Below are 57671 nucleotides of genomic sequence, written 5' to 3'. Positions count from 1 at the left end.
TACGGGTTTTGGTGAAAATCCCGGTCTGGTAGGCGCGTCTTTCAAAGTTAATTTTGGGAAATAAAGGGTTTAAAACTTTTCGAAATAACCTGTGATTTAAGTCTTCCGACCTGCCTTCGGTCAAGTGGGATTGTACCTTTTTTAATGCTTTCTTCTAACACTATTTTTAAACTATCTCAATCTTTTCGGCATCCTATTTTTATTTCCATTTAAAGATCTTGGACCAGCACCGGCATTAATGGTTAATGTTTTTTCACCAGATTGAATTGTTCCTCTTTGCCTTAGGCTAAAATATTTCGTGACTTCAGTACTGTTTCTTTACTTTTTGCAGTTTCCGGGTAGAAAAATCGTCGTATTGTTTCGTAGTTGTTGGCACAAAAAAAAACCGGAGCAATTGTGCCCCGGTCTTAATTCATTGTGATGGGATTTTTAGATCCCGAAATAGTTGGTAATAAGTTGAAGGTCCAGCTCCTTGGATGTTTCAGTTGCACCTTCATTTCCTTTCAGAATTAGCGTGTAAACAAACCTATCCCTGATTTCGACACCATCGATTTGAAGAAGTGATTCTCCGTTTTCGACGGATTTTACATCAATGTCATAAATCCCTGGCTGCAGCTCTGCAAAATCTGTGATATCCTGGAACTTAACATTTGGAGTGATCGGCGTAGTTAATCCCGAAAACTCGACATAGATCTCTCCCAGTTCTGAGGAAAGGTGTGCAAATCGAAGTTGTGCTAAATCTGCCACGGGGTCTTCCCATACATCTTCGACTAGGGTAGATTCGAGCTGATCATCTTTACTGCTAAGGAAAATCGAATAGACTTTATCCACTTCAAGAGTGACATTTTGCTCTAAAAGGCTGCTGGTACTCGAAGCACTGGTGTAGCGCATCAGACGCTCACCGATGAAAAAAGGGCTATAGGCGATGAATTCAGAAAACCCTAATGGCTGCTGTGTTACCTGATTGTTGTCGGCGAAAATATTAAGGTCAGGAGCCGTAGCAGATCCCTGATAGATGGAGACATAAGCTGCTGGTGTAGGATCAGGAATGTCAATGTCATCCAAACAGGAAGTTGCCAATAAAGCCAAGCCGCCGAAAGCCAAGGACTTCAAGGCAATTGATTTGAAAATGGATACTGGGTTTTTAATCATAATTGTGCTAGTAATTGGTTTTTCTCCTAGACGCAAAAAAGCCGTGATTCGCTTCAACCACGGCTTAATTTTTATCATTTTTTGTCTTTATTCCTCGGGGTAGGGGATGTAGACAAAACTGGTAAAGGCTCCGTCCATCACAAATAGACAGCAGAACTCATCAGGATCTTTGAATGCTTTCTTAAAATCCTCAAGAGCATCCTCGGCTATCAGCTTTCGCTGCACAAATTCATCGACGTAGGTGATGAAATAATTCCATTCGAGGTTTTTCTCTACCTTCCCCAAAAACAACTTTCCGATGGGTTGCATTTCCTTGGAAATCGGGAAAATAGGGAAATCTGAAAATCCTCTTGACTTGACCTGATAGGCAGCCTCTTTGAGTACATCTGAGATTTTTACAAAATCACTACTGATTGTACCCAAGTATTTTCCGTTGAGTTCGGGATCGTTAAAGTCAGAAATCATGGCTTTAAGGTTAATCGTACAACATTTTCTACATGATAGGTCTGAGGGAACATGTCTACAGGCTGAATTCGTTCCACTTGGTATTTTTCAGCTAGCAAAGCTACGTCTCTAGCCTGTGTGGCTGGGTTACAAGAGACATAAACGATCGTAGGGGCAGCAAGGCGAAGCAGCATTTTCACTACATCTTCGTGCATTCCTGCTCGTGGCGGATCAGTGATAATTACATCCGGAGCTGCATGCTTCGCAATGAATTCTTCATTGAGCACATCTTTCATGTCACCTGCATAGAATTGCGTGTTTGTGATTCCATTGATTTCGGAATTCAATTTCGCATCCTCGATCGCAGCTTCCACATACTCGACACCGATTACTTGTTGGGCTTGTTTGGCTACAAAATTTGCAATGGTACCTGTCCCAGTATAAAGGTCATAGACTACTTCATCCCCTTTGAGCTCTGCAAAATCCCTCGCAACTTTATACAGTTCGTATGCCTGATCAGAGTTGGTCTGATAAAATGACTTCGGACCAATTCTAAACTTGAGCCCTTCCATTTCTTCCTCGATGTAAGGTAAGCCTGCGAAGGTTACCAATTCTAAATCATGAAAGGTTTCGTTTCCTTTGGTATTGATGACATAGAGGAGGGAAGTGATTTCCGGGAATTTTGACTTCATAAACTCCATCACAAGCTGAATATTCTCCGCATCATCTTCACCAAACTGGACAATCACCATGGTTTGATCCGTAGATGTAGTCCGGATGATAAGATTTCGAAGCAAACCTACCTGATTTCGAATGTCATAGAAGCTCAGTCGGTTTTTGAGGGCAAATTCTCGAAGGCTATTTCTCACATCATTTGAAAGACCACCCTGCAGGTAGCAATGATCAATATCAATGATCTTGTCAAACATTTTAGGTATGTGAAAACCCAATGCATTTCGCTCAAATTCCTCTCCTGATCGGATCTGCTCGATGGTCAGCCATTTTTTATTCGAGAAAGTGAAATCCAGTTTATTCCGGTAGTAGCGGGTATTTGCAGATCCTAAAATTGGTAAGACCTCGGGGATAGGAACTTTGGCAATTCGCTCAAATTGATCGACTACCTGCTGCCTTTTGTAGGTCTTTTGCAGATCATAATTGATGTGCTGCCATTTGCAGCCGCCGCAAGTCCCGAAATGCGCACAAAATGGCTCAACTCTATCTTTGGAGTATTGGTGGAAATGTACGGCTTCCCCCTCCATAAAGGAGCTTTTTCCCTTGGTGATCCGTACGTCTACAATGTCTCCCGGGGCGACGTTCCCCACAAAAACTACCTTGCCATCATGATGCCCGATGCATTTCCCCTCGGAGGCAATGCGCTCAATGGTCACCTCAGTGATGATTTTGTTTTTCATTTTTCTCGACATGGCTGCAAAATTAGGGAAAATGAAGGAGAAAGAGATTTTGTGAAAACTCTTTGATCGGTCTCAAGAGCAAAAAGCTAGGACAGCCAGATTTATATGTGAAATTTAGCCTTGTCAAAATTATCAACCGTTTGCATTAAATTTTTCTTTTATTTCTCTCTTAATGCTTCTTTTTGACAAAGAAAATTTGGTATGTTGAACAGGTTTTTTTCTATGAAAAGAATCAAGTCTTCTACAAACCCAAAATAAATCGGTTTTTAATGAGAAAACCCACCTTGTCCTTTTCGCAGATCATCAACATGAATGTTGGGTTTTTTGGCATTCAGTACAGTTTTGGTCTACAGCAGAGTGCAGTCAATCCCATCTACGACATGTTGGGTGCAGCTCCTGACGAAATCCCCATTCTTAACTTGGCTGGTCCTATGACCGGGCTTTTGATTCAACCCATCATTGGGGCACTTAGCGACAATACTTGGAGCCCTAAGTATGGCAGGAGAAAGCCTTTCTTCTTTATCGGGGCTTTATTCTGTAGCATTACGCTCTTTTTGTATCCCTTCAGTAGCTCGCTTTGGATGGCTGCAGGTTTACTTTGGGTGCTAGATGCTGCGAATAATACTGCAATGGAACCTTACCGAGCCCTTATCGCAGACAAGCTTCCCGACGAGCAGTATAGTACCGGGTTTTTGACGCAAAGTTTCTTCACGGGTTTGGGGATTACCTTGGCTAATGTTTCTCTTTTTGTATTTCAAAAATACATTCCTGGCACCTGGGGTTCCTTGCCTTATTGGGTTTATGCGTCTTTTTTCCTAGGTACTGTTTGTTCCATCGGGTCGGTGATGTGGAGTATTTCCAAGACGCCCGAAATTCCGCCCAGTGAGGAAGAGTTGAAAGCTTTGAAAAAGCGAACGGAGGGCATGCCTCACCCAGCTATACAGTTTTTTCTTTCGATTTTAACCACTCTGATTGCTTACCTGGTCTTTTTGGTTTTGCTAGTACCCGCGATTTTCTCGAGAGGACTTCTGCATAGAGTTTTGCAAAAAACCAAATCCAATTCGAAAACTCGGATTCTTTTTGCCCAAAATATCGAAATCATTGAATCGATCATGGTCATGCCAAAAGTCATGTGGCAATTGGCCTTGGTCTATCTTTTTCAATGGTATGCGCTCTTTTGTTATTGGCAAAATGCCGCCAAGAGTGTCGCCCAATCGGTTTGGAATACCAGCCCAAGTGGTGATCCCAAGCTTTATGAAGAGGCAGTGGGATGGACCGGCCTGGTTAATGGTTGGTACAATGTGGTGACCTTTCTTTCAGCTTTTTACCTAGCCCGGATGGCTACCAAGTTCGGCCCTAAGAAGGTTCACTTCATCTGTCTAATTATTGCCGGTTTAGGATTGATGGTTTTTCCCCAATTGACGAATAAATATGCGCTTTTTATTCCGATGGCTGGGTTTGGGATTGCCTGGGCCAGTATGATGGGTGTGCCTTATCTACTCGTTGTCAATGAAATTCCAAAGGAACGCTATGGGGTGTATATGGGGATTATCAACATGATGATTGTGATTCCTATGATTTTGCAGACAGTAACTTTCGGCTTTATCTCCAAAAACTTTTTGGGAAATGATCCAGGATTGGCCATTGTTTTTGGTGGAGTATTGTTGATAGTGGCTGCAGCTGCAGTATTGCTAATTAAAGAAAATAAGAATATCGTAACAGATCAGCCCATCGGAGGCAGTGGACATTAAGGATGATTATTGAAGTGGGAAATAAGGATTACAAATCAATTGCAGGTGAGTTTGGGATCAGTAGTTCTGGAGAGCATGCTGAATTTTGGAAAAGGTTGGAATTGGGATATGAGAATCTCCGACAGCTTTATTTTTCCATCTATGGACATCTTGAAGATTCAGAAGTCAAATTCCAAGACCTTCTTCGATCAATAATTTCGGCATATCTGAGTAGGTCAGCCGATCTTAAGAAGCGGGATTTGTCCAAAAAGCCTGACTGGTTTCTTTCCAATGACTTAGTAGGCATGAGCTTGTATGTGGACCGTTTTGCAGGTTCTATTGCTCAAATGGAAGGCAAACTGGCTTATCTGGATGAGCTTGGAGTTAATTTCCTTCATTTGATGCCACTATTCGAAAGTCCTCAGGGGGAAAGTGATGGAGGCTACGCTGTGTCTAATTTCCGTAAAGTGGATGAGCGCTTTGGGACTCTGGAAGAACTTTGCTCTCTCCGTAAAAAAATGCATGATGAGGGGATGTATTTGATGCTGGATATCGTACTCAATCACACTTCGTATCGACATGAATGGGCCGAAAAGGCCAAATCCGGTGAAAAAAAATTCCAGGATTATTTCTACATGTATGATAACCGCTGGATTCCAAATCAGTTTGAGGCGGCCATGCCAGAAATCTTTCCTGAAAGCTCACCAGGTAATTTTACCTGGTCTGAGGAATGTCAAAAATGGGTGATGACTGTCTTTCACAATTATCAATGGGACCTGAATTACCGAAATCCGGAAGTGCTGAGAGAAATGCTGGATAATATTCTTTTCTATGCCAATTTGGGAGTGGATTTGATTCGGATCGATGCTCCTGCATTTATCTGGAAAGAAACAGGAACAAGCTGTCAGAACCTGCCTCAGGCTCATTTACTTCTTCAACTGATCAAGCAAGCTGTACAGATTGCCAGCCCAGGCATGGCAATTTTGGGAGAGGCCATTGTTGCCCCCAATTTTATCATGGAGTACTTCGGAAAAGGTGATCGAGCAGGGAAGGAGTGCGATTTTGCCTACAATGCCACACAAATGGCTCTGCAGTGGGATATGCTCGCCTCAGGCGACACTAGAGTCATGCTGGAAGCACAGCCTATTTTACAGCAAAAGCCACAGGGAACAAGTTGGATATCTTATACCCGCTGTCATGATGATATAGGACTAGGGTATGATGATTGGATGATTGCGAAGGCAGGAAAGGATCCCTTTTTACATCGAAGTTTTTTGAAAAATTACTTTTCCGGTTCTTTCCCAGGAAGTCCTTCACGAGGAGCCTTATTTTCCAGCAATCCTAAAACAGGTGATGCCCGAATCTCGGGTTCTTTGGCCTCCTTATGCGGTTTGGAAGCAGCATTGTATGCTAAGGATGGGTATCAAGTAGCGCTTTCTATCCAAAAAATACTCTTGATGCAGGCTTTTTCTATTTTCCAGGGAGGCTTACCCATGCTTTATTATGGAGATGAATTGGGCTATCTGAATGATTATACCTTTCAGCATGATCCAGCGAAAAGCTACGATAATCGATGGATGCATAGACCTTTAATTGATTGGGAAAAGGCAGCTGAGCGTCATACAGAAGGGACTGTGGAGGAAAGGGTATTTTCTGGCTTAAAACAGTTGATACAGATCCGGAAAAGTCTTCCTGCTATTTCAGATAATAGCAACATTCGATGGATGAATCCACATAATATCCATGTAGCTGGATTCCTTCGGGAAAAAGAAGATCAGCGAATTTTTGTAGTCGGAAATTACTCAGAAAAGGCTTCTTTTTTGACTTGGTATGCATTCAAAGAGTTTGGCTTCAGTCCCAAAAAGCTTCGGGATCATGTCTCGAAGGAAGAAATTTCTGTCGCTAGCGATGATCAATATTTGATCCTCGAGCCTTATGGATTTAGGATCTTGGAAGTTCTTTCCTGACACTATTTCTGAGTAGACTCCCGAATGATCAGATCACTCTTGATTTCAGTGAATTGATTTGTAGATTCTTCATTTGGGTTTTGGGTAGCCTTGAGTAGGATTTCAGCAGCCATCTTACCTACCTCAAACCCATGCTGTTCTACCGTACTAAGGGAAGGTGTCATGACTTCTGAGATTTTCCAATTGCTAAAGCCCATTACGCCAACCTCCTCAGGAACCTTTATTTTAGCTTTCTTCAGGTAGTTCATTGCGCCTAATGCAACCGAGTCTGTAATGCAAAAGATAGCATCAGGAGGATTGCTACTTTCCATCAGCTGCTTGGCAAAGGCAAAGCCCTCTTCTTCCGTGATATCCTTACAATGCGGAATCCAATTGGGGTCAAAATCCAATTCATGCTCCTTTAAGGCTTTATGATAGCCTGCGAGGCGGTCCTTAGAGTTTCGAACATTTGCCAGACCGTTTATATGGGCAATATTGCGATATCCTTTTTCTATCAAATGGGTAACCGCCCGGTAGGCGCTTTCCAAGTCATCACTCGTCACAATAGGACTTTTGAGCTTCTCAGAATACTTGTCAAACTGAACGACTGCTTTACCTTCATCCAAAAAATCCTGAATGTGATCCACTTCCTCTGTTTCATTGGAAATAGAGATCAAAATTCCGTCTACATTTCCAGCAAGCATATTATGACAGGCATGGATTTCATTTTCAAGTTTTTCATCTGTCTGACTGATCAAGACTCGGTATCCCTGTTTTTTAGCAGCATGAAGTGCCCCGCTGATAATGGACGAAAAATAATAATGCACCACTTCAGGCACGATCATCCCAATCGTCATAGTCCTGTTTTTTCGAAAATTGACCGCTATTGAATTTGGGATATAATGATGCTTTTCTGCATAATCCTTTACCAGTTTGATGGTTTCTTCGGAAATTCCCTGATAGGAATTAAGCGCTCTTGAGGCGGTAGACACAGAGATACCTAGCTCTCGAGCAATGTCCTTCAGTGTAACACGTTTTTTCTCGGTCATAATTATTTGACTGATTTCAAAAGATGAATAATGTCTTAATCCTCCGAAAGGACTCTACCTTCTTGATCTAGGATCAGATTCTTCACTTGATCAGAAGACTTCAAAGTGACTCGGATGCGAGGGTTTCCTTCCTCTTCATAAAATCGCACTTGCTCTACACTATATCCAGGGTATTTTTTGAGAAGGTTTTCTTCCATCAATCCCGGAAGCTGATCCACATAAGGGATGGTGTTGTCAAAACGGAATTCAGGATCAAGATTTTGCTTGTATTCAATAAATTGATTGATTCCATCCTCATTCTTCACCAAGTCAAATTTGTCATAAAGCTCTCCTATTGCCGTATAGGATTCAAATTCCAGTTTGTTGTCTTCAATGCTGACCACTTGAAAAAGCTGGGTGTTTTCGGCAGCACGATCTCTTACCGCACCCCACTCATCCCATCCATCGGGTTTGATATTATACATTTTGCCACCACTGACCGATACTACATAGACTGTTCCCGTTGCATCTTGCATATTCAGTCCATCCATTACATTTTCTCCGGGAGCTACACGGCCTCTGCCATAGCTATGATCATGTCCCTGAAGTGCTAGATCGACCTGATACTTATCGAAAATAGGCTTCCAAAGCTTTCTAAGGGCTTCATTGTCTCTTCCAGCAGATGCAGAAAACAGCGGATGGTGATAGGTAACGATCACCCATTTTTTGGTGTTTTTCTCCAAAACCTCCTCCAGCCATTGAGCTTGGATTTCCTGGTCTCTATTACTGTCCAAAAAGATGAACTTAGCATTTGGATAATCCATGTAGTAGACCGTTTCTTCCAGTCCTTTGGGACCGTTTAAAGTTAAGTTGAACTGTGGTCTCCATTGAACTGAAAGGCTGCGCTGTCGTTTTTCGCGGTCAGCCTGATTCAGATAATTGTATTCATGATTTCCCGGTACAGCCATCGTAGGGAGCATGCTATGAATGAATCCCCCTGCAGTAAACCATTCATGCCATTCCTGTTCCCTATGCGCATAATTGATCAAGTCTCCGGCGTGAATGATGAATTCTGCTTCAGGAGCCTTTTTAAAGCCTTCCCGAATTAATCTTGACCAAAGTTCAAGTACGTAGTTTTGAGCGTCACCTACATACAGGAAAGAAAATCTATCTGCTGCTTTCGCGCTTGCTGTTTTGAATTGGAACCATTCAGACCAGCGTTCACCATCACCTACCCGGTAGGCATAGATGGTATTGGGTTCAAGGCCGGAAAAGCTACTCTGATGATAATGGGCGACCGTTTCTGCTTGTGCAACGTTTCTGGAGTCCAAAACTTCCGTTTCAGCCTTCTGAGTGGTTGCATTTCTCCAAAACTTAGGAGCTGCAGTGGCCGGGGCTAGTTCTGCATAAGCCTCTGTAATTTCGGTATTAGTTCGCCAATTGATTCGTATTTCCTGACTTGGGTCTTCTCCAAATGATATGACGATGCGATCAGGATATACGGAAGGTTGACTCCAATCAAAACCGAATTTAGGCTCCTTGTAAACTCGGATTTCCTGCGCCAAACTCAGGTTGGAGAAAAAAAGAAAAAGAGCGAGAAGTAAAGTAGATTTTTTCATTTCGATGCTTTTTGACAAAATACCACTTTTTAGTTTCTAAATTTTGGTGTGATGGCCATTTGACTAATTAATAAAAGGCAATTAACAGCTTATTTATTTTGAGACTTCCTGAAGCTTTTCCTTGATCCATTTTTGGTAAAACAAATAGCAGTCAAGGCTGAATTTACTCAACTCCTCAGGGCTAGCCGCTTCTTCTATCAGGGAATTATCCCTCTTGATCCAATTTTCTTGAATCTGGTTCAATTCGGCTTTCAGCTTAGGAAAGAGCTCTTTCCAGTTTCGTTCTATGATCGTATGTAGCTTCTTTGCCTGCCACCAGAGAGAATCATCTTCGAGATGGGAAGGATGGGTCAAAAAACTGGTTTCATTCCCAAAATAAAAGGGGATGTACAAACTTTGGCAGGGGTGAGGGCTGGGGCAGAGCCAAATAGTGTGTGGTTGATCCTTTCTAATTTCTGCAACCATACTTCCGGTGGTTTCCGAGGGGTTGGTCAGACCAGTCGCATGCATACAGACTGAAGCTGCACTCGCCTTTTTGGGATGAAAGCCTTCGCCTATGGGATGGTGAGACTTTAAAATTTCCATCATTTGTTTGGGGCCAGTTTGGCCTCTTTGACTGATGAGGGATTTCTCTGTATAAGACTTTCGATCTTTGGCTTTGGAGAAATAGGTATACAGAAAATCTGAATACCGACTTTTAAATCCTTTTTTAGAATTAAAAATGGAGCTCAAATACATGTCTTCTTCCTTGATTCCCCATTCTTCAAAGTCATCTTCCAAACTCAGGCAATTGGATATGCTTGCATGGTTTTTTACTCTTTTCCATGCCCAGGATTTCCCAGCAGTTTCCAATATTAAAGCATCTTTTGGATCGGCGATTAGGAAGCTGTTGTGATAGTAGAAGTTTTTGTTTTCATAGCCGCCACAGGCATTCTGACCAAATTTTTCTAAAAGTTCTATGATCAGATCTTTTGCAGCCATAGCAGTCTTGGAGCGCTCCAAGGCTAGTCTCAGCAAATCCATTCCTGTTAATCCCGGTTGGGATTTATCAAATTTCACTTGGGTGAAAACCGCTTCGTTTCCTATGGCTAATCCCCATTCATTTACTCCCATTTCTGCACCCCACATCTGAAAGGGTTTAGATAACCATACTTCCCAGGTAGAACTAACCTGTGGGATTTGGATATAGGTGCAGTTTAGTGTTTTTTCCGAATGCGATATCCGGGGGATATGCACCTGTTCCTGCGCTTCTAAAGGCTCTCGGTCAGAGTTTTTTGCAAAAATTAAATTTCCTTTCTCCGAAATAATTCCTCTGGCCAGTAGGGTGTCGCACATGATTCTAGTAGTTCAGTGACCAAATTCCAGCTCGTGCTGCAGCTGTAGCCTTTAGCGCTTGACCATTCAGAATGGCTAATGGCTGACCATCTGCGCCCATTTCCCAAAGTTTTCCTCTGAGAAACACATTCATGCCTACCTCAGCGGAGGTTTTTGTGATTTTTCCGGGAAGGGCATATTTATACCAGGCTTCCCATTCAGTTATTTTTTGGATATCACTTAGGTCAGTTGAGGCAGGAGCCTCCGAACCATTATAGCCCTGCCAAGGATTTTTCATGGTGTTTTCTCCTGTGAGATAGGAGGGTACAAGGATAATCTCAGCTTTTTCTTTTTCAGCTTTTGCGTAAGGCTCAGGATACCAGCTATCAGCACAGATCAGTAGCGCCGCTTTTCCCATGGGCAATTCGAAGACAGGTAATTCTTCCACAGTTTGACTTTGGACAAAGGGAAGCTCAGCATCGATTGGGAAGGCTTTTAAAATCGGTTTTCCGATGATTTTTCCATCCGGTCCAAAGATGAAAGAACTGTTATAAAGCGGCTCACTGGAATCAATAATTAGCTCACCTTCTACCACTTGAGGTTTTGGAAGGACAATACTTCCTGCGGCAATATAGCAATTGAAGTCCTGAGAAAGCTTGCTGAATGTATCAAAATAATCCTCAGCCATCTCAAGCGATTTCATTCGGAAAATGGCGGCTGTTACTTTATCCTCTTCGTTTGACCGGATGAGGTTAATGGAAAAATCTACAATGTTTGATAGAATCAAAGAAGTCATTGCTTCTTCAACCGTCTCTTTTTCAGCCAAATTATGCTTCTCGCCCGATAGCACCAGCCATGTCCCCAAGTATTCAGGAAGTAGAACGATGGTATTGGGTCGAATAAGGCCTGACTTTCTCGATTCATGCAGATAAAGCTCCAACTTCCGATAGAAGGTTTCCTGATCCAGGTAGTCGCTCGCCTCCATGTAAGGCTGAATCCCTACAATATTTCTGTTTAAAGATTCTGAGGGATTTATTTCTTCTACCAGATCCAAATATAATTGAGGCTCCTTTAGCGGATAGCTTCTGCCAGAAAATGACCAAATAAGCCAAATAAAGATGATTAATAGAACTGAAGATATCAGGATTCTCCTCATGAAGTTAATTGGGTTGATTTTTTATGATTTTGGAGGCGGCTGCTTCTCCTGCCAATACGGCACCTTCAATGTATCCATGCCAGCGCATAGCAGCCTCCGTTCCTGCAAAATGCAATCGATCCTCTGATTTTCTATAATTGTCCTGGAATTTGGACCAGGAATTGACAGGCATTAAACCTGCATAGCAGCCTTTAGACCAGGCTTCATCGCTCATAGTAAAATCGAGGTACTCAATGGCAGTTTCTGCTTTTTCACCAAAATACTGCTTCAAAGATCGCATCATCCGGTTTTTTCGTTCTTCCTCAGACAGGCAAAAATATTCCTCAGCTCGGTTTCCGATTACAAATCCCATTAATATCCCGAATCTTCCATCGGCAGGTGTGCAATCAAAAACAGTCTGATGGGTCAGAGGGTCATCACTCACCACCTGCCCGCTGTATTCTAATGTTCTCCAGAAAGGCTTCTCATAGATCATAAAACACTTCCCTACGCGTCCCATGGGGTAGTTTTGAAGGAGCTCCTGTTTTTCCTTAGAAAGCCTCGGTTCGAATTGAATCTGGTTCAAAAGCGGTGGAGGAATAGCAATAATTGCTTCTTGGGCTTCTATTGACCGATCACCAAAGTCCACCGAAATCGAATCTGCGCCTTGAATTACTCTTTCTACAGGTGATTCGAAAATGATTTTATCATAAAAGGGTTTGGCCATTTCTTCTATGATTCGTTGCATACCACCCTCAATTCGATGCTGTTGAGCTCCATTCTTGATATTGATTAGGCAGTCTAATGAAGTTCCTGAGCGAATGTAAAAGAGAGCATGTAGCAGGGATATCTCGGAAAGTTCGCATGCGAAGATGGTCTCACATCCAATTTTGATGACTTCATAGCAGGATTTGGTTTTCGAGTATTTTTTTAAAAAGTCCTCCAAAGTCATTCCATCCCATTTTCCAGCTTTTGGGTGAGTCCAAGGAGATTGGATGTCAATCTGCTTTGCCATCCGCTCCAGCCTTCGCATCACTATGTCCAAGTTGATCAGCGATAGGGGATCCATCTTGGGAATGATGCCTTGATAGGTCCGGATTTTCCCAAGGAGGTTCAAGATATTTTTACCCTGATCGTAGGTCTCAAAGTAGGGGATGTTGAGCTCTTGACATAGTGCATACATTCGATCTTGAGTAGGTCCGATCCATTGTCCACCTAGATCTACATAGAGATTTTCGGATAAATGCTTGGTGAAAACCCGACCGCCGATTCGCTCTCTTGCTTCTAAAATCAAAAAAGGAATCTTGGCTTCATGAAGTTTTTTTGCTGCAGCTATTCCTGAGAAACCGGCGCCAATGATGACTACTTCCGTCTGCTGGATTTTCATGCTGGAATATAGGCAGATTTTTGATTTTGCACTTTCGAAAGCTCTTTCTTGTAGAGATTTGCTTTAAAAGATTTCAGTTGAAAAAAGTGGAAGAGTCAGTATTTTCATTAAGATTTTTACTTCAATAAATATCTATAAAAAATTGATTAATAATATAATATTGGTTTTGTTGAAAAGTTTTACTTTAGGATAGTTTTGAATATTGTAGCTCCAAATTAAATTTGGTTTAGTAAAAACCCGGCTACTGGCTCACCAGAAAATTCCGGAACTCATCTGTATTAAAATTGCTCATTCCTTCTTGGTAAAAGACCACTTTTCCTTTGGGGTTTACGACCAAGGTGGTGGGGATAGATTGACTTTGTAAACTTCGATTCAGTCCATAGCTTGCATGCATTGCTGGGAAAGCCCAACTCTTACTCTCGATGAGATTCTTACTTTTTTCAAATTCATTGTCCAGACCGATCATCAAGAATTCTATGCCCTCCTGATCCTGGATGGATTTATAAAGTTCGGAGATATGGGGCATCTCTGCCCGGCATGGTCCACACCAAGAAGCCCAAAGATTGATGAAGAGAGTTTTGCCTCTGTAATCGGAAAGCTGAATGGTATTCCCTTCAAAATCCTGGAAGCTTCCCGAGTAGTCGAAACTCTCATCAGTCCGATCTACCCGCTCCAGGTTTGGTTTGATGAGCCCTGTGGAAAGCAAAACAGATTGGATGGCTCCTTGTACTACAGGCAGTAGACCCGTGAAGTACAGAAATGCGAAAAAGGCCAAAATCAAGCCCCAGGATTTTACTTCTTTTAGTATGGTTTCTTTTTTCACTTCTTTAAATTTTTTTTATTCCTGTAATCCGGCAAGGTGGACAAGTTCTTCCAATTTTAAAATCACATAAAATTACTTTCTTATCCTCAGGGCATTAGTGACAATAGCTACAATTCATACTTTTTGTCTTGAAAAGGACTCCTATCTTGCGGGATATTTCTGCAGTTTTTAATTAAAAATATGAGTTATCAGTTCAAAATCGCCGAAGAATTAAATGTCAAAGCCACACAAGTTCAAGCTACCATTGAGCTCTTGGATGGAGGTGCGACAGTCCCTTTTATCTCCAGATACCGAAAGGAAGCTACGGGAAGCCTAGATGAAGTTCAGGTAGCGGCAGTTCGGGATCGCCTACAGCAATTACGAGACTTGGACAAGCGGAAAGAAGCAGTCCTAAAATCAATCGAGGAACAAGGGAAATTGACCGATTCCCTCAAGAAGTCCATTGAGCATGCCGAAACCATGGCTCGTCTGGAAGATATCTACCTACCATACAAACCCAAACGACGGACCAAGGCGACTATCGCCAGAGAAAAGGGTCTGGAGCCTTTGGCAGAATTAATTTTTTCCCAAGAAAGCATAGAGCTTGAAGAGGAGGCATCTAAGTATATCGATGAGGAAAAAGAGGTCAGCACGGTAGAAGATGCCTTGCAGGGAGCACGTGATATCATTGCTGAGTGGATCAATGAGAATGCCTCACTACGGGAAAAAATGCGTAACCTTTTTCTGAAAGAAGGTGTATTTCGATCCCGAGTCATTCCTGGCAAAGAGCAAGAAGCTATCAAGTATAAGGACTATTTTGAATGGTCGGAGCCCATTGCTACGGCGCCATCGCATCGGGTTTTAGCGATGAGGAGAGGGGAAAAAGAATTGTTTTTGATGCTGGATGCTACACCCGAAGAGTCAGACGCCTTGAATCTAATGGAAAGAGAGGTCATCTCCGATGCTGAAAATACTTCGGTTGAGCAGGTGCGACTCGCCATCAAAGATGCTTACAAGCGATTGCTGAAGCCAAGTATGGAAACGGAGATTCGGCTGCTTACTAAAAGAAAAGCGGATGAAGAAGCGATCAAGGTTTTTGCAGAGAATGTACGACAGTTGTTGTTAGGAGCTCCCTTGGGCGAAAAATCCGTCATGGCTATTGATCCGGGATTCCGAACAGGCTGTAAATTGGTTTGTCTTGGGCCGCAGGGACAATTACTTCACTATGAGGCTATTTTTCCTCATGAACCACAGCGAAGAACGGCTGAGGCAGGTCTATCAGTGAGAGGGTTGGTTGAGAAATTCGATATTCAAGCGATCGCCATCGGAAACGGTACAGCGGGTAGGGAGACGGAGGAGTTTGTTCGCTCCCTCGGATTACCCAAATCTGTCATCATCACCCTCGTCAATGAAGCCGGAGCTTCTATTTATTCTGCCTCAGAAGTAGCTCGGGAAGAATTCCCCGATTTGGATCTGACCGTTCGAGGGGCAGTTTCCATTGGAAGAAGATTGATGGATCCATTGGCAGAATTAGTAAAAATTGACCCGAAGTCAATTGGTGTGGGGCAGTATCAGCATGATGTAGATCAGTCGGCTTTGAAGAATTCGCTGGACGACACGGTGGTCTCTGCAGTGAATGCCGTGGGGGTAGAGGTAAATACCGCCTCAAAGCAATTGCTGGCCTATGTCTCGGGGCTTGGACCTGTCTTAGCACAAAATATTGTCAACTTTCGGAATGAAAACGGACCCTTTACGAGTCGTGCCCAACTACTGAAAGTACCTCGCTTGGGTGACAAAGCCTACGAGCAAGCGGCCGGATTCTTACGAATTCGTCAGGCGGCTAATCCACTTGATCGCTCAGCAGTCCACCCCGAGCGCTACGAATTGGTGGAAAAAATGGCCAAAGACTTGGGAGTGGCAGTTCGTGAGTTGATGCTTTCAGAGGAACTGCGTCAACGAATCAACTTGAAGAATTACTTGTCTGATACGGTGGGAATGCCGACACTTCAGGATATTATGGACGAGTTGGCCAAGCCAGGTCGAGATCCTCGAGAACAGTTTGAGGTGTTTGAATTTGAAAAAGGTGTCAATTCCATTTCCGATCTAAAAACGGGCATGAAGCTTCCTGGAGTCGTCACCAATATTACAGCCTTTGGTGCATTCGTAGATGTAGGGGTTCATCAGGATGGCTTAGTACATTTGAGTCATTTAGCAGATCGTTTTGTGAAGGATCCCAATGAGATCGTGACTGTTAATCAAAAAGTGCAGGTGACTGTGCTTGATGTAGATGTGGCAAGAAAGCGGATAGGTTTGAGTATGAAGGCTGATCCTTTTGCAGAAAGAGGGAAATCAGACCGGAAACCTTCACCAAAACCAAAGCAAAAAGAAGAGCCCCAAGGCAGTATGGCAGAGAAGTTGGCCATGCTAAAGGGGAAGTTTAGGTGATTGGTAAATGGAATTGAGACATCTAAAGTCAAATTACAGTTAAATAAAACAGCCCAAGCTTTAAAAACTTGGGCTGATTTGTTCTGGTTAGTGTTTTATCTATCAATTCCAATTTCCTCTTCTGCGGTCGCCACCTCGATCACCGCCATCTTCCATCAGATCCTGATAGTCTTCCATGCTGGTACCTTTTGCGAAGCGGCGGATATTGTAGCTGAAGGTCAGCATAAAATAGCGCTGCAGTACATTGGTTTGCACATCTTCGATAAAGGTATCGGTGATGTTTCGTCGGATATTATTGTTCTGACGGAAGAGGTCATAGACGCTTAGGCTGATTTCTCCGCGCTGATTGCCAAAAATCTTTTTACCCAAACTCATATTCACCAAGGTGAAATTCTGGTCAAATCCTTCGGAAAGGCCTCGGTTTGCTTGATAGTTGATATCAGTTCGGAATACAAAACCTTCCCAGAAGATCCAGTTGAAGTTGATTCTTGCCCGCTGATTGAAGAAATTATCATTCAAGTTTGGGTTCAGAGAATTTTCCACTCGGCTGAATGACAATCGAGTCCAGATATTGAAGTCAATCTGATCGGAAATATTGCTACTGAGTGAAAGCCCGGTGCTGAGTCTTCGGGAGAAGTTTGTTCCATTCTCTCCATTGACAAAGGTTGGACGGTTGGTGATACCTGCTCCGGCATTAATATTTAGATTAGACTTCAGAAAATCCACCGGCATTCCATAGCTGGCCCAAGAGCGAAGATCCCAATAGCCATTTAGATTGACAGGGCTGAATAGCTGCGAGCCGGGCTCAAGGACAATTCCAGGTTGGATTTCTGTAGCTTCCTCCGCGATAAAGGAACTGTTGGCAATGATATTATTGACAAAGGAGGTCTGAGCAAAGAGAAACCAGCTTTGATCAGTTTCCGGATTGTTGCTTCGGAATCGCATACGAAGTCGATTGGAGTAGGACTGGTCCAAATCTGGATTTCCTACATAGAGTTGAAGCGGGTTTGTATTATCGACTACTGGCTGAAGCTGTCGTAGATCAGGCTCTTGGACACGGGTATCGTAATCAAATTGGAGATTGGTATTATCTGTGATTTGATAATTGAATCGGACGGTTGGCTGCAAGCTCTGGAAGGTTCGCTGCAGCTCAAAAGCCTGTGGGAAACCTTGCGTATTGTCCAATCGGGCATTTTGGTATTGAAGTTCCGTTTGGATTCGGATTTTTTCAGTTTTGTACTGATAGCCAAGCTCAGTTTCCTGAGTTAGGAATTTGCTTTCGAAAGTATTGCTAAGTGCAGTATCCAATTCCAAAATAGGCTGATCAATCGCTTCATCAATCACATCGAAGATCAACTGGTCCGAGTCGTTCAGGCGATTACCGATTTCGTATTCAAGCTCAAGTTGGCTTCGCTCGCTGAGAGCCTCTGTAAATGAAATTCCAGTCTCCCAGGAACTTCCGCTACGATCTCGATTAATCTGCTGATTGATAATCTCTGTTCGTGAATCAGGGATAAAAAACTCATTTCTGGCGATTCGATTCGCGCGATCCTTGTTCCAGTTTTCACTCATTCTTCCCCGGAAAGTCAGCGTACGGCCCGGCTTGTCAAATTTATGGCTGTAGAAAATCCGATTGAAAATGTCATAATCTTCATTTTCTGCATTTCTGATATTTTCCACGGTGTTGATCGGATCAAATCCGTTGGAAGTTTCTCCATTAAAACCAGAGGTCTCCGTTTCAAAACGGGCTGAAAAACGTGGAATGAATACGATTCGGTTTTTTTCATCGATGTCATATTCAAAACGCATGTCGAACTGATGCCGGTTGTTTACGCGAGTTTCAGTGCTGACTTCATCGTAAAGCTGATCACTTTCACCAGAGGTGATAAATTCCCGAAAGCGGGTAGATCGCTCAAAATTTTCCCTACTACTGAAGACATAGCTTCCCGATACCTTGATTTTTTCTCCCCATTTATCGGAGTAGTTCAATCCGAGAATGTGCGTTTGGATAATCCCGCTTTGCGGACGTGCATTATTCTGAGCATTGGGGTCTGATGAAAAATCGGTGACATTGATATTGTTGGAAAGACCGGTGAAGGTGATTCTTCGATCATTGTCAAAGTCATTGATACTAGCTCCGACCAAATACCGATCATCAGTTCCGTATCCAGCGCTTGTTCGGCCAAATTGCCCTTTTCGTCGATTGGGCTTGGTGATAATATTGATGGTTTTCAATCGCTCTCCATCGTCAAATCCACTCAGCCGGGCTTTTTCACTCAACTGATCATAGATTTCAATACTTTGAATTACTTCTGCAGGTAAGTTTTGAAGGGCTGTTCGTACATCTGTTCCGAAGAATGGCTCCCCATCCACGAGTATTTGTGCGATTGCTTCACCTTGGGCTTGCAGCGAACCGTCCTCAGAAGTTACTCCGGGTAGTTTTTCGATTAAAGTCTGCGCACTTGCATCCCGCATGGTCTTGAATGCATCGGCATTGAACATGGTTGTGTCAGACTTGTTTTGGCTGGTAGCTCTGCGAGCCTCAATGGTTACTTCCTGGAGGTCAGTAGCCTCTTGGCTTATCGAAATGGTTCCCAAATCTAAGTCTCCGAGCAGTTGGATGGTACGGAAATAATTTTCATATCCTAGGTACTGAATTTTCAACAAGTAGTCGCCTTCCTTGATGGACTCTATTTCGAAATTTCCATCCAGGTCTGAGATAATTCCATCTACCTGAGCAGAATCCGTTACGTTCAGCAAGAGTACAGTCGCATTGGGAATCGTTTCTTGGTTTTTAGCATCGCGGATTTTTCCCTTAAGGGTATAATTCTGCGCCATGCCGAATGAGGAAATGACTAAAAATAAGATTGTTAATAATTTGGATTTCATGTAGTTGGTTGGTAATCAATATGTACAAAGGTAACTTCGAATTCTGAGGAGGGTTTGAATTATTGGCTGAGCGGTCAAAACCTTAAATGAATTGCCGCCGACCGTGTAAATAATTTGTGACAAAATATGTCATAGAATGATGTTAATTTTTTGCACAAGTAGATGTTTATAAAAATGACATTTGTATCTTGCTGATGTAAAACGCATTGATCATGGAACAAGTCGATAAAATCAACATCAGCACCAAGGCTCTTTCTTCAGGGAATTTGCAGGTAAAGTTTTTTGTGGAGGGGAGCCCCAAGCAGGAATATGGCTATTTATTAGTTAATGAACCCAAGCCTGTTGGGGAGATTATTGCTGAGATTCAGAATAGGTTGGCACGTCGGAGAGCTGCTGAGCAACGAATAGACCCGCTTTTTCCCATTGCCCCTCAGACAGATGATTTAGACTTTTATTTATTTTCAGCATGAGCTACTTAGCAGGAAATATTCGCTTTTTGCGTAAGCAGAAAGGACTCACGCAGCAGGACATGGCCGATCAGCTTAATATTCAACGTACCATGATATCGGCCTACGAGGATGGGAGGTCTGAACCAAAACTGGCAACGCTTCTTCAAATTGCAGAGATCTTGGAGTCAGGAGTGGAGGAGCTTTTGGAGCATGATATCGAAAAGGAGGGAAGAAAGGCCCTTCAAAAGCGAAAGATCAATATTCTCACCATTGCTGCTGATGAATCAGACCGGGAAAATATCACTTTGGTCCCCCAAAAAGCATCTGCCGGCTATCTCAATGGATATGCTGACCCGGAGTATATGGAGCAGTTGCCCCAGTTTCACCTTCCCAATCTTCCCAGGCAAGCTACCTATCGGGCCTTTGAGCTGGCAGGGGATTCCATGCTTCCTCTGATATCGGGCACAATTATCATCGGTGCTTATGTAGATCAGCTTTCGCAAATAAAAAGCGGACGAACTTATGTATTGGTGACTGCCTCAGAGGGAGTCGTGTACAAGCGAGTTTTCAATTATTTGGCAGAAAACGGAAAGCTTTTCCTAGTATCTGACAATGAGCATTACAAACCTTACGAGGTTCGGGGAGAGGACGTGTTGGAGGTCTGGGAGGCCAAAGCTTTTATCAGTACTGATTTTCCCAATCCAGGAGATAAAAAGAAATCGCTCAGCCTAGCTGATCTAGGTGATATGCTAAAGGATATTCAGGAAGACTTGAGAAAGTTAAAAGATTAATTCCTAGTCAAAGTGATTGGTAGAATTATCTGGGTACTTGGGAAGTATGCTTCCCCGGACCATCCATTTCCATTTGGGAATAAACTTACTTCTCCAGAAATCCCAGTTAGACTATTGTAGTAATCGGCATAATAATCTCCATCTTCAATTAGCCCTGAACCAGAACCTACCTGCACATCCAGGAGGTTGTATTCAGCAAACTCAATCATTTCTCCTCGCTGGGAAAATACCCAAATAGCTTCACTACCATCCTGAGCTCTTAAAATCCAGCGGCCAGACAAGCTAGCGGTAGAACTTGAAGCTTCTTTTGGTGGAGTATTATCATATATGGGTTGATCTGCCACTTCTTCTATAGGTTCATAATAATCTATGGACTCCTCAAGTTCTGCGGCATCTATCAATAATCCAATCACAGAGATTAGGACAAAGCCACCCAAAAGCCACAGATAGTTACGTTCGATCCAAGATTTTTTACGGAAAACTGGTTTTGGTTTTGGAGGTGGCGAGGGAAAAGGTTTGGGTTCAGGCGCTGGTTTGGGAGCTTTTCCAACAATTTTCTCCAAAACCTCTGTCAGTTGCTCGCAATCGTACTTCCAACGACTGCTACTGATCTCATGGGCATGTCGACGTGTCAAGGGCTTCAAGTCTTCAGGAAGCTGATCCGCAGAAGGCATCACTGCACCATTGACCAAGACCGGAATCACGCGAATGTCCCGCTTGAGAGCTGCAGCTATTTCTAATCGGATAAAGTCATCTTCCTTAAAAAGTCGAGGGTTTCCCTCCGAATCTTTAATATTGACCCAATGGGGGCCAATCATGGCAATCAGAACTTTGCAGGAGTTTAATGCACGATCGATGGCTTCTACAAAATCAAGCCCCGCTTCAATCGTCTCTACATCTAAAAAAACTGAGTTTTCACCAAAAACTTCCTGCAAATGATCCACCAATCTTCCTGCTTCTCCGGAAGCATCCTGTCGGCGGTAGCTGACAAAAATCTTATTGTTTGACATAGCGCTTCATTTTTCTTACTTAAATGTAAGAAAATCAAAGCTTTAAATGCAATAGCAAAAATGATAAATCAGTTGGAGGTCAATTTGCGCATGTGCTCCTCGATTTGCGCAACGGCATCAAATTCCGGATCGATATTTAAAATACCCTTTCCGAGTTCGTGCCAAAGACCATCTCCGCAATCAAGATAAATTCCTCTTTTTGTGCCTGGCTTTTCCTTGGCAATATCGTAGTCATAATCTGGGGTGAAAATCAATTTCATCAATTGAAATGCATATTCCCAATTGAGTTGGCTGGTTTTTCCATTCAACTCAAGCTGGACATTTCGATCAGAAAAATGTAAGGTCACGGATCCTCTGTCGGTTTTTTCTTTTTCTACTACCTGGAAGTTGATTTGAAGAGGAAGTTCTTTTTTGGCAGTCTCATAAATGGCCTGAATCAAGTCCTGTGCGAGCAGCTGCCAAGCCTCTTGATTGGTAGGACTTTTGGCAGGACTAGTTTTAGTATACTCCTTAGTTGCTACGGTGATTTCCCCTTCTCCATGTACCTGAGAGGCGTATCGGGTTTCTTGAAGCAGTTCTTCAATCGACTTTACCCAAACTGGATTGAGGCTGCCATCATATTGATAATCATCTGAAAGCGTAAATCCTTCATCCAAAATTTCTTCCTCCGAAAGTTCTTCTCGGTCGGTATAATGCAAATCAAGCTTGGCACGAAGTGTCTCATCCGACCAATTCAATTCTAAGCGAAAAACGTGACTGAATGGGGGAGGTACAATTCCAGAATGATATTCTAAGATGATTCCTGAAATGGCTTGATTTTTCTTACTCATGGAAAAGTTTTTTGCAAAAGTAGGCTTTTTTAAATAATCGCTAGGAAATCCGAAGTCAACGCGAATCTTTAGCGCAAATCAATCACCTGAATGTGGCTTTGTCCCTCTTTGATTTCAAAAAGACATTTTTCGAAGGTAGGAGCTGAGAAAAGGATTTTGGGGTTATTGGAAAAGCCAAATCGGTCGGTCGGGTAGCCGAAAGGGTTTTTAGACATTTTGCCATCTCCATCTTCATCGTGATAAGCAGTGATTGCATATTTTCCCGCTGGTAGGTTTGAAATATTGAAAATGGCCCGTTTATTCTCCAAATTGGTACTGAGAGCTTTGAATGCTTTTGTGTAGTCACCCGGAAATCCTTCCGAACCATTGAAAATTAAAACCCGAACCAAACCATTATCCGATTTCCCGTTGTTGATAATGAGCTCTAATTGGGTGTTTTGATGGGAGTTCATCGCCAAAATGGTACTTAAAAAAAGACTAAGAATCAGATTGAGCATTCGCAAGGGTTTTCAGTCGGTCGATTTTTCCGCTTCCAGTCTCAGAGAATTTATCCAAGATTATGATCTCTTTGGGTTGGGAGAACCGATCCAAATATTTCGAAAGTTCTTCTCGCAAATTCCCTGCCTTTTCTGAGTCTTTTGCCTTAGACTCAATCAATAAGACCAGTTTCTGTCCTAAATGCTCATCGGGAATCCCACCGAAAATGAAGCGGGAATCAGGAAAAAACATTTGAATGTTCCTTTCAACTTTTCGCTCTAATAATTCAGGGTGAAGTTTGATTCCTCCTGAGTTAATGACGAAATCTAACCGTCCCAGCCACTGAAAACTCCCATTTGATTGGAAATGGACGAGATCATTTGTTTGGATAGTTTCGGGGCCGCTCATTGGGCTTTCGACCCAGAGGGCACCACGCTCATCAGCCCCGAGTTTTACCCCCGGAAGCGCTTGGTAGTTGAGTGTCTGTTCGGTGATTTTAGCCAAAGCGATGTGCGAGACGGTTTCAGTCATTCCAAAGCTTTGCCATGCATTATCCAATTCTGAAGCTATTCTCCTTTGCAAAGATTCTGAAAGGGGCGCTCCTCCAATCAAAAGCGTTTTGAGTTTTTTCAACTTTCTTTTCCCTGAATCATTTCCCAGTGTTTTTTCCGCTTGAAGAGGGACCATGGCCACAAAGTCAGGTTGATAGGCGTCAGGAATGCTTGAAAGAGGCTCTGAACTCGGCATCACCAGTCGAATCTCACATTGCCAAACCATGGCACGAAGAAGCATCATTTTTCCGGCGATGTATCCAGGATGAAGACAGCAGAGAAGTTTGAGTTCAGAGTTTATTCCAAAAAATTTCCCCGTTGCCTCGGCACTTGCTTTCAGCCGATCTTTGCTCAAAGTAATTTCTTTGGGAGTACCGGTAGACCCTGATGTTTTTTGTGAAAAAACAGTTTTTCCAGACAGCCAATCCCAACAAAACGCGAGCGCAGAATCCAAAATTTCATTTTCTCCCTTGGGTTGGAAGTCCTCGATTTTCTGAAAAACCTGATTTTCAAATAAAAGCCTAAACATAGATTTCAAATCTAAGAACTACCCATGACTTTCTGTTCAACATATTTTCACGAAGGTGGTTATCTTGCAGAAAAATCGAATTTCAGACAAAATACAAACTCATGGAGTGGATTACTGCCAAAGAATACGAAGATATCACTTACAAAAAGTGTCAGGGTGTAGCCAGAATTGCATTTAACAGACCGGAAGTCCGGAATGCTTTTAGGCCCAAGACGACAGCTGAATTATACGATGCTTTCTATGATGCTCAGGAAGATACCTCCATTGGCGTGGTGCTTCTAAGCGGCGAGGGACCCTCTCCAAAAGATGGGAAATGGGCCTTTTGCTCTGGCGGGGATCAGCGTGCGCGCGGTCATCAAGGATATGTGGGGGATGATGGCTATCATCGCTTGAATATTTTGGAGGTGCAGCGTCTCATTCGTTTTATGCCGAAGGTGGTGATAGCAGTCGTGCCAGGATGGGCTGTTGGTGGTGGGCACAGTCTTCATGTGGTCTGTGATATGACCCTGGCCAGCAAGGAGCATGCGATTTTCAAACAAACTGATGCCGACGTGACCAGTTTTGACGGAGGATACGGATCGGCCTATTTAGCTAAAATGGTAGGTCAGAAGAAAGCCCGTGAGATTTTCTTTTTGGGCAGAAATTACTCTGCGCAGGAAGCTTATGAAATGGGTATGGTCAACGCAGTGATCCCACATGATGAATTGGAAGATACGGCTTTCCAATGGGCTCAGGAAATTCTAGCGAAGTCCCCAACCTCGATCAAGATGTTGAAGTTTGCGATGAATTTGACCGATGATGGAATGGTTGGTCAGCAGGTTTTTGCGGGAGAAGCTACACGACTTGCCTACATGACGGAGGAGGCACAAGAAGGAAGGAATGCTTTTCTGGAAAAGCGAAAGCCCGATTTCAGCAAAATCAAATGGATTCCATAAGGAATTCGAAAAGTTGCAAGCTGATTTAGAATAATCTTGAATACCCTCTTTTAGAGAAAAAGGAGTCGAAGGCCATTTCAAAAATACCTTCGACTTCCTTTCAATGAAGATGTGTCAGCTCGAGCAGATTCGAGAACTTTTCAAAACTGATGTCCTTTGATTGAAGATTAACTTTTATTGAACCCTTCCTACTTCCCGCTGCCCGGTTCCTTGGCTGTCGGTAAGCGCATCTCCCATGTCTTTCCGCGCCTGATCGGCCATTTCATTTAGTTTTTGGACGATTTCTGGATGTTTTGAAGCTTGGTCTACTTGTTCGTATGGATCGCTTGTTAGATCGTAAAGCTCCATTTTTTCCAAATTGATATGATCATATTTAACCGGAATTCCATCATTTCTAAGTTCGACTTCCTTTGGGAGGGTTCGGTATCGATGTGGAAAAACGAGTTTCCAGTTTTCATAAAAAACTGCCTGTAATTCATTTCGATTGTAATAAGCAAAGTAGGGTCTTGCTTTTGCTTTTCCCTGCGTCAATAGTGGCCAAATACTCTCCCCGTCAATGGATTTTTCCGGTAGTTGACTTTCAGTAATTTCCGAAATAGTAGGAAGTACATCGATGGACATGGCAGGATTTTCTATCGTTTTTCCCTCAGGAATTTTACCTGTCCACTTGAAAATAGCCGGAACGCGTATTCCCCCATCCCATGAGGTACCCTTTCCCTCTCTCAAACCACCCGTGAGCCCTGCATGTCCACCATAAGAAAGCCATGGGCCATTGTCTGAGGTGAAAATAATCATGGTATTCTCTTCCAGTCCGAGATCCTTGATTTTTTGGTGAACCTGACCGACTGACCAGTCTATTTCCATAATCACATCACCATAAAGGCCTTGTTCGGATTGTCCTGCAAACTTTTCGCTCACATAAAGTGGAACATGAGGCATGCTGTGGGCTAGATACAAGAAAAAGGGCTGATCAGAATTCTGATCAATGAATTCCAGTGCTTTTTCAGTGTAAAGTGTGGTTAAATGGGATTGCTCATCTAGCGTATCGATAATCTCTTCATTTTGAAGCAAAGGCAAAGGAGGGTAGTAATCCTCGACTTCCGGGTGATGCGGCCACATGTCATTGGAATAGGGAAGTCCATAGTAGCTGTCAAATCCCTGTCGAGTAGGTAAAAACTCTGGCAGGTGTCCCAAATGCCACTTTCCTACCATTCCAGTCGCATAACCTTGGGCTTTAAGGATTTCTGCAATGGTTTCTTCAGCTGGATGAAGTCCTTGTTTAGCAGTATGGTCATATGCTCCATAGATTCCTAGTCTATTGGCATATGCTCCGGTAAGGAGGGCTGCCCGAGAAGCCGAACATACTGCATGAGGCACATAGAAACGGTTCATTTGTGTGCCTTCCTGTGCGAGTTGATTCAAATGGGGGGTGGTCCACTGGGTAGCTCCGTAGCTTTCTAGATCACCATAGCCTAGATCATCAGCAAAAATGAGAATGATATTTGGCTTTTTTGGGCTGGGATTTTCAGATTTTTGTGTTTTCTCCTGACAGGCTGAAAAAAGGGCTAGTAAGCCAAGGGCGAGAGTGATTTTCTTCATGATTATTGATTTTGGCTAGTCAGCAGCTCTTTATCCGTGATTTCTTGCCAGATCATTTTTCCGATTTTTTCTCCCTGGCGAACTCCCTCTTCAATAGCGTCTCTGAAGTGGATACCCCCGTAAAGTCTGGAAATGGCAGCCTCTTCTGAAGCTTGTAAAAATGAATCAAATGCACGCTCAGGAAGGCCAAAATAAGTTTCCGAGTCATCGATGTAGGAGAAATTATCTCCAAAGTAACCTGTCAGGATAATGGCCGCTGCCCTTGAAATCACCGAATGGCCTGAAGTGTACTCAGGGAAGGGGGGAGTCTGAAGCAGTGGTCGCCAGCGTTGGTCAATGGTTTTGTTGATGATAGTCTCAGGACGAATCCGGTCGGTTTCATATTTGGTTTTCCAGCAAGAAATAAATGCATCGTGTAGCGTCATCCCAACTAGGGCATGGATATAAGCAGTTTCTGCCAAATTCAGATCTGCTTTTTCAGCAGCAATTCCGGTAATCCCCATCCAATGTCCTCCGGGTGATATTTTTTTCACTCCAATAGCCATGTGCCCCGAAAATTCCACCATAAAAGGATTGCAATCCCAGAAATTGGCAATCAATTTTTGCTCTTGATCCAGGGACTTGGTGGTCTCATAAACTTCCATCATTTGCTGATGAAATGAACTTTCAGGTTCCAGACTGAAAGGTGCCATAGGACTGGGATCATATTTATCGAGTGAGGCTAGAAAAAAGGGTTGAATGGTACGCCATTCAGGTTCGATAGCCTCGATGTAGGCTGGAGGTGTAGGATACCAGCGACCTTCTGCTTCTGTGGGGCTGTAGCGAGTCAAGGCTGGCAATTCGCGGTAGCCATCTATACTCGCTAATTTCATGACTTGACTCACGACTTTTTCTGCTTCCTGAATATGCAAATCAACTTTAGACTTTTTGATGAGTTTTGATTTGACGGCTTGATCTATCCAGTTTTGCTGCTTTTCCTTTAAAAGATAGCCAGAAGGCATCACATTTTCCCCCACACGAAGCATGGCATAAATTGCAGCAAATTCGGGGGAGCTCAACTCTTGATCAGAATCAAGATCTGGAAAGTCAAGAATGGAAGCTCGCGTAAAGTCCTTTTCTCTAAATTCAGCCCCATGCTGCTTCATAACCAAATAGCTGGCAAGACAGGAATATGCATAGATTCTAGCTGCGACAGGCGGACTGGCAACATCTGTCACCATGACCTCTGTAATGTGAAAAAGTTGAGATTTATAGATACTACTCCAATGCTCTTGTTTTTCAGCAGCAAAGGAAGCCGTACCCGCAACTAGCGCACAAAGAAGTAGGAGAGACTTACTATTCATATTCATAAAGTTCTAAGGCTTGCCCATGAATACCAACCAGCATGTACTTTTTCTCTTTCCATTTTAATGGAAGAAAGGATTTGATATCACCTTTGATGGTAAGTCCAGATTGGGAAGGATAGCTAGCTTTGAAGTTTCCATTTCCATCCCCATTCAAAACCAACCCCAGCCCGGCATCCAAATTTCCAATGCGAATTCGGCTTTGTCTTTGATTTCCTCCCAAAAGAATATCCATATTTCCATCGCCGTCAAAATCTCCTGTTTGAATAGCGTAGATCGGGAAAGATTGAGCCATTCTAGGTAATTCGTGAGGAATAAAGCCATTTGGCGTATTTTCCAGGTAGTAAGATTTTAAAGTATTTGCGGTTAGCGTAAGGGCATTTTCCAACTTGTCTTGATCGAAAAGATCATCCATTTTGGCCACTGCATAGGATTCGTAGGTGGTGAATTTACTTCGCATCTCTACCATCTGACTCAGAAGTTCATCTCGGCTAGGGAAGGGGTAGGCTTCCTCTCCGATATAGCATTCCAAGATCGGATCGATAGAGCCATTTTGGTCAAAATCAGCTGCAATCAAGCGGATCAATTTTTTATCAGAAACTTCAAATTGGGAGTTTTCACCAAAATTACCTGCAATTAGATCTAAGTCTCCATCTCCATCCATATCAGCTTGTGCAAGGGATGACCACCATCCGAGCATCGGAGAAGAAAGAAATTTATCACTTTGATTATAAAAAGATTCACCTGCCTGGTTTACCAAGAATATCAAATTGGTGAATTCCCCTGCCAGAATCAAATCCTCCAATCCGTCTTGGTTTAGGTCTTGTACCAAAGCACTACTCACCATTCCTAATTTTCCATTTTCAGGTAAATAGGATTCTGACTGATCGGTGAAATTGCCATTGCCATCATTAATCAAGATTTTGCTTTCTGGACTCAAAGGGTATCTACCGGGTATGATTTTCCCTCCCACAAAAAGGTCCAAATGGCCATCTCCATTCACATCAAGAGAGACAGCCGGTCCGGTACTGGTTAAATAGTTCGGAAAGTTGCTTTGTATTTCCAGTTTTCCTTGACCATTATTTAAGTAAAGCCGGTCTTCGAGGCTTTCATCGGATCGGATATAGTCATGATATCCACCACTTCCAAGAAAGAGATCCATCCATCCATCACCATTGAAATCTTCAAAAAGTGCCACGGCATCCGTGTAATAGGAGGGAGATTGGAAGCCAGTATAGATATTCCAATTTTCGCCGTCCCAGCTAAATATTTGAGCAGCTTGACCTTTGGTCCCTCCTACAAAAACCTCGGGCTTGCCATCTTTATTTAAATCGCTGCTAGCTAAACTAGGAGAAATGGCACTCGGCATGGTGAGCATCAAGGGTTGCCTTTTAAAATCATTGAAGCCACTCTCTGCTGAAATAAAATCTGGTTTGTTTTCAGTTTTTTGGAAAATGGGACTATCAGCAGCAACTAATTCATTTTTCTGGGTGGCATTTGAGTAATCCAATTCTAGAATCTGATTGCTTGGTTGATCGGTCAATACCTGTTTTTTGCCATCAGGCCAGGTAATTTCAATTTGGTCAACTTGCTCCGAATTTCCCAATCCAAAGTGCATGCGGAAGGTAGAGGATGATTGAAACCCTCGGACTACCTGATGCTCTTGAACCTGTGTTTCATTACCTACCGTAAGTTTGACCTTGGTGCCAATGCCAAAATTATTTCCCTCAGGTCCTTTGAGCTTGATTTGGAGATGATTACCTGATTTACTCTGATTTTCAAATATTCCCGCAAATTCATTCAGATTGTTGACGATCAGGTCCAAATCACCATCATTATCCAAGTCTGCAAAGGCTGATCCGCTGGAAAACCCTTCTTCTTCAAAACCCCAGTCTAAAGAACGGTTTGCGAATTGCAAGTCTCCCTGATTTTCAAAGAAATAATTATGAACTGGCGTGGAACTCATGCTGGTAACGAGGTGGAGCGTGTCCGCCTGCTGGTTAGCGACTGCCTGTTTGAAATAATAGTCGCCTTTGTATTTCAGAAAATCCCTGTTGGTGTAATCCCGGTAATAGCCATTGCTGACGAAAAGGTCTTTCTGACCGGAATTTGTAGCATCAAAGAATAGTGCTGCCCAAGACCAGTCTGTATTGGAAATACCTGCAAGTTGGCCCATTTCAGAAAATTTTCCTTCCCCTAAATTCACCTGAAGCATATTTCGCATGTTTTGGTGATAGAAGCCTTTGCGGATCATTAGGGCATATTGCTCGTAATTTTCTGGCCCGTAAAGCAATTTTTGCCGCTTATTGTCCTCTGGAAGCATGTCCAAAGTGAAGATGTCAAGAAGCCCATCATTATTGATGTCTGCGATATCAGCGCCCATGGAAAAATGGGAAATATGCTGGAAATAATCCGTCATTACATCCCTGAAGGTTCCGTCTTTTTGATTGATGTACAGATAGTCGGGTTCAATGTAGTCATTGGTGACAAGGATATCAGGCCAGCCATCTTCATTGATATCAGAAGCTACTACTCCCAGACCAAAGCCTAATGGAGATCCTTTGATTCCAGCACTTTCGCTGATGTCTGTAAATACATTTCCATCATTTCGATAGAGTTTATCTCCGGAGTAGGGGTGACGGATATTTTTTACCTCATCAAACTCCAATTCGTTGATGACTTGAATGTGATGATTGAGTAAGTAAAGATCCAAGTCCCCATCCCGGTCAAAATCAAAAAACAAAGCCTGGGTGCTATTGGAAGGGTCAGCTATTCCATATTCTTGGGCTTGATTTTCAAAAGTGAAATCACCCTGATTGACCCATAGTTCATTTTTTCTGCTTTCAGGAGAACCCTTACCCGAATAGCAAACATAAATATCCAAAAGCCCATCTCCATTCACATCTGCCATACTCGCCCCTGTAGACCAATTTGGGTTTTTGGTAATTCCAGCTGCTTTGGTCCGATCTTCAAATTTCCAATCTCCCAGATTTTTATAAAGGGTGTTTGGAACCATATTTCCTGTGAAAAAAATATCATCCCAGCCGTCATTATCCAGGTCTCCTACGGCAACTCCTCCGCCATTGTAGAAATATTCATACCGAAGAATATTATTCTCTCGGTCTTCTGTTAACTGATTCTTAAAAGAAATGCCGATTTTTTTTGACTTCAACCGAACGAAATTTGCTTCGAAATTTTCCTGAGCAAAAAGTGATTCCGGGATGCTCAGAAGCATCACAATCAAAAGAGATAGATTGTGGATTCGAATCATAAAATGCGAAAACAAGATTTTAATTTTAACTCAGCTTTTTAAGTACGTCTTCAAACAGCTGTTCGTTTACGACGGCAACTCCACCCATGAGTCCTACATCCTTTCCAAGCTGATAAAGTGCCAATTCAGATTTTTCTCTAGACTTGGCCATACTGTAAATATTCAAGGCCTGCTGAATGGGTGTGATTAGGTATTGATTTGCTTCAGCTACAGAGCCACCGATGATGATTAAATCTGGATTGAGTAGCTGAATCAAAATTGAAATTCCTCTTCCCAGATCCAATCCGGCTTCCGAGAGAATCGTGATAGCTCGCTGATCTCCTGCCAATGCAGCTTCTACCACCAAACCAGGCTCGAGTTCACCTTGATGGTCCCGGACCATCCGGGCAAGAATACTATCCGAGTCAATTTTGATGGCTTCCTCGGCCATTCGGACTATTGCCGTTCCCGAAGCTACTGCTTCAAGGCATCCTTTTTTACCACAGGAGCAGGTCACATTTCTATTTTCAAAGATCGGAGAATGAGAGAACTCACCCGCAAAGCCCGAAGCACCTCGATAGATCTTTCCATCTATGATGATTCCTAGACCTATTCCCCATCCAACAAAGACTCCCAACACGTTTTTATGGGTGTGATCGGGACCAAATTTAAATTCAGCCAGTGTCATTGCTCTAGCATCATTCTCGAGGAATACTTTCTTTTGAAATCGCTCCTCGAATGAATCTAATAGAGTCTTTCTTCCAAAACGCAAATAAGTGTAATTCACACCCCCCACAGCATCCACCAATCCAGGCATAGAAATACCGATGGCAATAATTTTTTCTGAAGGTATTCCTGATTTTTGAAGATAAGCCTCGATTAAATCAGCAATCCGGTCAAAAGTCTCTCTTTCGTTGTTCAGGACTAATTTATGGCATTCTTTTTCTGTGATAGGCTGATTATGACAGCTGTAGAGGCAGAGGTTGATGGTGAACTTGGAAAGGTCGACAGATAGCACATAGAATGCATCTTCTGCCAGGCGATACAAATCCGGTTTGCGACCTCCTTGGGATTCAGCTCTTCCTTGCTTGATGACTTCTCCAGAACTCATCAGATCGCTGAGGAGGGAGTTTACCGTAGGCAGCGATATTCCTACTTCCGTGCATATTTCACTGGCTGTATTGGCACCTTTGAGGTAAAGGTTTTTAATAATCTTGATTTTATTCAGGTAGCTCTTTATTTCTACTACCCCGTCCATCTGATCGATGACCGCTTGAGGATTAATTAGGTTCATGGTCTGAAAGGTATGCCTGAATTAAGTGATTTTTTATATTCTGAAAAAACACTTTCTTAAAAAAATCAAAAAACAAGGCGGTTTTTTTTCAAATTAATTGAATTTATTTTTCATAAGCAGCTAAGGCTAGGAAAAGATTTCGCTTTTTGATGAAAAAGAGGAGTGCAGAAGCAAAAAAAAACCGGCCAATGAAGGCCGGCAAAAAGTTTTTCAATTAGTTGTCCGTAGCTCAATCACCCTTAAAATTTACTCAATCAAGATTAAACAATTCACTAGCGGACTAGCTCAAAAACTTGATTGAATGTACGGTGAATAATTTGAAATTCAAAATTATGGGTGTAAAAACACATATTTTATTTTCAAAATACCTTTTATTGTATGTTGTCCATTTTCTTGGCGATCTCTTCAGCCTCTGCCATAAGCTTATCTGCAGCAGTGCGGTCGCTGTGAGAAAGTTTGTGTGCTTTTTCAAGAGTCTTTTTGTAGAGCTCCTGCAATTTTTCCTTTTCTGATTTCTTCTTGAATAGTCCGAACATGGTTTGTTTTTTATTTAACAACAGAAATCTAACCAGGAAGTTTATTGATTTATTCGAAGAGTATTTTCCCTGTCTGCTACTATCTCATCATCCTGATAGTTGATCAAGTCGATTAATCGTCCTGAAGCACTGTAATACCTCCAAGGCCCTTCTTTTTTACCATCCTTCATGGTTCCTTCGGAAGCTTTTCTGCCATTTTCATGATAAAAAGTCCATATACCCTCTGCTTTTCCGGACACAAAATTTCCTTCTGATTCTTTCTTACCATTCACATAGTAGGTGATTCGGGTTCCATTGCCATCCTTCAAGGTTCCTTTATCATAAGTGCTAGTTCCATCGTAGCTCCGATATTCGGATACGTTCATTAGCCTTCCATTGTCCCAAGTCTCCTCTTGAGTCAATTGCTTGTTGTCGTAGAAAAGTCCCCAAATACCATCTTCGAATCCAAGTTTGTAGGTACCGATAGATTTGAGCTGTCCTCCGTCATAATAATAGACCCACTGACCATTTTCCATTCCAAGCTCATATTCTCCTTCTGCGATCAATATGCCGATTTTGTTGAAGTACTTCCAGAGCCCTGTCTTGGTGTCATTTCGATATTCTCCGATACTATAGAGTACTCCGTCTGGAAAGTAGCTTTTCCAGATTCCAGTTTTCATTCCATTCTCATATTGGCCTTCTACAGATACTTCACCACTCTCAAAGTACTCCTCGTATTTGCCTACTGGGACACCAAGCTCATAAGTTTTGCGCTTTGCCAATTTCTTGTTTGGATAGTATTCCTCCCAGGTGCCAACCGCGATTCCACTCTCGTATTTTTCAACTCTGGCTAAGCGGCGATTATCGTAATAGTATTTCCAAGTCCCTATTCGGTTCCCTCGGTCATCATAGGTCTCTTCTGCCTCTACTTGCTTGGTATCAGGAAAGTAATAAGTCCATTTTCCGACTTTATTTCCGTTTTTGTACTCCCCTTCCTCCATCACCTGACCTGCATAGGAGTATCGCTTGAAAGTGCCTTCGAGCTTTCCTTCTTTGTAAACCCCTTCGGTCATTAAGTTGCCTTCTTGGTCATACTCTAGATATGGGCCCTGCCGAAGACCGTTTTCATAAAATTCTCGGATATAGACTTCACCAAAAGGGTGGTAGGTAATCCATTGGCCAATTTTTTTTCCCTTATCGTATTGTCCTTCTGTGAGTACTCGTTTAGGTTCTATGTAGGAGGGTTGGCCAGTTTTTCCATAGTATTCGACGAAGTTGCCGATCAATACACTATCCTGAAAAATTAAGTCTCTCTTCAAATATCCATCAGCATCGTAAATCTTGGCAGGGCCAAAAAGCTTTCCATTTTTGTACTCCAATTCCATCCTTTTCTTACCGTCCGGATGATATGTTGTCCACTTTCCATCCTGAACGTTGTCCTCAAACATCCCCTCGGTAATCAGCTTATTTGTTTTTGCGTCAAAGTATTTCCAAAGTCCCTGCCGCTGCTGATTGCTTACAACTCCGGTGCTGACTACAGTCGAATCTTTGTTGTAAAGCTTAACTAGTTGATTGTCTTGCGCTAAAAGTGGACTGGAAAGGAAGAGTAAAATGATCAGAAGATACCTCATATATGTTTTTCGGGAGATTATTTGGTTTAGTCTGATGACTGTCGTACCAATTTAAAATATTACTACGGTGAATCGGGAAATCAGGTTAAAAATAATTTAAATCTGGCTTTTTGCCGAATGGGCTTTTAGGTGTTCAAAAACCGCTCTTATTTCTTTTTGCCATTCGTTTTTATTCCTTTCAATGGCAGATTCTACCTTCAATTCTTTAAACCATTGGTTGAAATCTCGATTCTGGGCTTGTTTCTCATTGGGTTTTCCCAAAAGTATTTCCTGATAATCCCATGGACTCTCGGATTGACATAATTGAAAGTTTGCATGAGAAAGCTGGAGCTTTGGATAAGAGCTTTTTCCAGCAAGGACAAATAGAAAAAGGCCTTTTCCGAACCAGTTAAGCAGACGAATATTCAGGCCCGTTTCAAAATCAAAATCACGGATTAGGTCCAATACTTGATATGGAAGACCTCCCAAATCCTGTCCTTGCGAAAGTTTTTTTCCTTTCGAATTTGAATGTATTTGAACCAGATCTTCCTGAGGGAATAGATCTCCAATTTCACCCAAAAGCTCCCAAAATTGATATTTGAGCTGATTTTGTCTGCGAATTAGATTCTCATCTTGCCAAAGATCCAGGTCGAGCGTATTCATCCTACCAATGTAAAAGTGCCGATGCCCAGGTAAATCCTGATCCAAAGGCAGCCAGGCAAATGAGGTCGCCCTCTTTGATTTTACCCTGCTCCCAAGCTTCACTCAATGCAATGGGAATTGTGGCTGCTGTGGTGTTTCCCATATGCATGATGTTATTAAAGACCTTTTCATCAGGAAGCCCAAGCTTTTGCTGTATGTATTGACTGATACGGAGATTGGCCTGATGAGGAATAAGCAAATCAATGGCTGACTGCTCCAGCTGATTGTGATCCAAAGCTTCCTGAATCACTTCCATAAATCGGAGTACTGCATGCTTAAAAACAGCATTTCCGTTCATTTTCAAAAAAGTGCTTCCTGATTCCAGCATTTCCGGAGAAAGTCTGACTTCTCGACTACTCCCAGGGTCTTTGCAATACAACTCTTCCGCGTATTCTCCCTGAGAATGAAGGTGGGTAGAAAGAATTCCGGATTGATCGGATGAAGATGGGCCCAAAACTACTGCACCGGCACCATCAGCAAAAATCACTGAGCTAGATCGACCTTCGTCGCTTTTGTCCAAGGCAGAAGACTGAATTTCGGCTCCTACTACCAGAATTCGGTCGTACATGCCAGTTTTAATGAATTGATCGGCGACAGAAAGGGCGTATATAAAACCAGAACAGGCATTTCGAATATCCAATGCTCCAATATTATCAAAACCCAATTCTCGCTGAAGCAATACACCGTTTCCAGGGATAAAATAGTCAGGTGTGATAGTGGCAAAAACAATAAAATCGATGTCCATAGCCGTCAGATTAGCTCGCTCAAGGGCCATTTCTGTCGCTTTTCTAGAAAGTGAAGTCAGTGTGTCAATGCCTGGGGTAAACCAATGACGTGATTGAATTCCTGTTCGCTCTACAATCCATTCGTTGCTTGTGTCCATCATTTGGGACAATTCCTCATTGGTCACTACTCGCTCGGGCACATAATGTCCCACACCTAGAATTTTGGACTTTCTCATTTGTTATTTTGGGTTAGTTGGAAAAGTTTACTCGCAAATATCCGAACCTAGGTTCGGAAATCAAAAACATCAAAACGACGGACGACTATTAACCAAACAAGGTATAATTGCCATGCTGGTCCATCGGGTCGGTTTTCCGGATGAGTGCCGGACTGTCATTTTTCACAGAGTTAACCAGAGTGCTCACCGGGTAGCTCAGCATTTCATTAGCTGAAAAAGGCTTGAGGATTTCCAGAAGTTCTTCTTCGCTGCTGTAATTGTTGAGCCATTTTTTTTCAGTCTCCTGAGTTAAAACTACCGGCATCCGATCATGAACTTCTGACACCAATTCATTGGGCTCTGTAGTCAGGATCAAGAAAGTGTGCTGATTTTCTCCATCGACAGTTTCATACTCATCCCAAATCCCCGCAAACGAAAACAGTCCTCCTTCTCGAAGCGTAAATCGATGTGGAATGGAGGTTTTCTTTCCCAGTTTTTTCCATTCATAAAAACCATCCGCCGGGATGATACACCTTCTTTGCTTGAAAGAGCTTTTAAAGGTTATTTTTTGATGAACAGATTCCGCTTTAGCATTTATTAGCTTTTGAGAGACAGGTTTATTTCTTCCGAATTCTGGAGTAATCCCCCAATAGAAAAAGGAAAAACCTTTTGGGCTTTGGGAAGTGATCACAGGTACAAGTTGCGTCGGTGCAATGTTGTACCGTGGTTTGAAGTCGGAGAGCATTTCAGCCTGGAATCGCTCTTCTAATTCTATCTTACTCTTGCTCAGGGAATATCGTCCACACATGTATCGGGAGTTTAGGCTGGGAAGTTAGAAATCCCCGCTAACAAATTCAAATGCTCTTTTTTCAGAGAAATATGGTTTACTGGAATCTGAGGATGTGAAGCCCACATGGCCTCCTTGTTTTGGGAATTCAAAATAGATGGGATCGAGATCTTTGGCCAGTTTCACAGGGAAACAAAGATCAGAAAGAAAGGGGTCATTTTGTGCGTTTAGGATCAGTGTAGGGGTTTTTATCTTTTCAAGAAAGAAAAGAGATGAATTCACCTGATAGTATTCCTTTGCATCACTGAACCCATGAAGTGGTCCGGTGAAAAAATCATCAAAATCACTTAGTTTATTGATTCTTTCCAGAAAATGAATTGGGATTTGATCGGGATGGTTTTTTGCCTTTCGAAGTACTTTTTCCCTAAGGGTCTTCAAAAATCTGTCTGAATAGAGCTTGTTTGAGCCTGATGATATTTTCTCACTACTACTTGCTAGATGCAAGGGGACAGAGATTGCCATCCCTTTTTCGATGGGTTTATCATTCGAAAGATCTTCCCCAAGATATTTTAAAGTCAGATTCCCTCCCAAACTGAACCCAATCAAAGAAATATATCCATATTTTTCCGCAGCATGACTGACCACCGTATCCAAGTCGTAAGTAGCACCAGAATGATAAAAAATGGGTTGGTTGTTTAATTCCTCACCACAGCCACGGTAATTCCAACAGAGCACATCGAAACCATTTTGCAGGAAAATTTTAGCCATTCCAAGAATATACGGTCTTCGGCTATTTCCTTCCAATCCATGAGAAATGATGACCAACTTTTCATTATTCATTCTGTACCAGTCCAAATCCAAAAAGTCTCCATCAGGAGTATCGATTCGCTCAGTCTGCGGGCTTCGAAGCGGGACCTTTCTGAATAGTGCAGGGAAAACCGTTTCCAAGTGTCGGTTAAACAGCCACTTAGGTCTTTGATATTTACTATGGGAGATTAAAGGCATTTTTTTTCAAAAGACGAGTTCGAAATCGCTTTCTCGAAAATACAAGAGTAAATTTGAATAAAGACTTTTTAAAAACTATTTTTGGACACTTTAATTCACGATAAGCGCGCAAAAACCTATGGCCGAAGTAATCAGAATGCCTAAAATGAGTGACACCATGGAAGAAGGAGTAATCGCTTCTTGGTTGAAGAAAGTTGGGGATACCGTGAAGCCTGGAGACATCCTAGCCGAGGTCGAGACTGACAAAGCAACCATGGAACTGGAATCCTACGATGAAGGTGTCCTACTACATATTGGAGTAAAAGAAAAAGAAGCAGTCCCTGTCAATGGGATCATTGCTGTGATTGGAGAGAAGGGTGAGGATTTCGAACATCTGCTTTCTGATAATGGAGCAGCAGCTGAAGAAAAAGAAGAGACTCAAGAAAAAGAAGAGCCTAAGAAGGAGGCCGAAAAGCCAAAATCAAAGGAGAAGATCGATACTTCTTCTATCAATGCAACTATCATCACCATGCCTAAGATGTCCGATACCATGCAGGAAGGGACTATTTCGGCTTGGTTGAAGAAAGTAGGAGATGATATTAAGTCTGGTGAAATCATCGCGGAAGTAGAAACTGACAAGGCGACGATGGAGCTAGAATCCTACGAAGACGGAAATTTACTTTATATAGGTATTGAAGAAGGTAATAGCGTCCCAGTAGACGGTGTGATAGCCGTAATCGGTGAGAAAGGAGCAGATTACGAAACGCTTCTCAAGGCTCATGAGCAAGAAATGGCCGGAGAAAGTGAAGAGGAGGAAGCACCAAAGCAGGAATCTAAATCTAGTCCTCAACCTGAGAAAAAAGAGTCTCAAACAGCCTCTACACCAAGTCCTGCTCCAGTTTTGGCAGATGGTGAGCGAGTGAAAGCCTCTCCTTTGGCGAAGAAAATAGCAGAGGAAAGAGGAATCGATATCCGACAGGTAGCAGGATCCGGAGATGGAGGCCGAATCATCAAAAGAGATGTCGAAAACTTTGTTCCAACAGCAGCACCAGCAGCTTCAAGTTCGGCTTCTGCTGTAATGCCTTCAGTAGGGCAGGAGAGCTATCGCGAAGAGAATGTCTCTCAAATGCGTAAGGTCATCGCGAAGCGATTGGCCGAAAGTAAATTCGGTGCTCCTCACTTCTATCTGACCATGGAAATCAACATGGATAAGGCAATTGAAGCGAGAAAGAGCATGAACGAAATTGCTCCAGTCAAAATATCCTTTAATGATATGGTGATCAAAGCTGCTGCAGCAGCTTTGAGACAGCATCCGAAAGTAAACTCAAGCTGGCTGGGAGACAAAATTCGCTACAACGATCATATCCATATCGGTATGGCGGTAGCTGTGGAGGAAGGACTTTTAGTTCCTGTCATCCGTTTTGCAGATAGCAAGTCTCTTTCTCAAATCTCCAACGAGGCTAAAACGCTTGGCGGAAAGGCCAAAAACAAAGAATTGCAACCAAAGGATTGGGAAGGAAATACCTTTACCATCTCCAATTTGGGAATGTTCGGTATCGAAGAATTCACAGCTATCATTAATCCACCAGATGCTTGTATCTTGGCAGTAGGCGGTATAAAGGAAACTGTCATTGTCAAAAACGGGGAAATGAAGGTTGGAAATGTGATGAAGGTGACGCTTTCTTGCGATCACCGAGTAGTAGATGGAGCAGTTGGTTCTGCTTTCCTTCTCACACTCAAGGGCCTCTTAGAAGACCCGGTCAGAATTCTCATCTAATTATAAAGTCTGTCAAAAAGTCCTGTTTTCGCAGGACTTTTTGCTTTAGAACAGTTATTGGTAATACAATCCGCAATCTTTATGTTCTAGAGAATATTTACTCAATAATACTTTTGAAATGGAAAGAATAAAATCAACTACCGTCGTTGCAATCAAGCATAACGGAGAAACTGTGATAGGAGCAGATGGTCAAGCGACCCTAGGAAATACCGTAGCTAAAAGCAGTGTTAAGAAAATCCGTGTTTTGCAAGGCGGTAAAATTGTCACTGGTTTTGCAGGTTCGACTGCTGATGCCTTCACTTTATTGGAGAAGTTTGAGGAGAAATTGGGTGCCTTTGGCAATAATATGAAGCGTGCAGCTGTGGAATTGGCAAAAGAATGGCGAATGGACCGCATGCTGAGTAAGCTTGAAGCGATGATGATTGTAGCTGATCGGGATGATATTTTGATTATATCTGGAACAGGAGATGTAATCGAACCGGATTTGGAAATTGCGACGATTGGTTCGGGTAGCATGTACGCCCAATCAGCAGCAAGGGCTTTGAAAAAGTACGCGACACACCTCACTGCAGAAGAGATGGTAAGAGAAAGTCTTCACATCGCAGCAGACGTCTGTATATATACCAATCATAATTTGGTAATCGAAAAAGTCAGCGGTTAAAACCTGCTTAGCTAGCCGAGTCGAAGGATTCGGCTTTTTTTATCTAAAATTCAAACCTAGCCAAGCTTTCCTGTGTTTACTAGATGAATCAGTAAACCATACATGGAAACGACGACCAAAAAGAAATCCGCTAAAAAGGATTACAGAAAAATTATCCTCGAATCTTACATGCACCATGTACTTGAGCATGGGCATGAACCAGTATCTATTTTCAAGTTTTCCAAAGAATTGAAAATGACTGAGGGTGAGTTTTATACCTATTTCACCTCTTTCGATTCAATTAAATCAGCCATTTGGGTTGAGCTATTTGACGAAACAGTCTCCCAACTCGAATCTCAGGAAGTTTACAAGGAATATTCAGTAAGAGAGAAATTTCTAGGCTTCTTGTTTACCTGGATCGAGGTTTTAAAAAATAACAGATCATATTTATTGAGTCTCTATGGTGGAAAGCCAAAGGCAATGTCTCCACTACCTGCAGAAATGAAGATTTTCCGCGAGAGATTTAAAGACTTTGCCAGTGAAATCATCCTAGAAGGTAAGGAAACGCAGGAGATTGCAAATCGCCCAATAATTTCCGACCGATATGATGAGGCACTTTGGATTCAAGTCTTATTTGTATTCAACTATTGGTTGTCCGACCAGACTCCAGGATTTGAAAAGACCGATGCGGCTATTGAAAAGTCTGTCAACTTAGCCTTTGATCTCATGGGGAAAAGTGCACTAGACAGCTTTTTGGATTTCGCTAAGTTTCTCTACCAAACAAAATAATCATGCCTGAAAAATTAAGAGAACAGGAATCCATTCCGGTTTCTAAAGTACAACGAGCTGCAAAATTTATCTCTACCGGTGCAAAGGTGGGTGGTAACTATGTCAGGCACTATGCCAAGAAGATGGTAAATCCCGCCTTGGATAAGGAGGGTTTGCATCAAAGCAATGCGGAAGATATTTATAAATCGCTTAGTCAGCTGAAAGGTTCTGCCTTGAAAGTAGCACAGATGATGTCTATGGACAAAAATCTCCTACCTAGAGCCTATCAGGACAAATTCACCATGGCACAGTATTCTGCGCCGCCTCTGTCGTATCCTTTGGTAGTGAAAACCTTCCAAAAATACTTCTCCAAGGGTCCTGAGCAGCTTTTTGATACTTTCACCCGATCTGCTGTCAATGCCGCTTCGATCGGGCAGGTACATCAAGCTACCAAAGGTGACAAGGTTCTAGCAGTAAAAATTCAATATCCGGGAGTTGCAGATTCAGTAAGTTCTGATCTCAAATTGGTTCGTCCTTTTGCGCTCAGACTACTAAATATGAATGAGAAGGAGTTGGATCATTACATGGAAGAAGTAGAGGAAAAGCTTCTGGAGGAAACCGATTATCAATTGGAGATTCAGCGGTCTAGAGAGATTTCCGGTGCCTGTTCACATATTGCTAATTTGAATTTCCCAAACTACTATGATGAATTTAGCTCGGAGCGAATCATCACGATGGATTGGATTCAGGGAAATCATATCAAAGAATGGTTAGAGACTAACCCTAGCCAAGAAGCCAAAAATCAAATTGGACAGGCGCTTTGGGATTTCTATCACCATCAGGTTCATAACCTCATGCAAGTCCACGCAGACCCCCATCCTGGTAATTTCATCGTGCAGGAAGGTGATGTATTAGGAATCATTGATTTTGGTTGTGTGAAAATAATTCCAGAGGATTTTTATCATGGATATTTCTCTTTGATCAAAAAAGATCTCTTGATCAAGGAAGAAGAATTGAATCAAATCTTCTACAACCTAGAGTTCATTTCGGATAAAGATACGGATCAGGAAAAGGCCTATTTCAAGGGAGTTTTCAAGGAAATGATTTCGCTTTTAGGTAAGCCATTTCATGTGGATCGCTTTGACTTCGCTGATGATGGATTCTTTGAGCAGATTTTCGAACTTGGGGACCGAATTTCTAATGATAAGATGTTTAAAAAATCACGTCAAGCACGTGGCTCTAGACATGGGTTATATATCAACCGAACTTACTTTGGACTATACAATCTGTTGAATCAGCTTGGTGCTACAGTAGACACTACTAAGCCAGATTGGCTTGCTTCCTAAAACTTTGTTTTGTGAAAGGTTAAGGTTAAAAATGACTCCAATTGGAGTCATTTTTTTTTGAGTAATTCCCATTCTTCTGCCAAGACGCTGTAGTAAATGGTATTTCTCCTTCGGCCTGTCGAAAGTAGCGTATGGCTTCGGAGTACACCTTCTTCTACAAAACCCATTTTTTCTACTGCTCTGCGGGCAGGAATGTTCAGTACATCGGTTTTGATTTCTACTCGTTGCATTCCCAAATTCTCGAAGGCATGGGAAAGCATCAAATCTTTCATTTCGCGATTGATTCCCTTTCCATGAAAGTCTCTTCCAAGCCAAGTCCAGCCAATTTCTATCCGCTGGTCCCTTGCTGAATAATTCCCAAATGCAGTCGAACCCATCAATACGCCGCTCTTTTTATCAACTACCACAAACTGCAGTCTTTCTCCGTTCATGGCGGGTTGAGCCCAATCTCTGATTCCAATCAAAGTAGAAAGATCGTGTGTAAAATACTCCCAAAGTGCCTTGTCCTGGGTCTGTGCCAGAAGCAAAGAAAAATCCTGCTCAAGAATTGGTCTGAGCAGGATTTGGTCATTTTCCAAATGAACCGGTTTTATCATGTCAATATTTCTTTCAAATGTTTATTGAATAGTGCGACTTCTTCGGGTGTGCCTGTAGATATTCTACACCAATCATTCAAGGGCGGAAAAGGTCTGCCGATAATCATACCCCGGTCAGCAAATGCTTTGTTGAGTTCTTTGATGTCTTTTCCTGATTGGAAAAAGACAAAATTCGCATGACTATCTAAATAGGGTCTTTTTAATTCCTCAAGTGTTTGAATGATGGCATTTTTGGCTTCAGTTGTTTTCTCCAAAGAGAATTTGTAAAAATCGGGATCTTGAAGTGCTGCTTTTCCAGCTTCGATAGCCATAATATTGGTGTTGGCTACGACTCTATCGCGAAGCTTTTCAGCTAATGCAGGTCTTGCTATTAGGTAGCCCAATCGAATTCCAGCCAAACCATAGACCTTGGAAAAGGTTCTGGAGACAATCACATCCATTCCTTTTTTGACCAATTCAACCATAGAGGGATAGTTGGGTTCTGTGATGTAGTCGTAATATGCCTCATCACTGAAAACCACAGTATTTTTACTCACTGTTTCACAGAAATCCATCACACGATCAGCAGGAAGGAGTTTTCCGGTTGGATTGTTTGGATTACAAAGGAAAACAAGCCTTGTCTGGTAAGAAACTCTCTTTTCAATTTCATCGAGGTCAAAATCTAGATCCTTATTGAGAGGAACCCAGTTGATGTCGGTGCCCCATAGTTCGGCATAATCCATCATCGAAAGAAAAGTCGGAGCACAGGAAATAATTTCTCCGCCTTGACCAAAAGTGATTCCTGTGATCTTAAGGCCCTCTGTCGAACCTGCCACTAAGACGATATGATCCTCGGGTACACCTTCTTTTTCGGAAATCATTTTGACCAAGTCCGAATTGTAGCTCCATGGATAGCGACATCCCAGGTCAAAATTATTGATCATTGCTTCCCGCATTTTATCGGAAGGGCCATAAGGATTCTCGTTTGAGCCCAATCTGATAGGGCCTTCGAGAGGTCTTGGGTTATATTTTTTGATCTCTTCCGCACTTAATGGACTTAAAAGCCCTCCGCTCATCAAGGTTACACCACCTCCAAGACCGATTTTTTTCAGCCAGTTCCTTCTTGAAATTCCGTTCATATTTTCCTCAGTTTCTTGTCAAATTACCAATAATTCCGATATCAAATTAAAAAAAATGTGCATTTGTATGTGGAAAATCTTTCGAAATACATTGGGAGATCAAGTGTTGTTTAAAATTTTATTTCAAAATTTTGATAGATGGCAGAATAATTTTTTTAAATTATAGGAAAAGCAATGAACCCCTAAAAGCCCAAATTATGAAAAAGTCTATTTTACTTCTTTTGACATGTATGATTTTGGCCTTCAATGCTGAGGCGCAAAAGGAACGTTTTATGGTACTTGAATTTGTAAAAGTGGAAAGCGATCAGCTTTTTGATTATATAGAATTCAAGGATTTGATGGAAAAAGTCTATCGGCAGGCGCGCAATGATAATCAAATTGCAGGCTGGGATTTTTGGTCTTTACAATCTGGCACTGATCAGTCTGATTTTCAATATATCATGGTGACGCATTACGATGATCCTGTAAAAATGATGAGTGGATTGGATGAAGAAAAAATGATTGAATACACCAAAATCGCATATCCTCATCTGAATGATGCTCAAGTGGTCAAGCTCTTTGAAAACTCACTGTCCATGCGAGAAATGCCCATGCGGCTTTACATGAAAGAGATTGTTTGTACCGATGATAATTTCCAAATGAAGCCGGGAGTTTTAGCGTCTTTTGATCTGATGAAAGCTCGGGAAGGAAATTTTACTGCATACGAAAAAGCAGAAGAAGAGGTGTTCAAGCCTATTCACCAGAAGCGAATAGAACAAGGCCTGATGGGACATTGGAGCTTGCTAAGAACAGCCCTTCCTCTTGGTTCCGAGGCTAAATCCACTCATTTGACTATGAATGTTTACAAGGATTATATGCAGTTTTTCAATGCTCAAGCCTATGAAGACATGGAGCAATCTGACGCTCAGCGAAGAGCGGTCAATGAAGGTTTGAACTCTCGTGACCAAAAATGGGTTTATTTAGCAACGTTAGAAAATGTAGTTAGGTAGTGATAGTCCGGTTTGAAACTACCTTGAGAGGCCTCGAGACAAGGCCTCTTTTTTTTGGAATTTTTTAAATAGAAAAATCCCTAGCATAGGGCCAATACTCAATAACCCCATGGCAGTTTGAATGCCTAGTACTGCGATCAACCACTCGGTCCATTGAATGGACAGGATAGTCAGCCCGAATCCCAGGCAATTGACTAAGGTAAGAGCAGTCCCGCGGTACTCTGCCGGAGTGGCTTGGGCAACTAAAGTAGAGAACTGTGGTGAATCTGCAGTGACAAGAATCCCCCAGATGAAAAGAAAAACTAAACCTAGGCCTCCGGCGTTTGGAGGCAAAATCCATAAGTAAAGACAACAAATCCCTGATCCTATCAAGGAAAATAAAGCGACAGAACGGCTTCCTGCTTTCTCTGCAATGAATCCTCCGAGAGCACAGGAAAGTGCACCTATACCGATGATTGAGAATGAGAAGATGGCATTTTGACCTGTCCCGGGTGCATGTTGCATTTGCCAAAAAATCAAAGCAGGTACAAACGCCCAAAAGGTATAGAGTTCCCACATATGTCCAAAATAGCCAGAAGCAGCACTTTTTAGTGAGTTGATTTGACTGAGACGTGGGAGGAGATTCCAGTCAAATTTGGGGCTTTTCCTGCGATGGGGTCCGTCAGGCACACCAAATCCAACCAAGATACTTCCCAGTAAGGCTATTGCGGATGTTGTCCAAAAAATCGATTGATAGGAAAGCTGATACCCCAAGGCCTTCACTAAATAAGGAGAGGCCGTTCCAAATACTAGCGCCCCCACCAAAAGTCCCAATGCTTTTCCAAGTCCCTTCTCGTAGTAATCTGAGGCGATTTTCATTCCCACTGGATAAATTCCAGCCAGAAAAAAGCCAACCAAAAAGCGAAGGACTAAAAGGCTTTCAAAATGTAAGGGAAGAATGGTGATGAGAAAATTGAAAGTGGATGCGAGGAATCCGCTTGCTAGAAACACCTTGCTGGGTGAAAATCGATCTGGAATCGACAGAAGAGCAAATACAAGGGTGCCGGAAATAAATCCGAACTGAACGGCCGAGGTAACGGCACCTGTCAGTTCGGATCTACCAAGGATCTCCCCAAGTTCAGGAATTACAGCATTTCCTGCAAACCAAAGGGAAGTACCCAAAAATTGCGCAATCACAATCAAGGTGAGTGCTTTTCCGGGCTTCATTTTCTTCATTTAGCTCCGATCAGAGATTTAATTTTTGTGATCTCCTCTACACTAAACTCGCTGTTTCCTATGGCAGAAACGTTATCATCCAATTGTTCGGGTTTAGAGACTCCTACAAGCACGGAGGTGATTCTCGAGTCTTTCAGTAGCCATGCAATGGCCATTTGAGCAAGTGTTTGTCCTCTGCCAATAGCTATCTCATTAAGTTGTTTGATCATTTCGATTTTATCATCGCTGATTTGCTCTGGCTTAAGATACCTTCCATCCTTGGCAGCTCTTGAGTCTTCAGGAATTCCTTTTAGATACTTATCAGTCAAAAGGCCCTGCTCTAAGGGAGAAAAAGCGATACTTCCTACTCCTTTGTCTCCTAAGACGTCCAAAAGTCCATCTTCTACCCAGCGATCAAGCATACTATACCTAGGTTGATGAATTAGCAAAGGGGTTCCCAAATCTTTCAAGATTTGATAGGCTTTGGCAGTTTCTTCTGCGCTGTATTGGGAAATGCCTACATAAAGGGCTTTTCCTTGTCTTACCAATTGGTCAAGTGCTCCCATGGTTTCTTCCAAAGGGGTATGTGGATCGGGTCTGTGATGGTAGAAAATGTCCACGTAGTCCAAGCCCATTCGTTTTAAACTCTGATCGCAGCTTGCGATGAGGTATTTTCTAGATCCCCAGTTTCCGTATGGACCAGGCCACATATCCCAACCTGCTTTGGAGGAGATAATTAATTCATCTCTATAAGCACTAAAGTCCTTTTGAAGTATTCTCCCAAAATTCTCCTCTGCCGATCCAAAAGGAGGTCCGTAATTATTCGCCAAATCAAAGTGCGTGATTCCCAGATCAAAAGCTCTTCTGAGGATTTTTCGTCCCAAGGTGAAATCCGCATTGTGGCCGAAATTATGCCAAAGCCCTAAGCTTATCTCGGGCAAAAGTAATCCACTTCTTCCCGTTCTTCGATACTTCATTCCTGAGTATCTGCTTGAATCAGGATGATAAGGTGGAAGTGGGTTATGGTCGTTGATTTGCATATTGATAGGTTTTTAGGTTTACTGAAACCAAATTAAGGCGATAATTAAGGATAACAAACAGACACCTGCAACGAAAAGCCAGCTTTTTATCACAAACCGAATCCAATCATTGTATTTTACACCAGCGGCGGCTATTACTGCCATCATTCCTCCATTAGTAGGAGATAAAATATCCATTAAACCTGAGGCATATTGGGTAGCCAAAACTGCTAATTGCCTCGAAATACCCAAAAGGTCCATCAAAGGCACTGCTAGCGGAATTGTTAATACATTTTGTCCTGATGTACTGGGGACAGGGATATGAATCAGCGCTTGAGATACGAATAGCCCTACAACAGCAAATTGCTCTGGAAGTGCTTCTAGAGGTGAAAATAGTCCATATATCACCGTATCGATGATTTTACCTTTTTCCAATACCAAGTAAACACTTCGGGCAAGACCTACAATTACACCCGCAAAAATCATCTCGCTAAAGCCCGCTGCATAGGTTCTTGCCGTCCCGTTGATTCCTAGTTTCCCGATTAGTCCACAGCTAACTCCGATCACAAAAAATAAGGAAGACATTTCATTATATCCCCAATCATATTGTGTGATCCCATATCCCATGACCACTATTCCACCTAATGAAAGAATCAAAATCAAGCCCTTTCTCCATCCAATCGCCTGACCTGGTAACACCTCTAGTTCCTTCTGCTGAACTTTTGGGCGACCACTTCGAATCATCAACCAAGTCCATAAAACAAATCCAAGGAAAAAGAAAATCATCCGGTAAAGCAGCCCTTCGGAAAGTTCTAACTCGGCAAGTTGTTGGCCAATAAGTGAGTTAAAAGGATTGATGGGAGAAAAGCCAGAACCGAGTAGTGAGGAGCCTAGCGTGAGTCCAATGATAGCTTTGATATCGAATTTTAAATTCCGGGCTAAAACCACCAATACAGGCACCATGGCAATGATCTCCTCTTGCATGGCAATCGTCGCTCCAGCAAAGGCAAAGCCTAATGAGAGAAAAATTAAAAGAAGCTGTTTCTGATTTCGGAATTTATAAATAAGTGATTCTACCCCAGCTTGCAGAGCTCCTGTTTTTTCCACCACATAAAAAGCTCCTCCTAGCAATAAAATCAAAACCAGGATATCACTACCCAAAATGATTCCTTCCGGAATGGAAACTATCAGCTCTTGCAGTGAAATGTTCTCCTTTTCAATTTGCTCATAGCTTCCCTGAAGTACCACTTCTCTTCCCGTTTTTGGGTCGAGCTCTCTAGAATAGGTCCCGGAAGGAATCAGAAAAGATGCTATCCAGGATAAAACAACAAAAGCCAATAAAATGACCATGGGATGAGGAAAGGATAGTTTCTTCATACTTCTAGGATTTTAATGATTTTTCTGGCTAGGTCTATTCGGAAATTTCCTTTGTCTCGAGTATTGGATAGGATGATAATTCCAAATTCTTTTTCGGGGTCGAAGATTAGCAAAGAGCTATAGCCCGCCTGACCACCAAAGTGTCCCATCCAATTACTCTCCGGCCCAACTGCAATCTGCTGAAATCCTGCCCAACTTTCCTTCTCGTTTACCTCAAGAGCCTGAACGTTGGATTTCAACATACCTAGGTCAGCACGGATAAGTTGAGTCGTGACTTTAATCAAATCATCGAGCGTGCTGATCATTCCGGAGGAAGGGTAGGGGCTTACTTGATACGTGAATGGATGTGGTTTGAGACGCTTCCATACATAAGTCTTTCGGTACCCCATTACTACCGGATTCTCCTCTTGCGAATTACCTTTGAAATAACTGTTTTGCAAATCTAAATCTTCGCTTAGCCACCCGTTGAGCAGATTTTCATAGGAGTGGCCGGAGTCTTTTTCCAACAGATATCCCAAAAGTTCGTAATTGAAATCTGCATATTTGTAGGATAGATTTCCCTTTCCGTTTAGTTGTTTTGGAAGCTGACTCCAGACAAAATCCTGCAAGTTCGGGGTGTTCTTTTTTCTGAAAAAACCTGAAAAGAAGCTTGCATCTCGCAGACCGGATTGATGTCGCAAGATTTGGGAAAAGCTTAATTCCCCAATTTCGGGATATTTTGAGTTTAACTCAGGAGAAAGGCTTTTTATTGAATCAAGGATATTAAGCCCATTATCCTGAAGGTAACTGGAAAGATAAAGCGCCAAAAAAATCTTAGAAATGGAAGCAACATGGATTTTTGATTGCGATGTGAGGCTGTCTTTTTTTTCCAGACTTTCATACCCGAGGGTATTTTTATAAAGCACCTGTGAGTTGGAAATAACTCCCACAGCCAAGCCTGCCAGATGATGCTCGTTTATTGTTTGAATTAAAATGGAATCAAGCTGATCTTGTTGATTCTTGATACTGATAGGAGGAGCTAAGTTGACTCTTGGAAAGCTTTGCCACCATTCTTTTGCCAGAAACAAGGCAAAAATAGTGGCAAGCCCAATAAGAATCCACTTCAATGACTGCATCAGGTCTCTTGGTTTTGTTCAACCGAAAGCACCTTTAAAGTGGGTGTTTTGGAGACGTAGTTTTTGGGAAGTTGCTTTTTCAAGTCTTTCACAAATCGGTGAAAATCAACAGTAATGGTGTGTCGGGGTGAATTGATTTGCTTGAAATCAGGGTTTTTGACCTCTTTTTCACAAAGTTCTTCCAAGTTTGCCGGGCGTTTCCAATTGCCAATTAGCTCTTGTGCCATTAGCTTGCTTTGAAGCTCTGCGCCGGGCCAGATACAGCCGAGTGGTTGGAACATACCAATGAAGTGAAGATTGGTGATTTTAGGATGAAACATTTTAAGGTAAAGAGGGACCGGTCCTGAACTGTAATCAATAAAGTCTTTGTCAAAGAAAGGATGACTCAGCCAATAGCCTGTACATGCAATGATGGTGTCGTATTCTTCTTCTTTTCCATCTTCAAAAACCACCTTTTTACCTTCAAATTTTTTGATGTCCATCCGCGGCTTGACTTTTCCATGTCGGATTTTGTGTAGCAATTCATCATTGATAGTGGGGTGCGTCGCTCCAAAGTGCTCCGTGGGTGGGCGAAGTCCGTAAGCTTCATTTTTACCGATGATGATTCGAAGGAGGATGGAATTTAAAAACATTCGAAGTCTTGGTGGAATCCATTTAGACTGTTCTGCAACTTTATCCGAAGGCTTTCCAAAAATAAATTTAGGAACAATTCGATAGCCTCTTCTCCATGAAATGGCTGTTTTCTTGGATACCCTACTCGTCTCCACAGCTACGTCACAGGCGGAATTTCCTCCTCCAATGACCAGCACCCGCTTGTCCTTGAATGGGGCGGCTTTTTTATAGTGATGGGAATGGAGAAATTCTCCTGAAAATTCACCTGGGTAATTTGGGTACCGAGGTTTCCAGTGATGCCCATTGGCTACTGCCAGATGGGTGAAAAGCTCTTTTTCCTCTATTCCATCTTTCTCAGTGGTAATTTCCCAAGTCTCCTCATCAATCCACCGACAATGCTTGACCATTATGCCAAAACGAATATGAGGATAGAGATTAAAGTGAGCTGCATAGGCCTGAAAATAGCGTCTTAGCTCATCATGTGAAGGATAGTCGGCCGTCTCCGGGTCAAAATCATCAAAGGTGAAGTCCTCGTATTGCGAGAGTGTTTTAGAAGAAATGATATGCGTAGTCTCAAATACACTTGAATGACTTTCGTCTTCAGAGTAGATCCAATTACCGCCGACATCGTGATTTCTATCAAAGGCAACTGCCTCGATTCCCTGATCTAGAAGGTTTTTAAGGGCCGTGATACCCGATGGCCCGGCACCGATGACAGCTACTTTCTTCTTCATATGGTAATATTGGAGTTTTTCTTTTCTAAAGATGAGAAGTCACAATCTAATTGATTTCTATCCCAACTTCCCACTTCAGTGGCTGCTTTATAAGTTGATTCCAAGAAGTCCAGTAATTTTTTGGTGGGATTAGTAGCTTTTTGAACAGCTTCATAGGGTAGAATAAACTCTCCTAAATCATCACTCCAACGGGCCTCCTCAGGTTGGATTTTTTTGTTTTTAAAATCGGGATGGTTTGGATAGCAATAGGCATAGAAAACTGCCTGTGGAAATTGCTCTCCTCCTGGCCAAAAACCCACACTGAATACCTCATGCGAATAAGCTTCCTGCATGACTTCTTTGGCTAGATTGGGTACTTCTCCTTCGAATTCTGGGGCAGTAGCTCCAGAGAAACGCGTATATGCCAGATCAAATGATCCCCAAAAGAAATGAATGGGACTGTTTTTTCCTCTGAACCTTGAGCGAAATACCGTCATCACATTATGGATTTGAATCAACGCTTTCCAGATATTTTTGGCTTCGTTTGGAAGGTAGGGGATTCTTTTGGTGTTTTGGTCGAAGGGAATGGCATCAGGAATTTCATTCGGGGTTTTTGTGATTTTTACCTTTATCCCGATAAAGTCTAGTTTTTCCCGAAGTTGTTCATAAAAACTAGCTACCGTCTGGTTGCCTAGCGAAAATCTGTCGCGAGTACCATTGGAAGATCGAACTTTCAGCTCGTGCTGGGTAAAGTCAAATTTGATTTCAAAAATACCTCCTTCATAGGGAATTGGTCCGGTAGTCATGCCTTGAGCATCCAAATAAAGCGCTACATGCCAAGAGTGGTTTTGCCAAGGTGATTTTCTGAGCCGGACCTTGCCTACCATCTGCGACCATTGATGTAAAAGATATGCGGTGTCCTTGTAGGCACTATAATCTAAAATGGGCCATTTTGCTTTCATACTCACAACAGAAAAGTTTCCTTCAATTTAAATCATTTATTCAAAGCATTACAATAATTAGGGTTTCAAAAGGATTTTTTTAAGATTTTCCAATCCCTGAGTGGCAGGTAGGACGAGGTACTTTGCTCGGTGATGTAGCTTGGAGGATGGGATATTGGGGTCAACAACAAAGATCTCTGCCTGATCCGGCACATAGGAAACCAAGCTTGCTGCTGGATAAACCTCCAATGAGGTACCTACAATCACAAAAATATCAGCTTGTTGTGCCAGTTCGATAGCATCTAGCATTTTGGGTACAGGCTCTCCAAACCAAACCACATGAGGTCTAAGCTGACTCCCTTTTGCGCATTTGTCCCCTTTTTTTATTTCCCAATGATCCAAGTCATAGACCAATTTTGGATCGAGTGAACTCTGCGCTTTTCTTAATTCACCATGAAGATGCAATACTTGAGATGATCTAGCTCTTTCGTGGAGATCATCGACATTTTGGGTGATGATTTGAACTTCATAATGTTCTTCCAATTCCGCTAATATCCGGTGTGCCAGATTAGGCTGGCACTCGTACATTTGCTTTCTTCGGAGGTTATAAAACTCTAGGACTAAATCCTGATTTCTGCGCCAGCCTTCTGGAGAAGCCACTTCCATGAGATCATGACCTTCCCATAGTCCACCTGAGTCCCTAAAAGTTTTTATCCCGCTCTCAGCAGAGATTCCGGCACCGGTCAATACAACAAGTTTTTTCTTATGCATGATTTCTTAGCGTTGACATAGGAAGTTTCTTAATTAGTTCGGAGGTAGATAATCCAGAGGCATAAGGTCTGCTACTTTTTTCCAACCCATGTATCCATCTATCAATATCGCAAATGGATCTGGATAGCTGCCATTCTCAAAAATCTGTAATTTTTTATTTTGAAAATACAGGGTAGAAATCTGAGGTCCAGGTTTTTTGGGGTTATTTTGACCAAGGTATTCTCTTGGTTCCGACTCTAGTTTGAAAGTGACATGTAAAGCAAAATCAACTTCTAAAAATGTGTTGTTTTCCGAGTCTCTGGATAGTAAAATTTTAGGATCAATTGGACTCTTTTCCAATTGATCAATACTGTCTGGTAAGCTTTCTTTATCTAAAAAGTCTCTTTTGAGAATGGACTTTATGGTTTCTGAAGAAGTTGAATCGTATTGCTTTTTGGCCTGAAGGATTAGACTATCAGCAGGTTTATCGGGATTGGGAATACGGTGTAACCTACGAATCTCAAATCCTTCTTCGCTTGCGATTCCTTGATGCAAACTTCTAATCAGATGTTGGAGACTACCTTGATAGGCTTCTAGTCGATTCTTTTGGATTTTTCGTAATCTCGACTTAGATAAATCTCCTTCTTCCGTGAAAAGCGGATATCCAGCATACTGATAGGTCGATCCTCTTGATCTGAATTGAAACTCTTCAAGCTGAAAATCCAAGTAATAGCCCAGGTTTGGGTTGTGAATTTTTAAATTTTTGGTGGCAGTTACTCGAAGTATTCCTTTTTGGGATTGATCATCCATTCGAAGGACTTTCTCATTTTCAATTTTCGCTTTGGAAGCATTTTTACTATTTCCGAGAAAGTAGAGTTTAAAAGTTTGAAGATTTTTATACCAAGAAGGATCACGCTCATCTTCGACTTCAATTTCATTCAGCTCAGTATCGCTTGGTTTCAAAAATATGATATAACCGGGTTTTGGTAATCTATTTGATTGGATCGAGAAGGTAGCACTTTCATATCCCAGCATTCGTACGATTACCTCAAAACTCCCAGAAGGAATCTCCATGGAAAAGACCCCATTTTCATCTGCCGTTGTACCTAAAGTGGTATTAGCCAAGTAAACAGTTGCATAGGGAATGGGGCTTTCTGTAACGGGCTCAAGTATTCTGCCTTTCAGGATCTGCTGTGAACTAGCTGCAAAAGAAATGATATGAGTGAATAATAGTACATAGATCCATTTCATAGGAAAATCTATAAAAAAAGCCGGATTTTACCGGCTCTTTGAATTTATTTTTTCTTTGAAAATCTTCCTCCCCGTTTTTTGGGCTCTGGCTGATTTTCAATGATTTCTATCGTCTCAGCATAGCTTAGCTTCTCTGCTTCCTTATCCTTTGGGATTTTGAAGTTATTCTTTCCAAACTTGATGTAAGGCCCCCAGCGTCCATTGAGGATCTGGATATCGGGATTTTCATCAAAGGATTTGATGTGTTTTTTGGCATCAGCTTCCCGCTTATCCTTGATCAATTGGATAGCTTCTTCTTCAGTGATGCTTAATGGGTCTTGTTCTTTTTTCAAGGAAACAAAGTTGCCATCATGTCGGATGTAGGGTCCGAACCTTCCAATGGCAGCCACCATTTTTTTGTCCTCAAACATTCCTACATCACGAGGTAGTTTGAATAGTTCAAGAGCATCCTCTAGACTGATATTTTCGATAAACTGCCCTTTTTTGAGGCTTGCATATTTTTTATCCTCGTCTTCACTGTCACCGATTTGTACTAGCGGACCAAATTTCCCCAGTCTTGCCGTAATTGGCTTTCCATTTTCAGGATGATTGCCAAGGAATCGACTGGAATTGACATCTTGACGAGATACTTGCTCAGTTTCCTCGACACTATGGTGGAAGTTACCGTAGAATGCATCAATCATATCCTGCCAATCTTGTCCTCCTGCGGCGATGTCGTCGAACTCCTTCTCCACTTTTGCGGTGAAATTGAAGTCAATGACATTTGGAAAGTGCTCGACTAAGAAATCATTCACGACCATGGCAATATTGGTTGGAAATAATTTCTGTTTTTCAGCGCCCGTAATTTCTGTCTTGGTGCTTTCCTGAAACATTCCATCTGAAATAATCATCTCCTGATATTCCCGTGGATTACCATCCCGACTCTCTTTGATGACATACTCTCTCTTCTGAATAGTCGAGATCGTAGGCGCATAGGTAGATGGACGTCCAATTCCCAGTTCTTCCAGCTTCTTGACTAGACTTGCTTCCGTATATCTCGGTGCAGCACGGGTAAAGGACTCTCTCCCTTTCATTTCTTTCAAGTCCAGAGCCTGTCCAATTTGCATAGGTGGAAGGAGGGATTTGTTTTGTGTATCTTCTTCCTCATCATCATCCGTAGATTCCAAATATACTTTCAGGAATCCATCAAACTTAATTACTTCTCCATGAGCTGAAAGGGTTAAGTCTGAGTTGGAAATATTGATGGACACATTGGTTTTTTCCAGTTGAGCATCAGCCATTTGAGAAGCAATCGCACGCTTCCAAATAAGTTCGTAAAGTCGTTGCTCGTTTCTGTCCCCGTCTACTTGAGCTCTAGAAAAGTCTGTCGGTCTAATAGCCTCGTGAGCTTCCTGAGCACCTTCAGACTTAGTGGTAAATTTCCGTGCCTTGTGGTAATCGTTTCCGTACTCTCCTTTGATAGCAGATTCTGCAGAGTTCATCGCCTCATCTGATAGGTTGACACTATCTGTACGCATGTAGGTGATTTTACCTGCTTCATATAGCTTTTGTGCCACCGACATAGTTTGGGCTACAGAGAAATACAACTTGCGCGAAGCTTCTTGCTGTAGGGTAGAAGTGGTAAAGGGTGGAGCAGGAGATTTTTTTGCTGGTTTTTTCTCAAGATTTCCTACGGAAAAATCTGCCTCCAGACAGGCTTTTAGAAAGTCTTCCGCATCCTGCTTGGTTTCAAATTTTCTGGGTAATTCAGCTTGAAAGGACTTGCCATCCACTTCAAATTGAGCTGTAATTCGGAAAGTAGATTTCGCTTTGTGTGCTTCGATTTCACGCTCTCGCTCGACGATCAGTCGCACAGCTACAGACTGTACACGACCTGCCGAAAGTCCAGTTTTGATCTTTTTCCATAAAACCGGTGAAAGTTCAAAACCTACCAATCGGTCCAAAATTCTTCGAGCCTGCTGCGCATTGACCAAATCATAGTCGATTCCTCTTGGGCTCTCAATAGCTCGCTGTATTGCATTTTTGGTAATTTCCCGGAAGACAATTCGCTTAGTGTTTTCGTCTTTCAGCTTGAGTACTTCTTTGAGATGCCAAGAAATGGCTTCACCTTCGCGGTCGTCATCACTCGCAAGATAGATAGTCTCTGCATCCTTGATAAGGTTTTTGAGGTTTTTGATGACCTCCTTTTTATCTGGAGAAACCTCATAGGTTGGCTTGAAACGATTTTTAATATCGATGGCCTTGTCTCCTTTGGGCAGATCTCTTATATGTCCGTAACTGGACGCAACTTTAAAATCCTTCCCCAAATAGCCTTCAATGGTTTTGGCTTTAGCAGGTGACTCGACGATGACTACGTTTTTGGACATAAAAATTTTAGAATTAGGCTCGAGGGCTTGTTTTGAAAAGCTAAAAATAGAGGGCATTGTTTTCACCTGCAACTATTAATAATTCAGTTGATTGAATGGCAGGGTGATTGTGCACTTATATATATGTAGGGAGCTAATCAAAAATTTTATCCAAAATGAAGCATTTATTTTTAATGAGGCATGGGGAGGCCAGTTTTTCAGCAGATTCAGATTTTGAAAGAACTCTTACTTCAAGAGGTCGGGAAAAAATAGTGCGTATTGCAAAAAGCTTCAATGAAAACACCCCTGAAATAGACATTATGTATTGCTCTAGTGCTAGTAGGACACAAGAAACAGCGAAGATTTTTTCCCAGACGGTACTGATCAAGAATCAAGAATTTACCCGAATTATCTACGATGGGGATATGAGGGACTTGATGGATTTGGTGGAAAATTGTTCGGATGAGTTTGACCGACTTCTAATTGTGGGGCATAATCCAGTAATCAGTATGCTCGCCTCCAGTCTCTGTGATGGGATATATCGAAATATGCAACCTGGGGACCTGATTGCTATCGAATTTCCTCTAGATTCCTGGAATTCTGTAACTTTTGGTAGCGGAATCTTACTCGAGATTATGAGTTGATAGGAGTTAATTAACAAATATTTATAGCAAAATCGTAATATTACGAAAAAATCGTTTTCATTTTCTGAAAATTCACTTACCTTTCAATCATGGAAGAGCTAAGCGAATATGAGGAGCAGATAATGCGGATTTTTTGGAAGAATAAACGTGCGGTCGTTCGGGAGATTTTGGAGGAATTACCTGACCCAAAACCACCCTACACCACGCTAGCATCATCAGTAAAGCTACTCGAGAAGAAAGGCTATCTCAGTCATCGTACCTATGGAAAAACTCATGATTACTTTCCGGTCATTTCCCAATCTGATTACCGTACAAACCGCTTTAATAAGCTTGTGAGCAATTTTTTTGGGGGCTCTGTAGAGAATGTGCTTTCTTATTTGGTGTCTGAAAAAAGAATATCTGATAAGGAAGTGGATGAGCTTCAAAAGTTGATTGATAAATACGATAAGGAGTAGACCATGATCCACGTTTTACCATATATCGTAGAGTTTTCTTTTTGCCTGTTGGTATTGATGGGCTTTTATAGGCTTTTTCTTGCTCGACTGACTTTCTTTGGATCGACTAGGATTTATTTGTT

General features: G+C 42.2%; 49 protein-coding genes (1 of these 49 running past the window's edge). 14 read left to right on the top strand and 35 right to left on the bottom strand.

Annotation, left to right across the window (positions count from 1 at the left end):
• Positions 1 to 64 carry the 3' end of a hypothetical protein gene (locus OU792_RS00245; RefSeq protein ID WP_274669162.1) on the top strand. Its footprint begins 1268 nt before the window's first position, so the window shows 64 of its 1332 coding nt (coding positions 1269-1332); its start codon lies off the left edge, out of view; its stop codon occupies positions 62 to 64.
• A 365-nt stretch (positions 65 to 429) separates the two neighbouring features.
• Here the strand turns inward: OU792_RS00245 and OU792_RS00240 are convergent, their stop codons facing one another.
• The 3 genes from OU792_RS00240 to rlmD are packed head-to-tail and all read right to left on the bottom strand — an operon-like array spanning position 430 to position 3020.
• Positions 430 to 1230, bottom strand: coding sequence for a DUF4397 domain-containing protein (locus OU792_RS00240; RefSeq protein ID WP_274669161.1), 801 nt, complete (start codon positions 1228 to 1230; stop codon positions 430 to 432).
• A 9-nt stretch (positions 1231 to 1239) separates the two neighbouring features.
• The gene (locus OU792_RS00235; RefSeq protein WP_026945060.1) at positions 1240 to 1617 is read right to left on the bottom strand and encodes a hypothetical protein; all 378 of its coding nucleotides are present in this window, start codon (positions 1615 to 1617) and stop codon (positions 1240 to 1242) included.
• On the bottom strand, positions 1614 to 3020 hold the full coding sequence (gene rlmD, locus OU792_RS00230) for a 23S rRNA (uracil(1939)-C(5))-methyltransferase RlmD (protein ID WP_274669160.1): 1407 nt from the start codon (positions 3018 to 3020) through the stop codon (positions 1614 to 1616). The genes OU792_RS00235 and rlmD overlap by 4 nt, the downstream gene beginning before the upstream one ends.
• A 257-nt stretch (positions 3021 to 3277) precedes the next feature.
• Between rlmD and OU792_RS00225 the strand changes: the two genes are divergently transcribed.
• Both OU792_RS00225 and OU792_RS00220 read left to right on the top strand, forming a co-directional pair.
• Positions 3278 to 4759 (top strand): MFS transporter, encoded by a 1482-nt coding sequence (locus OU792_RS00225; protein WP_274669159.1) that lies wholly within the window; start codon positions 3278 to 3280, stop codon positions 4757 to 4759.
• A 2-nt stretch (positions 4760 to 4761) separates the two neighbouring features.
• Positions 4762 to 6705: an alpha-amylase family glycosyl hydrolase gene (locus OU792_RS00220; RefSeq protein ID WP_274669158.1), complete on the top strand. Its 1944-nt coding sequence runs from the start codon at positions 4762 to 4764 to the stop codon at positions 6703 to 6705.
• Between the two features lie 2 nt (positions 6706 to 6707).
• On the opposite strand, the gene OU792_RS00215 is transcribed toward OU792_RS00220, so the two are convergent.
• The 6 genes from OU792_RS00215 to OU792_RS00190 all read right to left on the bottom strand — a co-directional run bounded on the left by OU792_RS00215 (position 6708) and on the right by OU792_RS00190 (position 13990).
• The gene (locus tag OU792_RS00215) at positions 6708 to 7733 is read right to left on the bottom strand and encodes a LacI family DNA-binding transcriptional regulator (protein WP_274669157.1); all 1026 of its coding nucleotides are present in this window, start codon (positions 7731 to 7733) and stop codon (positions 6708 to 6710) included.
• 35 nt (positions 7734 to 7768) lie between these two features.
• Positions 7769 to 9331 (bottom strand): purple acid phosphatase family protein, encoded by a 1563-nt coding sequence (locus OU792_RS00210; RefSeq protein WP_274669156.1) that lies wholly within the window; start codon positions 9329 to 9331, stop codon positions 7769 to 7771.
• A 93-nt stretch (positions 9332 to 9424) separates the two neighbouring features.
• Positions 9425 to 10666, bottom strand: a complete 1242-nt coding sequence (locus OU792_RS00205; RefSeq protein ID WP_274669155.1) for a peptidase U34 — start codon at positions 10664 to 10666, stop codon at positions 9425 to 9427.
• A gap of 4 nt (positions 10667 to 10670) precedes the next feature.
• A complete protein-coding gene (locus OU792_RS00200; protein WP_274669154.1) occupies positions 10671 to 11801 on the bottom strand; it encodes a nitrilase-related carbon-nitrogen hydrolase in 1131 nt (376 codons plus the stop codon).
• Between the two features lie 4 nt (positions 11802 to 11805).
• Complete coding sequence (locus OU792_RS00195; protein WP_274669153.1) at positions 11806 to 13167, bottom strand: flavin monoamine oxidase family protein; 1362 nt, start codon at positions 13165 to 13167, stop codon at positions 11806 to 11808.
• Between the two features lie 241 nt (positions 13168 to 13408).
• A complete protein-coding gene (locus tag OU792_RS00190; RefSeq protein WP_274669152.1) occupies positions 13409 to 13990 on the bottom strand; it encodes a TlpA family protein disulfide reductase in 582 nt (193 codons plus the stop codon).
• Positions 13991 to 14170: 180 nt separating this feature from the next.
• On the opposite strand from OU792_RS00190, the gene OU792_RS00185 reads away from it, so the two are divergent.
• The gene (locus OU792_RS00185; RefSeq protein WP_274669151.1) at positions 14171 to 16414 is read left to right on the top strand and encodes a Tex family protein; all 2244 of its coding nucleotides are present in this window, start codon (positions 14171 to 14173) and stop codon (positions 16412 to 16414) included.
• Positions 16415 to 16516: 102 nt separating this feature from the next.
• Here OU792_RS00185 and OU792_RS00180 read toward each other — a convergent pair whose 3' ends face one another.
• Positions 16517 to 19303 carry an outer membrane beta-barrel protein gene (locus tag OU792_RS00180; RefSeq protein WP_274669150.1) on the bottom strand — a complete coding sequence of 929 codons (2787 nt, stop codon included), beginning with the start codon at positions 19301 to 19303 and terminating at the stop codon, positions 16517 to 16519.
• Positions 19304 to 19515: 212 nt separating this feature from the next.
• On the opposite strand from OU792_RS00180, the gene OU792_RS00175 reads away from it, so the two are divergent.
• Positions 19516 to 19773 carry a hypothetical protein gene (locus OU792_RS00175; RefSeq protein WP_026945071.1) on the top strand — a complete coding sequence of 86 codons (258 nt, stop codon included), beginning with the start codon at positions 19516 to 19518 and terminating at the stop codon, positions 19771 to 19773.
• Positions 19770 to 20543, top strand: a complete 774-nt coding sequence (locus OU792_RS00170) for an XRE family transcriptional regulator (protein ID WP_274669149.1) — start codon at positions 19770 to 19772, stop codon at positions 20541 to 20543. The genes OU792_RS00175 and OU792_RS00170 overlap by 4 nt, the downstream gene beginning before the upstream one ends.
• On the opposite strand, the gene OU792_RS00165 is transcribed toward OU792_RS00170, so the two are convergent.
• The 4 genes from OU792_RS00165 to OU792_RS00150 all read right to left on the bottom strand — a co-directional run bounded on the left by OU792_RS00165 (position 20540) and on the right by OU792_RS00150 (position 23940).
• Positions 20540 to 21553: a toll/interleukin-1 receptor domain-containing protein gene (locus tag OU792_RS00165; protein ID WP_274669148.1), complete on the bottom strand. Its 1014-nt coding sequence runs from the start codon at positions 21551 to 21553 to the stop codon at positions 20540 to 20542. The two genes, OU792_RS00170 and OU792_RS00165, sit on opposite strands and share 4 nt — an antisense overlap.
• Before the next feature lie 68 nt (positions 21554 to 21621).
• Entirely contained in the window at positions 21622 to 22383 is a 762-nt protein-coding gene (locus tag OU792_RS00160) for a hypothetical protein (protein ID WP_274669147.1), read from the bottom strand.
• Between the two features lie 68 nt (positions 22384 to 22451).
• On the bottom strand, positions 22452 to 22880 hold the full coding sequence (locus OU792_RS00155; RefSeq protein WP_274669146.1) for a DUF2141 domain-containing protein: 429 nt from the start codon (positions 22878 to 22880) through the stop codon (positions 22452 to 22454).
• Complete coding sequence (locus OU792_RS00150) at positions 22861 to 23940, bottom strand: AMP-binding protein (RefSeq protein WP_274669145.1); 1080 nt, start codon at positions 23938 to 23940, stop codon at positions 22861 to 22863. Before OU792_RS00150 ends, OU792_RS00155 begins: the two co-directional genes overlap by 20 nt.
• A gap of 101 nt (positions 23941 to 24041) precedes the next feature.
• Between OU792_RS00150 and OU792_RS00145 the strand changes: the two genes are divergently transcribed.
• On the top strand, positions 24042 to 24875 hold the full coding sequence (locus tag OU792_RS00145; RefSeq protein ID WP_026945076.1) for a 1,4-dihydroxy-2-naphthoyl-CoA synthase: 834 nt from the start codon (positions 24042 to 24044) through the stop codon (positions 24873 to 24875).
• A 174-nt stretch (positions 24876 to 25049) separates the two neighbouring features.
• Here the strand turns inward: OU792_RS00145 and OU792_RS00140 are convergent, their stop codons facing one another.
• The 10 genes from OU792_RS00140 to OU792_RS00095 form a co-directional block, all read right to left on the bottom strand.
• Complete coding sequence (locus OU792_RS00140; RefSeq protein WP_274669144.1) at positions 25050 to 26474, bottom strand: sulfatase family protein; 1425 nt, start codon at positions 26472 to 26474, stop codon at positions 25050 to 25052.
• Positions 26475 to 26476: 2 nt separating this feature from the next.
• Positions 26477 to 27817 (bottom strand): vanadium-dependent haloperoxidase, encoded by a 1341-nt coding sequence (locus OU792_RS00135; RefSeq protein ID WP_274669143.1) that lies wholly within the window; start codon positions 27815 to 27817, stop codon positions 26477 to 26479.
• Positions 27810 to 31088 (bottom strand): VCBS repeat-containing protein, encoded by a 3279-nt coding sequence (locus tag OU792_RS00130; RefSeq protein ID WP_274669142.1) that lies wholly within the window; start codon positions 31086 to 31088, stop codon positions 27810 to 27812. The genes OU792_RS00135 and OU792_RS00130 overlap by 8 nt, the downstream gene beginning before the upstream one ends.
• A gap of 25 nt (positions 31089 to 31113) precedes the next feature.
• Positions 31114 to 32361 (bottom strand): ROK family transcriptional regulator, encoded by a 1248-nt coding sequence (locus tag OU792_RS00125; RefSeq protein ID WP_100627415.1) that lies wholly within the window; start codon positions 32359 to 32361, stop codon positions 31114 to 31116.
• Between the two features lie 371 nt (positions 32362 to 32732).
• Positions 32733 to 32897 carry a Lacal_2735 family protein gene (locus tag OU792_RS00120; protein ID WP_035482974.1) on the bottom strand — a complete coding sequence of 55 codons (165 nt, stop codon included), beginning with the start codon at positions 32895 to 32897 and terminating at the stop codon, positions 32733 to 32735.
• Positions 32898 to 32938: 41 nt separating this feature from the next.
• Positions 32939 to 34507 (bottom strand): toxin-antitoxin system YwqK family antitoxin, encoded by a 1569-nt coding sequence (locus tag OU792_RS00115; RefSeq protein WP_222582843.1) that lies wholly within the window; start codon positions 34505 to 34507, stop codon positions 32939 to 32941.
• A gap of 96 nt (positions 34508 to 34603) precedes the next feature.
• The gene (locus OU792_RS00110) at positions 34604 to 35149 is read right to left on the bottom strand and encodes a hypothetical protein (RefSeq protein WP_274669141.1); all 546 of its coding nucleotides are present in this window, start codon (positions 35147 to 35149) and stop codon (positions 34604 to 34606) included.
• Between the two features lies 1 nt (position 35150).
• Positions 35151 to 36149, bottom strand: coding sequence for a 3-oxoacyl-ACP synthase III family protein (locus OU792_RS00105; RefSeq protein WP_134203024.1), 999 nt, complete (start codon positions 36147 to 36149; stop codon positions 35151 to 35153).
• Between the two features lie 88 nt (positions 36150 to 36237).
• Positions 36238 to 36936, bottom strand: a complete 699-nt coding sequence (locus OU792_RS00100; RefSeq protein ID WP_274669140.1) for an SOS response-associated peptidase — start codon at positions 36934 to 36936, stop codon at positions 36238 to 36240.
• Between the two features lie 24 nt (positions 36937 to 36960).
• Positions 36961 to 37920: a YheT family hydrolase gene (locus OU792_RS00095; RefSeq protein WP_274669139.1), complete on the bottom strand. Its 960-nt coding sequence runs from the start codon at positions 37918 to 37920 to the stop codon at positions 36961 to 36963.
• Positions 37921 to 38038: 118 nt separating this feature from the next.
• Here OU792_RS00095 and OU792_RS00090 point away from each other — a divergent pair, with 118 nt between their 5' ends.
• The 4 genes from OU792_RS00090 to OU792_RS00075 all read left to right on the top strand — a co-directional run bounded on the left by OU792_RS00090 (position 38039) and on the right by OU792_RS00075 (position 42430).
• Positions 38039 to 39676 (top strand): pyruvate dehydrogenase complex dihydrolipoamide acetyltransferase, encoded by a 1638-nt coding sequence (locus OU792_RS00090; RefSeq protein WP_274669138.1) that lies wholly within the window; start codon positions 38039 to 38041, stop codon positions 39674 to 39676.
• 118 nt (positions 39677 to 39794) lie between these two features.
• Entirely contained in the window at positions 39795 to 40337 is a 543-nt protein-coding gene (gene hslV, locus OU792_RS00085) for an ATP-dependent protease subunit HslV (protein ID WP_134203020.1), read from the top strand.
• A 102-nt stretch (positions 40338 to 40439) separates the two neighbouring features.
• Complete coding sequence (locus OU792_RS00080) at positions 40440 to 41105, top strand: TetR family transcriptional regulator C-terminal domain-containing protein (protein WP_134203019.1); 666 nt, start codon at positions 40440 to 40442, stop codon at positions 41103 to 41105.
• A gap of 2 nt (positions 41106 to 41107) precedes the next feature.
• A complete protein-coding gene (locus OU792_RS00075; RefSeq protein WP_026945089.1) occupies positions 41108 to 42430 on the top strand; it encodes an ABC1 kinase family protein in 1323 nt (440 codons plus the stop codon).
• A gap of 47 nt (positions 42431 to 42477) precedes the next feature.
• Here OU792_RS00075 and OU792_RS00070 read toward each other — a convergent pair whose 3' ends face one another.
• Complete coding sequence (locus OU792_RS00070) at positions 42478 to 43026, bottom strand: GNAT family N-acetyltransferase (RefSeq protein ID WP_274669137.1); 549 nt, start codon at positions 43024 to 43026, stop codon at positions 42478 to 42480.
• Entirely contained in the window at positions 43023 to 44144 is a 1122-nt protein-coding gene (locus tag OU792_RS00065) for a pyridoxal phosphate-dependent aminotransferase (RefSeq protein ID WP_274669136.1), read from the bottom strand. The genes OU792_RS00070 and OU792_RS00065 overlap by 4 nt, the downstream gene beginning before the upstream one ends.
• A 197-nt stretch (positions 44145 to 44341) precedes the next feature.
• Here OU792_RS00065 and OU792_RS00060 point away from each other — a divergent pair, with 197 nt between their 5' ends.
• Positions 44342 to 45133 (top strand): hypothetical protein, encoded by a 792-nt coding sequence (locus tag OU792_RS00060; protein WP_222582850.1) that lies wholly within the window; start codon positions 44342 to 44344, stop codon positions 45131 to 45133.
• Positions 45134 to 45151: 18 nt separating this feature from the next.
• On the opposite strand, the gene OU792_RS00055 is transcribed toward OU792_RS00060, so the two are convergent.
• From OU792_RS00055 to topA, 9 genes are read right to left on the bottom strand one after another with little or no spacing between them, the layout of a single operon-like run.
• Entirely contained in the window at positions 45152 to 46348 is a 1197-nt protein-coding gene (locus tag OU792_RS00055) for an MFS transporter (protein WP_274669135.1), read from the bottom strand.
• Positions 46345 to 47367, bottom strand: coding sequence for an L-glyceraldehyde 3-phosphate reductase (gene mgrA / locus OU792_RS00050; protein WP_274669134.1), 1023 nt, complete (start codon positions 47365 to 47367; stop codon positions 46345 to 46347). The genes OU792_RS00055 and mgrA overlap by 4 nt, the downstream gene beginning before the upstream one ends.
• A gap of 18 nt (positions 47368 to 47385) precedes the next feature.
• Positions 47386 to 48723, bottom strand: coding sequence for a YfcC family protein (locus OU792_RS00045; RefSeq protein ID WP_274669133.1), 1338 nt, complete (start codon positions 48721 to 48723; stop codon positions 47386 to 47388).
• A complete protein-coding gene (locus OU792_RS00040) occupies positions 48720 to 49838 on the bottom strand; it encodes a serine hydrolase domain-containing protein (protein WP_274669132.1) in 1119 nt (372 codons plus the stop codon). Before OU792_RS00040 ends, OU792_RS00045 begins: the two co-directional genes overlap by 4 nt.
• Positions 49838 to 51184, bottom strand: coding sequence for a flavin-containing monooxygenase (locus tag OU792_RS00035; RefSeq protein WP_274669131.1), 1347 nt, complete (start codon positions 51182 to 51184; stop codon positions 49838 to 49840). The genes OU792_RS00040 and OU792_RS00035 overlap by 1 nt, the downstream gene beginning before the upstream one ends.
• A complete protein-coding gene (locus tag OU792_RS00030; RefSeq protein WP_274669130.1) occupies positions 51181 to 52125 on the bottom strand; it encodes a DUF5996 family protein in 945 nt (314 codons plus the stop codon). The genes OU792_RS00035 and OU792_RS00030 overlap by 4 nt, the downstream gene beginning before the upstream one ends.
• 57 nt (positions 52126 to 52182) lie before the next feature.
• A complete protein-coding gene (locus tag OU792_RS00025; protein WP_274669129.1) occupies positions 52183 to 52875 on the bottom strand; it encodes an SIR2 family NAD-dependent protein deacylase in 693 nt (230 codons plus the stop codon).
• A 33-nt stretch (positions 52876 to 52908) separates the two neighbouring features.
• The gene (locus OU792_RS00020) at positions 52909 to 54105 is read right to left on the bottom strand and encodes a carboxypeptidase-like regulatory domain-containing protein (RefSeq protein WP_274669128.1); all 1197 of its coding nucleotides are present in this window, start codon (positions 54103 to 54105) and stop codon (positions 52909 to 52911) included.
• 44 nt (positions 54106 to 54149) lie between these two features.
• Positions 54150 to 56471, bottom strand: coding sequence for a type I DNA topoisomerase (gene topA / locus OU792_RS00015; RefSeq protein ID WP_274669127.1), 2322 nt, complete (start codon positions 56469 to 56471; stop codon positions 54150 to 54152).
• Between the two features lie 155 nt (positions 56472 to 56626).
• On the opposite strand from topA, the gene sixA reads away from it, so the two are divergent.
• Both sixA and OU792_RS00005 read left to right on the top strand, forming a co-directional pair.
• Positions 56627 to 57094, top strand: a complete 468-nt coding sequence (gene sixA / locus OU792_RS00010; RefSeq protein ID WP_274669126.1) for a phosphohistidine phosphatase SixA — start codon at positions 56627 to 56629, stop codon at positions 57092 to 57094.
• A gap of 89 nt (positions 57095 to 57183) precedes the next feature.
• Positions 57184 to 57549 carry a BlaI/MecI/CopY family transcriptional regulator gene (locus OU792_RS00005; RefSeq protein ID WP_134203008.1) on the top strand — a complete coding sequence of 122 codons (366 nt, stop codon included), beginning with the start codon at positions 57184 to 57186 and terminating at the stop codon, positions 57547 to 57549.
• Positions 57550 to 57671: the final 122 nt, after the last annotated feature.

The organism is Algoriphagus sp. NF (genome assembly GCF_028823735.1).
GTDB lineage: Bacteria > Bacteroidota > Bacteroidia > Cytophagales > Cyclobacteriaceae > Algoriphagus > Algoriphagus marincola.
This window is presented reverse-complemented; position numbering and strand designations above follow the sequence as displayed.

What these genes read in the sequence shown, in the direction of transcription:
- sixA (WP_274669126.1), top strand. Translation starts at nt 56,627, where the DNA reads ATGAAGCATTTATTTTTAATGAGGCATGGGGAGGCCAGTTTTTCAGCA.
- OU792_RS00215 (WP_274669157.1), bottom strand. Translation starts at nt 7,733, where the DNA reads ATGACCGAGAAAAAACGTGTTACACTGAAGGACATTGCTCGAGAGCTA.
- OU792_RS00090 (WP_274669138.1), top strand. Translation starts at nt 38,039, where the DNA reads ATGGCCGAAGTAATCAGAATGCCTAAAATGAGTGACACCATGGAAGAA.
- OU792_RS00175 (WP_026945071.1), top strand. Translation starts at nt 19,516, where the DNA reads ATGGAACAAGTCGATAAAATCAACATCAGCACCAAGGCTCTTTCTTCA.
- OU792_RS00075 (WP_026945089.1), top strand. Translation starts at nt 41,108, where the DNA reads ATGCCTGAAAAATTAAGAGAACAGGAATCCATTCCGGTTTCTAAAGTA.
- OU792_RS00210 (WP_274669156.1), bottom strand. Translation starts at nt 9,331, where the DNA reads ATGAAAAAATCTACTTTACTTCTCGCTCTTTTTCTTTTTTTCTCCAAC.
- hslV (WP_134203020.1), top strand. Translation starts at nt 39,795, where the DNA reads ATGGAAAGAATAAAATCAACTACCGTCGTTGCAATCAAGCATAACGGA.
- OU792_RS00185 (WP_274669151.1), top strand. Translation starts at nt 14,171, where the DNA reads ATGAGTTATCAGTTCAAAATCGCCGAAGAATTAAATGTCAAAGCCACA.
- OU792_RS00170 (WP_274669149.1), top strand. Translation starts at nt 19,770, where the DNA reads ATGAGCTACTTAGCAGGAAATATTCGCTTTTTGCGTAAGCAGAAAGGA.
- OU792_RS00055 (WP_274669135.1), bottom strand. Translation starts at nt 46,348, where the DNA reads ATGAAGAAAATGAAGCCCGGAAAAGCACTCACCTTGATTGTGATTGCG.
- OU792_RS00130 (WP_274669142.1), bottom strand. Translation starts at nt 31,088, where the DNA reads ATGATTCGAATCCACAATCTATCTCTTTTGATTGTGATGCTTCTGAGC.
- OU792_RS00105 (WP_134203024.1), bottom strand. Translation starts at nt 36,149, where the DNA reads ATGAGAAAGTCCAAAATTCTAGGTGTGGGACATTATGTGCCCGAGCGA.
- OU792_RS00150 (WP_274669145.1), bottom strand. Translation starts at nt 23,940, where the DNA reads ATGTTTAGGCTTTTATTTGAAAATCAGGTTTTTCAGAAAATCGAGGAC.
- OU792_RS00140 (WP_274669144.1), bottom strand. Translation starts at nt 26,474, where the DNA reads ATGAAGAAAATCACTCTCGCCCTTGGCTTACTAGCCCTTTTTTCAGCC.
- OU792_RS00080 (WP_134203019.1), top strand. Translation starts at nt 40,440, where the DNA reads ATGGAAACGACGACCAAAAAGAAATCCGCTAAAAAGGATTACAGAAAA.
- OU792_RS00040 (WP_274669132.1), bottom strand. Translation starts at nt 49,838, where the DNA reads ATGCAGTCATTGAAGTGGATTCTTATTGGGCTTGCCACTATTTTTGCC.
- OU792_RS00195 (WP_274669153.1), bottom strand. Translation starts at nt 13,167, where the DNA reads ATGAAAATCCAGCAGACGGAAGTAGTCATCATTGGCGCCGGTTTCTCA.
- OU792_RS00235 (WP_026945060.1), bottom strand. Translation starts at nt 1,617, where the DNA reads ATGATTTCTGACTTTAACGATCCCGAACTCAACGGAAAATACTTGGGT.
- mgrA (WP_274669134.1), bottom strand. Translation starts at nt 47,367, where the DNA reads ATGCAAATCAACGACCATAACCCACTTCCACCTTATCATCCTGATTCA.
- OU792_RS00110 (WP_274669141.1), bottom strand. Translation starts at nt 35,149, where the DNA reads ATGAATACGCTCGACCTGGATCTTTGGCAAGATGAGAATCTAATTCGC.
- OU792_RS00125 (WP_100627415.1), bottom strand. Translation starts at nt 32,361, where the DNA reads ATGAACCTAATTAATCCTCAAGCGGTCATCGATCAGATGGACGGGGTA.
- topA (WP_274669127.1), bottom strand. Translation starts at nt 56,471, where the DNA reads ATGTCCAAAAACGTAGTCATCGTCGAGTCACCTGCTAAAGCCAAAACC.
- OU792_RS00155 (WP_274669146.1), bottom strand. Translation starts at nt 22,880, where the DNA reads ATGCTCAATCTGATTCTTAGTCTTTTTTTAAGTACCATTTTGGCGATG.
- OU792_RS00205 (WP_274669155.1), bottom strand. Translation starts at nt 10,666, where the DNA reads ATGTGCGACACCCTACTGGCCAGAGGAATTATTTCGGAGAAAGGAAAT.
- OU792_RS00145 (WP_026945076.1), top strand. Translation starts at nt 24,042, where the DNA reads ATGGAGTGGATTACTGCCAAAGAATACGAAGATATCACTTACAAAAAG.
- OU792_RS00100 (WP_274669140.1), bottom strand. Translation starts at nt 36,936, where the DNA reads ATGTGTGGACGATATTCCCTGAGCAAGAGTAAGATAGAATTAGAAGAG.
- OU792_RS00030 (WP_274669130.1), bottom strand. Translation starts at nt 52,125, where the DNA reads ATGAAAGCAAAATGGCCCATTTTAGATTATAGTGCCTACAAGGACACC.
- OU792_RS00160 (WP_274669147.1), bottom strand. Translation starts at nt 22,383, where the DNA reads ATGAGTAAGAAAAATCAAGCCATTTCAGGAATCATCTTAGAATATCAT.
- OU792_RS00035 (WP_274669131.1), bottom strand. Translation starts at nt 51,184, where the DNA reads ATGAAGAAGAAAGTAGCTGTCATCGGTGCCGGGCCATCGGGTATCACG.
- OU792_RS00045 (WP_274669133.1), bottom strand. Translation starts at nt 48,723, where the DNA reads ATGAAGAAACTATCCTTTCCTCATCCCATGGTCATTTTATTGGCTTTT.
- OU792_RS00180 (WP_274669150.1), bottom strand. Translation starts at nt 19,303, where the DNA reads ATGAAATCCAAATTATTAACAATCTTATTTTTAGTCATTTCCTCATTC.
- OU792_RS00025 (WP_274669129.1), bottom strand. Translation starts at nt 52,875, where the DNA reads ATGCATAAGAAAAAACTTGTTGTATTGACCGGTGCCGGAATCTCTGCT.
- OU792_RS00225 (WP_274669159.1), top strand. Translation starts at nt 3,278, where the DNA reads ATGAGAAAACCCACCTTGTCCTTTTCGCAGATCATCAACATGAATGTT.
- OU792_RS00005 (WP_134203008.1), top strand. Translation starts at nt 57,184, where the DNA reads ATGGAAGAGCTAAGCGAATATGAGGAGCAGATAATGCGGATTTTTTGG.
- OU792_RS00115 (WP_222582843.1), bottom strand. Translation starts at nt 34,507, where the DNA reads ATGAGGTATCTTCTGATCATTTTACTCTTCCTTTCCAGTCCACTTTTA.
- OU792_RS00165 (WP_274669148.1), bottom strand. Translation starts at nt 21,553, where the DNA reads ATGTCAAACAATAAGATTTTTGTCAGCTACCGCCGACAGGATGCTTCC.
- OU792_RS00070 (WP_274669137.1), bottom strand. Translation starts at nt 43,026, where the DNA reads ATGATAAAACCGGTTCATTTGGAAAATGACCAAATCCTGCTCAGACCA.
- OU792_RS00120 (WP_035482974.1), bottom strand. Translation starts at nt 32,897, where the DNA reads ATGTTCGGACTATTCAAGAAGAAATCAGAAAAGGAAAAATTGCAGGAG.
- OU792_RS00200 (WP_274669154.1), bottom strand. Translation starts at nt 11,801, where the DNA reads ATGAGGAGAATCCTGATATCTTCAGTTCTATTAATCATCTTTATTTGG.
- OU792_RS00020 (WP_274669128.1), bottom strand. Translation starts at nt 54,105, where the DNA reads ATGAAATGGATCTATGTACTATTATTCACTCATATCATTTCTTTTGCA.
- OU792_RS00135 (WP_274669143.1), bottom strand. Translation starts at nt 27,817, where the DNA reads ATGAATAGTAAGTCTCTCCTACTTCTTTGTGCGCTAGTTGCGGGTACG.
- rlmD (WP_274669160.1), bottom strand. Translation starts at nt 3,020, where the DNA reads ATGTCGAGAAAAATGAAAAACAAAATCATCACTGAGGTGACCATTGAG.
- OU792_RS00095 (WP_274669139.1), bottom strand. Translation starts at nt 37,920, where the DNA reads ATGCCTTTAATCTCCCATAGTAAATATCAAAGACCTAAGTGGCTGTTT.
- OU792_RS00060 (WP_222582850.1), top strand. Translation starts at nt 44,342, where the DNA reads ATGAAAAAGTCTATTTTACTTCTTTTGACATGTATGATTTTGGCCTTC.
- OU792_RS00220 (WP_274669158.1), top strand. Translation starts at nt 4,762, where the DNA reads ATGATTATTGAAGTGGGAAATAAGGATTACAAATCAATTGCAGGTGAG.
- OU792_RS00240 (WP_274669161.1), bottom strand. Translation starts at nt 1,230, where the DNA reads ATGATAAAAATTAAGCCGTGGTTGAAGCGAATCACGGCTTTTTTGCGT.
- OU792_RS00065 (WP_274669136.1), bottom strand. Translation starts at nt 44,144, where the DNA reads ATGAACGGAATTTCAAGAAGGAACTGGCTGAAAAAAATCGGTCTTGGA.